Genomic DNA, 56,243 nt, shown 5'->3' on the forward strand with positions numbered 1-56,243 from the left:
AAGCTGGTGCGGGCGGCGCCCGCCGAGCTCGCTGAGCTGGACAAGATCGAGCACCCGCGCGACCTCTGTGCGAATGGTTTCGCGCGTTTCGCCGCGCACCGACAAGCCGAAGCCGACATTGTCGGCGACGCTCATATTGGGAAAGAGCGCGTAGCTTTGGAACACCATGCCGATCCGGCGCTTTTCGACGGGCACACGTTCCACGCTTTCGCCGCCGATGAGGATACGCCCCTGATCGGGAAAGTCGAAGCCGGCGATCTGGCGCAGAAGCGTCGTCTTGCCGCTGCCCGAGGGGCCGAGCAGGGCATAGAAGCCGCCATCGGAAAAGGCAATTGAGACGTCGTCAAGCGCCTTATGGGCTCCAAAGCTGCGGGAGATCGATTCGACGCGGACTTCCGCCATTATTTCTCTCCTGCGAAACTGAAGAAGCGTGCTGCAAAGAGCATCAGACTCATCGACACGGTAATGATGATCGTCGACACGGCGTTGATTTCGGGTGTGAAGCCCTTGCGGATCGCAGCGTAGATCTCGACGGGAAGCGTCGCCTCGCCCGGCGTCGACAGGAAATAGGATACGACGAACTGATCGAACGAAACGGCGAAAGCGAAAAGCGCGCCGGCGATTACGCCCGGCATGATCCAGGGTAGTGTCACACGATACGTCACCTGCCACTGGCTGGCACCAAGCGAGCGGGCGGCTTCCTCGAGTTCGGGGGCGAAGGTTTTCAGCCGCGCTGAAACGACAATGATGACATAGGGCAGGGCGAGCGCGACATGGCCGAGCAGGATAGCGTGCAGGCCACGGCCGATACCGACACCAAAGAAGAAGATCAGCATCGCCGTGCCGGTTATCAGCCAGGGAATTGCAATCGGCGGAAAGAGCAGTGCCTCGAAGATCTTCTTGCCCTTGAAATCGTAGCGAAAGAGCGCAATCGACGCGGCCGTGCCAATCGTGGTGGCAATCACGGTTGTGGTCAGCGCGATCTGAACGCTGTTCCAAGTCGCCTGGATAAGCTGTGCGTTGGCGGCGAGATCTGCGTACCATTTCGTCGTCCACTCGAATGGAAGCTGGTAGAACGGCGAGGCATTGAAGGACATCGCTGCCATTATAAGAATCGGCACGTAGAGGAAAGCGAGCAGTAGGCCGACATAGCTCCGCCCGAGTGTTTCGAGAAAGCGCGTCGTTTTCATCATGCGGCCCTCCTTGAGATCGGCGCCGACACGGCGAGTATGGCGAGCACCACTGCCAGAAGGATGAAGGAAAGAGCAGCGCCAAGCGGCCAGTTGAAGACGGCGACGAACTGATCTTCGATGACGGTGCCGTAGAAGGTGCCGGTGCGCCCACCCAGGATGCGCGGCTCCATGAAGGCACCCACAACGGGTACGAAAATGAGCACGGCGCCGGCGGTCAGGCCCGGGAGTGCCAGCGGCAGAACAAGCCGGCGCAGCACCTGCATGCGCGAAGCGCCGAGCGAGCGCGCTGCCTCCAGCAGCGAATCGTCGATCGCCTGCAAGGTCAGATAGCAGGTCAGAACCATATAGGGCACGTAGGAGTGGACAAGGCCGATAACGACAGCGGGATAGGAGAACATCAGATCGAACTCGACCGGAAACGGCGCCACCGCCTGGACGGCGCGGTCGACGAAACCGCCGGACCTCAGCACCATCGCCCATGAGAAGATGCGCACAAGCCCGTTTGACCAGAAGGGCAATATGACGAGGAGGAAGATAGCCTCGCGGGCGCGGCCCTTCAGGACCTTGGCCAGAACATAGGCGGCGGGAAAGCCGATCACCGCGCACCAGAGCGTGACTTCGAGCCCCAACCGCAGTGAAGCCCCGAGCAAAGCAATATAGAGGTCGCGCGAAAAAAAGGCGGCGTAGTTTTCGAGCGTGAACGCCCAGTTGCGGCCTGCGAGCGGCATGTCGGTCATGAAGGAGAAGAAGGCCATGGCTGACAGCGGCAGAAAAATCGCTACCGTCAACCACAGATAGGCTGGTGCAAGCAGCGGAAGGGCTTGCACGATGCCGCTCTTTCGTCCCGGTGATGCCCGATCGGCCATGCTTCCCCTCCCTCGCAATGCGCCCGTGCCAACGTCCGCTACTGGGCGCCGACCTTGATCTCCTGCCACATTGCCAGATAAGCCTCGCGCTGCTCGTCGGTAACGGGTTCCTGGAACTGAATGCGCTCGGCGAGGGCGGGATCGCCCATTACCGCACGATTGAAGGCATCGTCGGGAAGGGCGGCAAGCGCTTTCTCATTGGCCGAGACGGGAGCGCCCACCTTCGTCACCCATTCGACATAGAACCCGGGATCAAGCATGTAGTTGATGAAGGCTTGTGCGCCCTCGACATTGTCGGATCCGGTCGGAATGGCAAAGCTGTCGAGCCAGGCGACAGCGCCCTCCTCCGGCACGACGAGCCGCACGGGGAGATCGAACTGTGTGGCAGCTCGGTCGGCCGAACCCGACCAATAAGTACCGACGTCGATCTGGTCGGCGGCGAGCATTTGGTTCCAGTCGTTCTCCGAGCTCCAGAAGGTGCGGATCTGCGGCATCAGCGAGACGAGCTTCTCACGCACGGCATCCATGTCCTGGACGTCGTTGATATCCTGACCGGTTGCGATGGCACCGAACTGAATCGCCTCGACGGCATCGTCGCGGATGACGACGCGTCCTTTATATGCTTCCTCCCACATCACCTCGATAGAGGTGGGCGGTGTTTCGAAGGAATTGGTGTTGATGGCGAGCGCCGTCAGGCCCCAGACCCATGGCACACCATAGACATCGCCGCCCCGGTTGAGCATCGGTGAATTCGCCATATCCTCGCCGATATCAGCCGCATTGGGAATATTACCAACGTCGATTGACTGGACGAGCTCCTCGTCGAGCGCCTGTTCCATGAATGCCGCGTTAATCATGACGACGTCGTAAAGTCCGGGATTGGTGCGCAGCTTCGTCAGCATCTCCTGCTCGGAGTTGAAGAAGTCGTTCACGACGGTGTGTCCGGTCGCCTCCTCGAAGGCTGCGACAGCCCAAGGCTCGTCTGCGCCGTAGCCCTTCCAGTTCAGTACGTGAAGCTCGGCGGCCGAAACCGTCGAAGTCAGTGCGACCAGCACGCTGGTCGTGAAAACGGGTGCGATGTATCTCTTCATGGTCGTTCCTCTCTGTCGTTAAAGTCGGGCCGTTTTCCTCCCACCCGTCTGGTCGGCTTTGGCCTCCTCTTGTCGCGTTTCAAGGAAGGCGCGGATCTCCTGATCGCTCGGACCGCCCGCGCCGCCCGCCCGGGTTACCGAAAGGGCTGCGGCCGCGTTTGCGTAGCGCGCGGCGTCCATCGGCTTTTCGCCGCGGGCCAGCGCCGCAACGAAGGCACCGATATGTGTATCCCCGGCACCGTTGGTATCGACGGCGGTCACGTTGAAGCCGGGCACCGGGATGTTCTCGCCGCTTTTAAGACAAAGCCACGCGCCGGTCGGTCCGGAGCGCAAGACGAGACCTGCTGCCTGAGGGCAGAGCGCGAGGACAGGTCGGGCGAGCGTTTCGCCGGGAGTGTTGATGCCGGCGATGACCGCTGCCTCGGCTAGATTGCAGCTCAGCCATGTGGTGCGCGCCAGGACGCGTTCAAGCAGCGTGCGTGGGATCGTCTCCACTGCGGGCGTTGGATCGAAGACGAGGGGCACTGCGGCTGGAAGCGCCTCGATCCAGCGCGCCAGGGCGTCGCGGCTGTTGCTGTAGCTCAGAGTGTAGCCCGAAACGAAAACCCAGTCGTCGGCTTCAAGCGTTATGGATGCGAGCTCGTCATCCGTGTGCCCACTCTCGGCACCGGGTGAGGACACGAAGGTGCGTTCGGCGTCGTCGGTAACGAGGACCACGCAATCGCCGGTGTCGGTTTCGGGAAATGGATCGGCGAGAATATCGATACCTTCGGAAAGAAGGGCGCTGCGGAGCATATCGCCGTTAGGGCCGGTGCCATGTCGTCCGGCGAAAGCCACCTTCATATCGGCGCGCCGAGCGGCAGCCATCATGTTGAATCCGCCGCCGACCGTACGCCAGTGACGATGTGCGATCTTCTCTGCGCCAGGCGCGGGCAGACGGTCGATCAGATAAATGTGGTCGACTACGGCACTGCCGGCATGAACGAGGCGTCCCATCAGGCAACCTCCCGTCCGTCCGCTACGACAAGGCGAGCGCGGATCAGCTCGCCGGCGAGCGCGTGGGCTTCGGCAATGTCGAAGCCATGCAAGGCCTCGAGCCTGTCTTCTGGCAGCGCGGCACTGCCAGTGCAGGCGCCGGCCATCCCGGCAGCGATCGCGCCGATTGTGTCGGTGTCGCCGCCGAGATTGGCGGCGAGCACGGCGGCCTGCCAGGGATCACCGCCCGCGACCTCGACGACGGCAAAGGCGGCCGGCACCGATTCGTTGGTCGCCACGCCGGTACCGATCTCGTTGGCGATCACATGGGCGGCTTCAGCCGTGTTCTTGCCTTTGACCAAACGCAACGCTTCGGCGATGCGCTCGCGCAATTCCGGCCCGTCGTCGGCGTGCCCGTGTGCGGCCCCGAGGGTGGCGGCGTCGAGTGCGCGTGCCCTTGCAGCGGGCCAGTCGCCGCCGGCTATGCCCTGACTGATTGCTGCGGCGACAGCCGAAGCGCCGGCAATCGCGCTGGGCGTGTTGTGCGTTGCGAGGCAGGTCTCGGCGACTTTGTCGACGAGCGCTTCGAGCGGCGTCTGCGGCATCAATATTCCCACCGGTGCAATCCGCATGGCCGCCCCGTTTGTCGTGCCGAAACGGCCGGCCTCGGCTGGTGTTGCACCGGCATTGATGACGTCGAGCGCACGTTTGGTCGAGGGGCCGAGCAGGTCGTAACTGCCGCGCGCCTTGACGTCACGCTCCCATTCGACGAGTGCTCTCACCCAGCCTGCATGGTCGAAATGTTCCGGTGAGGCGAGTAGTAAGCGCGCCAGAAGCAGCGTCTGCTCGGTGTCGTCAGTAACTGTGCCTGCGGCAAGGCCCCGTGAGACGGGATGATCCTCGTTCGGTGTGACGAAACTGTCCACGAAGCCGTAGCGTGCAGTGATTTCGGCTGGCGTAAGCAACTGCGTCGGCATGCCGAGCGCATCGCCGATTGCCCCCGCAGCGAGCGCGGTCCATGCACGGTCGAGCATCTCCTCTCGCGCGGACATTCGTCAAAACTCCAGATGCAACGCGAAATGCGCCGGGTTGAGCAGACTGGTGACGAACTCGATCGGCCGACCGTCGCTCATGCGCGTCAGCCGGCGTGTGCGCAGGAATGGCGCGCCCGCCGCGCAGCCTAGGATTGCCGCGTCTTCTGTGGAAAGCATCTCGATATCGGCCCATTCCTCCCCATGATGCGACACCAGTCCGGCCGCGCGCAGTGTGCGATGCAGGGAGCCGTGGCGCAGCCCCTTGAGCGGAACCTCCTCGAGCTCGGGCGAGAGCGGCAGCCGGCTGCGTTCGATTGAGATCGGTTGGCCGTTGTCTGCATCGCTGCGCACGCGGTCGAGTGCGATGAAGGACATTTCTTCGATGCCGAGCTGCGTGGCGAGAGCCCCGTCTTCGATCACTTCGAGGCGCAAGGTCCGCGTTTGCGCGTTGGCACCGGCATTGGCGAGCGCCTTCGACCAGCCGACCGCGTCGTCGATCGTCTTGCCGTCGAAGGTGACGAAGGAACCTATGCCGACGCGCGTTGTGATGAGCCCACGGTTGGAGAGCTCTTCCAAACCTTTGCGCACTGTATTGCGGCTGACAGAGAAGCGCTGGACGAGTTCGTTTTCGCTCTGAAGGCGCGCGCCAAAGCCGAGCGCGCCGGAGAGGATTTCGTGCTCCAGTTCACTGGCGATCTGTTCCGGCTTCGCGGTTCCGGCTGCCCGGTGTAGGCGGCGGGCCATATCCAGTCCTGTTCATTAAACTTGTTTAATCTTGTTCAATATCAGTGTGAGTGTGCATAGTCAAACGTCTTTGGCTTCTATTGTCGACCGTCAGCGCCCGTGGTACAGATTTGAGGTTGTGATTAAGGAGGATTCTGGTCTCGTCGGAGTGACGAAGGAGCGCAGATGAGACCCAGATTGTGGATTTTCAACGTATGTGGAGCGCCGATAATGCATCTGTTCTAATAGCCAAACTCCCATTGGCATGCTGAATGTGGCGCCAACGAGCTACCGGCTCGGCGCTCGATGACGGAACCGTCAGTTTCAGCACTTATCGTGGTAGCACCTCATTGCTATCGACCGTCAGCGCCCGAACTGGGATGGCGTTGGTGCTGGAACGGTTGAATAGAGCCACAACCCCCTGCAGTCAGTCCGGCACAATCTTATAACACCAGCGGTTCCAGACGATTCTCGAGCACGCGGATCAGGCTTAATGCTGTGAGTTCAGAGGATTTGGGATTGGTGGCCAAGGGCTCATTCTCTATCGACATCTCAAGTCGCCCGAAGAGTCCGGAGGCTACGATACGGTGGCCGTTGCGTGAAACGCCGGGATCGGCAATCAGTGTGACCTGCGTATGCTCCAGTCCGATACCTGCCAAGGCCGAGATGGCAGCTACATTGGCGTTCTGAGGAAATGCCCGTGCAGCCTTTTGTGCGGACCCGCTGAAGATGACGGTTGGTTTCCGCACCGCGTCAAAATCAATCACGGCTTCCGCAGGGGTGTCAAACCAGGCGGCGGGTGGCTTGATGATGACATGCTCAACACGTTCGAGCTGTAACACTGAAGCGGCAGAAAGGACATCTATGCCCCCAATCGCTCCCGGCGGCACAATCATCTGGCAACCGCGCTTCTCGGCCAGCGTTTTGAGGCGTTGTAGCAGGGCTTCATCACAGAATGCGCTGGTTGAGGAAACCACAAAGTCACAGCCGCAAGTCAATGCCGCCGTGCACCATGGCTCCACGCTGTCGCGCCCTGCTGCCTCCAGCACCAGATCACACTCGATGTTCTCCAAATCTGACGGGCTTGCAATCAGTGGAGCCCCGCTGGGCAGTCCATCTCTCGGGGCGGAGGTGTCGCGCACGGCAACTGCTACGATCGAGATATCGCGCCGGTCGCGTTGTTGCAGCAGGGTTGCCACCCGGCGCGCTATTGCGCCCCAGCCAATTAGGACAATACGCAGAGGCGATCGGGGCTTGGCATCAAATTCCGACATAAGAGTGAACCAGTTCGGCATCGCGCTCGATGTCGGCGGTGTTCCCCGACCACACGGTGCGCCCTTTCTCCAGAACGAAATGGCGATCTGCAAGTTTCTTCATAACGTGAATGTTCTTGTCGATGAGAAGCAGTGACTGGCCATCCGCTTTCAGCCGCTTGATGCATGACCAGATTTCCGCGCGGATCACCGGGGCAAGCCCTTCCGTCGCTTCATCAAGGATGAGCAGTGTTGGATTGGTCATCAGTGCCCGCCCGATCACTAGCATTTGTTGTTCACCCCCTGAAAGCGTTGCGGCGGACTGGTTCGCCCGCTCGCGCAGGCGTGGAAATATCTCGTAGATGCGCTCCAGGGTCCATGGGCGGCTGCGGCCCAATCGGTTGGCGGCTGTCGCCACAAGGTTTTCGCGCACGGACAGTGTGGGAAACACCTGTCTTCCTTCGGGCACCAGGCCAACGCCCATACGCGCCACCATCTCTGGTGTCGCATGGGTGATTGGCCGCTCATTCATGCGAATCTCGCCGCCCAGCGTCGGTAGCAATCCCATGATCGTGCGGATTGTCGTCGTCTTGCCCATGCCGTTGCGCCCGAGAAGCGTTATGGCTTCACCATCCGCGATCTCGAAAGAGACATTGAACAGAACCTGGCTGGCACCGTAGGCAGCCTGGAGGGAATGAACGCTCAGCATGGTTCATCTCCATCTCCAAGATAGGCCTTGCGGACGTCCGCATTCTCACGGATTTCATCAACCGTTCCTGAGGCGATGATCCGGCCATAAACCAGCACGGAGATGCGGTCGGCCAGTTGGAAAACAGCATCCATGTCGTGCTCCACAAGCAGCATGGGCACACGCTCCTTCAAGTTACGGAGAGTCTCGATCATCTGCTGGCTCTCGGCATGACCAAGCCCTGCCATCGGCTCATCGAGGAGCAGCAGGCGCGGTTGAGTGGCCAGAGCCATGACGAGTTCCAGTTGCTTGCGTTCTCCATGGGAGAGGTTGCTGACGATTTCATCGGAGCGTTCGGCCAGGCCAGCTTCAGCAAGCCGCGTGTCGGCCTCATCCCGAAGCCGCTGGTCTGTACGCACATCGCCGAGAAAACGGAAACTGTGGCCCTGTCGAACCTGTATGGCCAACGCCACATTTGCCCGAACCGAGTATTCCGGAAGAAGGCAGGTGATCTGGAATGTGCGTGCCAATCCCCGCGCAGAACGTGCAGAAGCGGGCAGCGCATCGATGGTATGACCGCAAAGCTGAATGGTTCCCTGGTCGGGGCGCAACTCACCGGCCAGTTGGGATATCAATGTGGTCTTTCCGGCCCCGTTGGGGCCGATAAGCGCGTGAATCTGGCCCGGCATCACATCGAGATTCACCGCGTCTGTGGCAAGTAGCCCGCCAAACCGTTTGACCAGTCCACGCACCGTAAGGATTGGAGCGGTCATTTTTGCTCCCCCGTAAGCCGCTGAAACAGAGCCTGTATTCCGCCCTGGGTATACAGAACGACGACCAGCAGAACGATACCGACGCCGAGCTGCCAGTACTCGGTCCAGGACGCCAGAAATGACTCAAGCATGATGAACACCGCCGCGCCGGCCAGGGGTCCGAACAGGGTTCCCACACCCCCGAGTATGACCATCACCATCAGCTCGCCGGACTTGGTCCAGTGCAGCATGTCAGGGCTGGCAAAGCGCAGGAAGTTGGCCATCAGCGCGCCCGCGAGCCCTGCTCCCATGCCCGAGATCACAAAGGCCGCGAGCTTGTAGCGATAAGCCGACAGTCCGATGGACGCCATGCGTTTCTCGCTTTGACGCAATCCTTGCAGAACATTGGCGAAACGTGAATTCACGAAGCGCCAGAGCAGAAAGAAGAATACGAGAGCGGCGGTGAGGCAGACGTAATAGACTGTGTGTTTATCCCGCATATTGAGACCGGGAACCTCATTGGTGCGGCGGATGATCAACCCATCGTCGCCACCATAGGATTTCAGCGAGACGAAGAGGAAAAAGATCATTTGTGCGAAGGCAAGCGTGATCATGATGAATTGCACACCGCTGGTTCGCAGCGACAGGCTGCCTACAACAAATGCGACGAGACCGCCTACCAGGATTGCGACAGGCAGGGTTATCAGAAGCTGGTTCGTGCCCGGTATGATGCCGAAAAGCGGATCACCCGATGCATAGTGGGCGTACAGAATACCCACCACATAGCCGCCGATACCGAAAAAGGCAGCGTGTCCGAACGATACCATGCCGCCGTAGCCAAGCACGATGTTCAGGCTCGCCGCAGCGATACCGTATATGAGGATTCGGGTAGCCATGGATGTCAGCGCGGGTTGCCCGACCGCATCCGCGACCGAAGGCAGAGTCAGGAGAACGGCCATCACAATGATTGCAGCAAATGGCCTGCCGGGGTTCAGTTTGAACATGGGTGCCTCAGCTATTGGCAAGAAAGAGGCCTTTCGGCCTCACGAGAAGTACGAGCGCCATGAGCAGATAGATTCCCATTGAAGAGATGCCGGCTCCCAGTGCATCGGCCTCGGATCCGACCATAAATTGCCGAAGAAAACCGGGGAGATAGGCGCGCAAAAGCGTATCCACCACGCCGATGATGAGGCTTGCGTAGAAAGCTCCCTTGATGGAGCCGACCCCACCGATGACCACGACGACGAACGTTGTGATGAGAATCTGCTCGCCCATGCCCACCTGAACCGCAAGAATGGGCCCGGCCATCAAGCCCGCCAGCCCCGCGAGGAGAGCTCCCAGACCGAAGACCACCGTGTAGAGCAACCTGATGTCCACCCCGAGTGCCCGCACCATGTCGCGATTGGTGGAACCGGCACGAACAAGCATGCCAATTCGAGTGCGGTTGATGAGGACATAAAGGCCACCTGCCACGGCAAGTCCGACAAGAATGATGGCCAGCCGATAGATCGGATAGGAAAGTCCGGGCAGAAGTTCCACCGACCCCATCAGAAAACCGGGCATAGGCGCAAAAAGCGGCTGACGCCCAAACAGGATGGTGATCACCTGATTCAGGATCAGGATTACTGCGAACGTCGCCAACACCTGATCGAGATGGTCGCGTCGGTATAGCCGGCGGATCACCGCGAGTTCCATGGCGATGCCGACGAGTGCAGCGATGGTCAGCGCTGCCGGTATTCCCAGCAAGAACGAGCCAGTCGCGTTGATGATCAGCGTTCCGGCATAGGCGCCGACCATATAGATTGAGCCGTGGGCCAGATTGATGATGCCCATAATGCCGAAGATCAGCGTAAGTCCGGCAGCCATGAGAAACAGCATGACGCCGAACTGAAGCCCGTTGAGCGTCTGTTCCAGAAACAAGGTCATTGTGTCGATCGTGACGTTGGTAAGAAGAATGTAGACCCCGCACGCCGATCCGGTCGCGCGGGGATGTGGTGCGTCACAACGAGCATTCCGACGCATAGGCGTCGGCGTGGTCATCGAGAATCTTGTTTGCGGTTTTCAGAACGGGCTTTCCGTCCTCGTCCGCAACGACCTTGAGTGCAAACCAATCCTGAACCGGGTGCTGGTTGGGACCGAATGAGAATTCACCGCGGACCGACTGGAAATCGGCCGCGCGCAACGCTTCCCGAAAAGCGGCCAGATCGCCCAGATTTCCCCCAGTCGTTCTCAGAGCCGACGCGATAGCCAAAGCCGTATCGTAGCCTTGGCTTGCATAATAGGTGATCGGGCGGTCGTAGGCAGCAGTCCAGGCCTCGACAAACGTCCTGTTGGCCTCGTTGTCGAAGTCTGTATTCCAGTGGCTGGAAACATTGATCCCTACGGCGGCATCACCAACAGCGTTGAGAATGACACCGTCCATAGAAGGCTCGGCGACCACCATGGGAACGGTTTCGAGAAGCCCTGCCTGCTGGTACTGGCGCAGGAAGGTTATACCGAGACCGCCGGGGTGGAACTGGAACACCACATCCGGGTCAGCATCACGGATCTGGGCCATTTCTGCCGCAAAGTCCGTCTGATCGAGGCGGGTGTAAACCTCGCCCACAATCTCGCCCCGGAAGAAGCGTTTAAAGCCTGAGATCGCATCTTTGCCGGCCTGATAGTTCGGCGCGAGCACGAAAGCGTTCTTGTAACCGAGATCGGTGGCGTTTTGACCGGCGCTTTCATGCAGGCTGTCATTTTGCCACGAGATCACGAAGTAGTTTTCGTGACATTCCTTGCCCGCGAAATTGGAAGGAGCTGCGTTCGGACTGATATAGATCGCATCGTTGTCGACGATATCGGGAACCGTCGCACCGGCAACGTTGGAAAAGACAATTCCGGTGAAAAGCTTGACGCCTTCATTGTTGAGAAACCGGTCTGCAATCTGGCGACCATTGCCGGGCTTGAGCGCGTCATCCTCCACCATGACCGTGACCGGTACGCCGCCAAGCTTTCCGCCCTCAGCATCTATCGCGAGCTGGAAGCCGTCCCGAATATCCTGGCCGAGATAACCCGCCGGGCCCGAGAGCGTGGTTATCATGCCGATCTTGACTGCGTTTTCTGCCCAGGCCGCTCCACCGCAGGCGAGTGCTATCGCCGATGCGGCTGCCAATTTCGTGAAGTTCATTGAATTCTCCCCTGGTTGAGGTCCCCGCCGGCCAGAAGGTTGTTCTTCTCTGCGCACCTCTCTCACGGCGTACCTGTCAGGCTTGGGCCAAACAGTGCGCGCGTAAAGGGAAAACTCCTCATCCAGATATGAGTGCAATGAATAACAGAGCGCCCCGCGTTTCCTCTCACTCAGTCGAAGGTCGCCTGACTGAGAGTAAGTTCGCCAGCGACTTCCCGCAGCATTTCGATCAAGCCCTTTGCCGCAGGGGTCAGCCGCGCATTGGCCCGCGTCGTGATCCCAAGCGAGCGCTGGGTGGCGCCGAGCGAGACCGGCAATATGGTCAGAACGCCGGAGGCCGCTTCTCGTCTGGCCGCCTGGACAGGCAAGACACCAAGATAGTCCGCCCCCACAAGAAGGCCCCTGTTCGTGAGCAGCGAGACAGACTCCACAGCGTGCATCGGCGGCTCCAGCCCCCGCTGGCGAAATGCCATATCGACTTGCCGGCGAAGGCTGGTTTCCTGCGGCGGAAGAATCCAGTCCCATCCGACAAGATCGGGCAATGTGAGCGCTTTTCTTCGAGCCAAGGGGTGCCCACTTCTGACGACGATGCAGGCGAGATCGTCCATCAGCGTTTCTTGCTCAACGTCCTGCCGTTCGCGGTGCTCTGAAAGCCGCCCGACGACAAGATCAATCTCTCCACTGCGGAGTGCGGGGATCAGGACGTCATTGGTTCCCTCGACGATACGCACCACAATACGCGGACGCTGACGGCGGAGCCGCGCAATGGCACCGGGAAGCAGTTCCGCCGAGGCCGACAGAAGCGTGCCAATCGCAATCCGTCCCCCCGTGCCATCGCGGAGATCGGCCAGATGCTCCTCCGCGTGATCGAGCTGCGTGACGATAAATCGTGCATGCTCCGCCAGGGTCTCACCGAATATGGTCGGCGCGACTCCCCGGTTGGTTCGGTCGAAAAGCACTGCCTGGGTAAGAGCCTCGACCTCCTGCAAGGCCTTGGTTACTGCGGATTGTGTCATATTGAGGCGGCGCGCTGCGCGAACCAGATTGCCCTCCTCCAAAATGGCAATGACCATGCGCAGATGGCGTATCGTCAATCGGCTGGCAAGGAGCTTCATTGCGTGCAGCGTCCTGAAAGTGAATTGCTTTGCTATTCGCATAACTCATATCAAGTTCGCAACTATTCATTTGTCAGAATAGCACAGCCACGGGATTCTCGATCCGGGATTTTACACGTCCCACCGCGTTTCGCGGTGCGGACACGAGAACCGGAGCAACCATTGGCACAACTGAACTCAGGTACCGGGCTCCGCCGAGCCGAGATCGCGGGCGCGGGAATTGGCGGACTGACCGCAGCGGCGGCACTTGCACAGCGGGGCTGGCAGGTGACCGTCCATGAACGGGCGCCCGATCTGCGAACCTTTGGTGCGGGGATCTATATCTGGAGCAATGGGCTTCGGGTTCTCAAGGCCATCGGTGCGTATGATGAGGCAACGGCAGGAGCCCATATCGGCCCGCTGTTCGAAACGCGCGATCATGAAAATCGCGTGATGGAAGAGATTCCGATCAATCGCCCAGGTTCGGCGCGCCTTATTACGATCCTGCGTGAGACACTGACGCGCTCCCTCATCAACGTCTGTCGGGAACACGGGGTTGAAATCCGCACCTCGTCGGAGGTGGTGGGCGCGACACCTGAAGGTGAATTGCTGTTGGCCGGCGGCGAGCGCCGCGCGGCCGACTTGGTCGTGGGGGCCGACGGTATCAATTCTGCCGTCCGAGATTCGCTGGGGCTTCTGCTCTACCGCAAGGACCTTGGCTACGGTGCCGTGCGACTACTGGTCGACAGGTCGGATACCGATCTACCCGCAGAGGATAAAGACAAATACATCGAGCATTTTTCCGGCAGCCGACGCATTCTCTATACGCCGGCAAGCGAACGCGACCTTTACATCGCGCTTTGCTGCGCGGCAGACGACGAGGCTGCGCTCCGGGTACCGGCTGATCGAAAACTCTGGCGTACTTCGTTTCCTCACCTCGCTCGTCTCACAGAGCGGTTCGGCGATGCCGGTCGGTGGGATGCGTTCGAAGTGGTGAAACTCAAGAGCTGGAGCAGCGGATCAGCAGCGGTACTGGGAGATGGGGCTCACGCCATGCCACCATATCTCGGTCAGGGCGGCGGTTGTGCGCTGATGAACGCCCTTGGCCTTGCCGTCGCCGTCTCAGAGATCGACGATATTCCGTCCGCCCTTCGGGCGTGGGAAGCGCGCGAACGCCCTCTCACCGAGCACACGCAGGAGCAGTCGGAACGCCAAGGCGACATGAATCTGTGGCCGGATTCGCTGCGTTCCGAGGTGCTGACCATAACGGGTCAATCCCATGAACTGGCAATGCTTCGCCTCCGTACCGCGATGCATGTGCCAACGGGCGCCGCTGAAGCGATCTGACGGCAACCGGCTTCAGTTCTGGCTCAAGAAAACTCTGGAGGAATCCTTTGAAATCAATACGCATCGGCGCCAATCCCCTCACATATGATGACTCCGGTTCAGGGGACGCAATCCTGCTTCTTTCAGGGTGGTGTCAAGATCACAGGCTGTTCAAGCATCTGGCACCTGATCTGGCGCGGACGCACAGGGTTATCCGTCTGGATTGGCGCGGACATGGCGAGGAGAGAAGCCATGACGGCGACTTCACGACCGACGATCTTGCGTCCGATGTCGCCGCATTTGTCGATGAACTCGGTCTGGAGACAGTGGTGCCGGTTTCCACCTCTCATGGAGGGTGGGCCAATATTGAATTGACAGATCGGCTTGGCGCAAAGCGGATTCCGTGTTCCGTCGTGATCGACTGGATCATGGTGACACCGGGCGAGGCCTTCCACACCAGCATTGCAGAAATTCAGGACCCGGAGAAATGGGAAGGCGGGTGCCGGGATCTGTTCAACTACTGGATAGGAGAAACAGACAACCGCGATATTGTCGACCACGTTAATCTGGAGATGGGCGGCTTCGGCTACGATATGTGGGCACGATCCGGGCGCGAAATCGAACGGGCCTACAAGAAGTGGGGCAATCCCATGTGCCGCATGAAGGCGATGGCTGAAACCCGCCCCATCACCCATATTTTCTCCCAACCCTTCGAGCAGGAGTATCTCGCCGCCCAGCAGGAATTCTCAAAGTCCAATCCTTGGTTCCAGCCTGCAAAGTTGCAGGGAAGAACCCATTTTCCGACACTCGAGCAGCCGCGTGCTGTGGCAGATACAATTCGCACGTTCCTGCAATGAGTGTGCTGTCTCAGATTCCTCCGGATGTGCTCAGCGAGCTTCGCGCCGAAGGTGCGCTGCCGCGTGCGACGCTCAATCGTGACTACAATGCGCGGGCATCGGTGACACCCGAGCGCTTCGAAGCTGAAATGTCCCGTTACAGGGCGCTCTCAGAGCCCGCCCGGACGAGACCGGCTGCGGCATTGGATATCGTATATGACGAGACAAGCGGTCAGACGCTGGATGTCTTCGGCGCCGCGGCTCCGGGTGAGCGGCTTAGGCCGGTCTTCGTCTTCATTCATGGTGGTTACTGGCGTGCATTGTCGAAGCTGGATTCGGCCTTCATGGCCAATCCTCTCGCCGACAAGGGCCTGGCAACCGCGACGATCGATTATCGCCTGGCACCCGAGGCCTCGCTTGATGAGATCGTGCGAGAGGTTCGTCAGGCCGTAGCGTTTCTGTGGCGGCGCGGTGCGAATTACGGCATCGACCCGCAGCGTATCTTCATTGGGGGAAGTTCAGCAGGCGGACACTTGACGGGAGCCGTGCTGGCGGGCGGCTGGCACGCAGATGCCAATATTCCCGAGAACGTCATCAAGGGCGCCCTTGCAATCAGCGGCTTGTTTCATCTGGCGCCCATAGCCGCGTCATTCGTGCAGGACTGGATGAGACTCACCGCGCGGCAGGTGAGCGATCTAAGCCCGGCAGAGCATTTGCCCCGCATCGGCTGCCCGCTCATTGTCGCCTATGCGGCAGGAGAGCCCGCGGGCTTTGCCAGACAATCCCGTGTCTATCACGCCCTTTGGGGCGCCGCAGGTCATCCTGGCCGACTGATCGAGGTTCCGCAACGCAATCATTTCGACGTCGTTCTCGACCTGGCAGACCCCGACACGGTTCTTTCGCGGACCCTGATCGAGCTCATGAGGGGCTGAAGACGATGCCGAGCCGAGCCGGACTTTCGCAAGACACCCCTCTTTCCGACCACCTTATGTGCCGTTTCACGGCCTTCCCATTGATTTGAACCGGACCAAAGTTGCCGAGGAAAAAATGTCAAACTATCCCGACCTGCAGCTCTATATCGGTGGCGCCTGGCGCAGGACTTCCGACACTCTTCCCGTGGTGAACCCGGTAGACGAGAGCGTGATCGGCGCCACCCCCGTCGCAACGGAACGGGATCTCGATGATGCGCTGACTGCGGCCGCCGATGGTCTGAAAGTGTGGAGTCGCACCGCGCCTTCGCAACGCGCGCGCATCATTCGCAAAGCCGCCGCACTTATGCGCGAGCGGATAGACGAGATTGCATTCGACATCACCCGGGAGCATGGCAAACCGCTGGCACAGGCCCACCTCGAAGTGATCCGCGGCTGCGAGTTCTTTGAGTGGGACGCGGGAGAAGCTCAGCGCACTTACGGTCGTGTCATCCCAAGTGAACCAGGTACCCGCTATGTGGTGCATCACCAGCCCATCGGCACGGTCGCGGCCTTCTCACCGTGGAATTTTCCCATGAGCCAACCGGCTCGCAAGGTGGCGGGCGCGTTGGCTGCCGGATGTTCCATCATCCTGAAAGCTGCTGAAGAAACGCCGGCGGGTGCGCTTCACATCGCACGCGCATTCCACGATGCGGGCTTGCCCGCAGGTGTGCTCAATCTGGTATTCGGCGTCCCCGCCCGCATCTCTGAGTACCTCATTTCGCGGGATCAGGTAAGGTTGATCGCATTCACGGGATCCACCGCGGTGGGCAAGCACCTTGCCGGACTTGCGGCTCAACACATCAAGCCGGTTCTGATGGAGCTTGGCGGTCATGCTCCGGTGATCGTATGCGATGATACCGACCCGGCTCGTGCAGGTGAGATTTCCGCGATACGCAAGGCCAGGAATGCAGGGCAGGTCTGCACCTCTCCCACGCGTTTCTTCGTGGACGAGAAATCGTTCGACGCATTCTCCGCATCCTTTGTGGAGCGCGCAAAAGCGGTCACGATCGGAAACGGACTCGATGCAAGCACTGAGATGGGCCCCCTTGCCAATCATCGCCGCATCGAAGCGATGGAAGTGCTGGTTGCCGATGCCGTCGCTTCCGGCGCGCGACTGGTTGCGGGCGGAGAGCGCATCGGCAACCGCGGCTACTTCTTTCCCGTGACGGTTTTGACCAATGTCCCGGACAGTGCCCGCATCATGCAGGAAGAGCCATTCGGCCCGCTGGCCGTGATCAACCCTGTGGCGTCCCTCGATGAAGCTATCGAGAAGGCAAACTCGGTTCCCTTTGGCCTGGCTGCATACGCTTTCACCGACTCCGCTGCCAATGTTGACCGCCTCACCGAGGAAATCGAAGCAGGCAACCTGTCCGTCAATACGCTTGAGGCCTCCGTTCCGGAGACGCCCTTCGGGGGCATCAAGGAGAGCGGTTACGGAAGAGAAGGCGGCACTGAGGGGCTTACCCACTACACGGTGGTGAAGAACCTTTCGCATCGCATGAGTGTCTGAAAGGGAAACGGATTTTGCAGGGGGCTGCGTTGCAAACGCATTTCCCGAGAAACAAAAGAGCAGTTCAAAAGGAATGCACTATTGCCATGTCCGTGGCGGCAGTGTTCCCAGAAAAATCTTCAAGGGTTTCTGACCGATGAAATACGACCGAGAATCCGCAAAGCAACATGCCCGCGAAACGATGAAGGGCATCTGGGCGGCGGCGCTGATGCCTTTCACCCCCTCACTGGGCCTCGATGAGAATGGTTTTCAGCGCAACATCGATCACTGGATCGATGATCTCGGCATTGACGGCTTTTTCATTGCGGGGAAGCAGGGCGAGTCCTTCTCCATGTCGGTAGAGGAGCGCAAACGCTGTTTCGATCTGGCGGTCGAGGCCTGCGCCGGGCGTGCCCAGACCATTATGTCATGCTCCGATCAAAACATGGATGTGGTTATCGACCTTGCACGGCATGCCCAGCAATGCGGGGCCGACTATATCGTCGTACATGCCCCCGTGCTCAGCTTTTTCCAGGCCCAGGACGAGACCCTTCTCAACTACTATCGGACGATTGCAGAGAAGGTCGATATCGGCGTTGCCCTTTGGAGCCATCCGGACAGCGGCTATCTGATGAGCCCGGAACTGTGCAACCGGCTCGCCGACATCGAAACCGTTGTTGCGATCAAATACTCCGTGCCGCGCGACATGTACCGGAAGCTGACGCAACTCGCCGGCGATCGGATCATCGTGTCGACCGCATCGGAAGAGGAATGGCTGGACAACATCCTGGAACTCGGTTGGCAGCTCTATCTTTGCTCATCGCCACCCTTTCTGCTCCAGACCAAGAACGACCGGCGGATGCGGGAATATACGGATCTCGCCTTTGCCGGACGCGGCGAGGAAGCCCGCGCGATTCGCGATAGCCTCGACCCAGTGCGGAAGGCTCTGCGAGATACACGCCCCGCCGAAAAGCCGCACGCCCATCAGAAATACTGGCAGGAACTTCTCGGGCAGGCCGGAGGCGCAGTCAGGGCACCCCTTCTCCCATTAACCGATGCGGAGAAATCCCGAACGCGGGCAGCATTTGAAGCAAGCGGACTAAAACCGTGACGCAATGGTACGAAGCAACGGGAGGACGATATGACAGAGAGACAGCTATCGGCATTCAGCTTTTCCAAATGGATCGACGAGCACAAGCACCTGCTTAAGCCACCGGTTGGAAACCAGCAGATCTGGGAAGACGCCGACATGATGGTGACAGTGGTCGGTGGGCCCAACAAACGGACCGATTACCACGACGATCCGGTGGAGGAATTTTTCTACCAGCTCAAGGGCGACATGGTTCTAAAGGTTGTCGACAATGGCGCCTTTTATGACGTTCCCATTCGCGAGGGTGAGATTTTTCTCCTGCCTCCGCATATACGCCATTCCCCGCAACGCCCCCAGGAAGGATCGATCGGTCTGGTGATCGAACCGAAGCGCCAACCCGACCAGGTGGATGCGTTCGAATGGTACTGCTTCGAGTGCAATGAACTCGTGAAACGCGTCGAAGTTTCACTCAAAAGCATCGTTCGCGATCTGCCGCCGATCTATCAAGCCTTCTACGCGGATGAGAAGGCACGCACCTGCCCGAACTGCAATGCCGTGCACCCCGGGAAAGTGCCGCCTGAGGGATGGGTGAAACTGTAGAAAAGCGCTGCGGCAGAAACGTCGGAAACATGAATCAGAAACCCGCCTCGTGAGTGGGTAGTTGAGGGAACGTCATGACAAAAACGAGAAAACTTCTTCTGGCCGCGGCATGGTCATCGGCGATGGTCGCGTTTGGCCACGCGCAGGAGCCGGTGAAGATCGGCATGATCACCACGCTCTCCGGACCGGCCGGATATCTTGGCCAGGATATTCGGGACGGCTTCGCGCTCGCCATCGAGGAGAATGGCGGCACACTCGGAGGCGTGCCGGTAGAACTGCACGTCGAGGACGATGGACTGAAGCCGGGTAATGCAAGACAGATTGCAGAGAAAATGCTGGCCGACGATGTGAAGCTCTTTACCGGGATCGTATTCGCCAATGTGGCATTCGCAACGGTTCCCGAAATTCTCGACAACGATGCGCTTTACGTGGCCGCGAACACAGCCTCTTCCTCATTTGCCGGCGAGGAATGCCACGCGAACTATTTCGTCAGTTCGTGGCAGGACGACAGCCAAGGGGAGAGCGCCGGCGCCCTTGCCCAGTCGCTGGGGTACAAGACAGCTTTTCTTGTCGCCCCCAACTATCAGGCCGGCAAGGAAACCATGGTCGCGTTCAAACGCTTTTTCGAAGGCGAGGTCGTGGGAGAAATCTACACCGGTCTCGACCAGACGGACTTTGCCGCCGAAATGGCGCAGATCCGCGCTGCGGCACCCGACATGGTCTACGAATTCCAGCCCGGCGGACTGGGTATCGCATTTATCCGGCAGTACCAGCAAGCAGGCCTTTCGGAACAGATTCCGCTCGTCGTTCACCCGGCCTCCATGGACCATGTCATCCTTGGTGCGGTCGGTGAGGCCGCCGACGGCTTGCAGGTGACGAGCCACTGGAACGACGACTTTGACAATCCGACGAACGCGTCCTTCATAGAGGCATGGCGCGCCAAGTATGACGACCGCCCTGTCACCTACTATGCGGCACAAGGCTACGATGCCGCATTGATGATTGCCGCAGGCCTGGCTGGTAGCGAAGGTTCCGTCGAAGATATTAAGGCGTTCCGCGAAGCGCTTTTGAGCCAGAAGATCGAGTCGGTCCGCGGGGTTTTCTCGCTTGGCCCCAATCAACACCCGGTTCAAGACTGGTATGCCTTGAAAGCGGTCAAAAACGACACTGGCCAGATGGTCTTGAAGACCGAAGCCAAAGTGCTCAGTGTACATCAGGACGGCTATGCGCAGGATTGCACGTTACAGTCGGCCGACTGATCAACTGTGCCGGGGATCGAGCCAAACGCACGATCCTCATGATCATCGCGGCGTGCATCGCTGGCTTTCGGTGATGCACGCTACCTTCATTCCCTCTCGCTGCAATCGGGCAGGCATATCCTGGCTGATTGTCCGGACGCTTTCGTATCGCTTGCACGAGCGGGATGACAACAACCACCAGGTTCAGGGAGATCAGCGCGGCAGGGCGCTCGGTTGTCTCGCCTCAGAGCATGATGGAAGCGCGCTGAGCGACGTTTGCTGGGCTTCCCAAAGCGGATGGCTCCTTGCAAACGCGCTTTGGCACATTGCTATGCCGCGAGCAAAGCCCGTTCACTATGTCGGATCAGTCCGCGCCGGTCGCCGGCTCTCCGGTCTTTGAACCGATATGCGAAATGATGTTCAAGGCGGTTTTCGCCACGTGCTTCTTCATTGCTTCGCTGGCGCCGTCACCGTCATTGTTCAGGATGCACTCCACGATCTCGCGATGCTCATCCTGCGACTGTACAACACGTTCCTCCGAGAACAAGAACTGGGCGTGGAACATGGAGAGGCGATTGCGGACGTCGAGGGCAATATCCCGCAATGCGTCGTTGTGGCATGCGTCGTAGATCGCCTGATGCAAAGCACGATTGGCCTCTGCATATGCGGTCATGTCATGCTGCTTTATCGCATCCTGCCCACGCGTGTGGATCAATCGGATGTGTTCGCGCTGAACCGTGTCCGCACGCAGCGCGCAGTATCTAGCGCACAAGCCCTCCAGTTCGCTAAGAGCCTCGTAGAGATTGCGCAGTGTTGTGGTTTCTATCTGGGCAACAGCAAAGCCTCGTCTAGGCCGTTGCTCGATCAGTCGCGTCAAAGCCAGTTCGCGCAATGCATCGCGTATGGGGCTGCGCGATACCTGAAACCGGTCTGCCAATGATTGCTCGTCTAGCCGGTCTCCCGGTTTGAGATCCCCCTTGAGAATCTCCTCGGAGAGGGTGTTGGCAATTCGCTGGCTCAGCGTGGTGTTCGTCATCGATTGTAGATCCTTGCCGCGTTCCGAGGCGAGCTTCTTTCCTGATTTGAATCATTTGGCAAACAATAACATTAGGCAATTTGCATTTCTATCTTTTTTGTCGACATTATATCGAAGTTGCACTCTGAAATGGGAGGTATGTGTTGCTCACTCTGTATCATGCATGGGATTCGCTGCAATCGTTCAAGGTCCGCGTTTGCCTGGCGGAACTTGATGTCCCCTGGGAGGATCGTTCGATCTGTCTGACGGAGTTCGAGCACCTTCAGCCGGAGTATCTGCAGTTGAATGCGGACGGTCTGGTGCCCACGCTGATTTGCCAAGGGCAGCCGCTGGGGGAATCTTCGGTTATCAATGCCTTTCTTGATGAGACGTACGGTCGGGGTCGTCTGCATCCGCAGGATGCCATGGCGCGCGCCCGGATGCGCTGGTGGTGTCACTGCGAAGACAGTGTGGTTCATCCGGCGATCCGATCTCCTACGTTCAATCTCTACATCAAACCTCTTCTGTCGAGTCTTTCGGCGGAGGAACTGGAGCGAAAAATCGCGGCACATCCGTTGCCGGAGCGTGCCGGCGCGTTTCGTTCGGCGGTGACGGCCCCATTCGATCGAGCCGCCGTCGTCGCGGCCATTCGGACGCTTCATCGCACGATCGGGCGTATGAATGAAGTTCTGCTGGAGGCGGAATGGCTGGCCGGCGACAGATTCAGTCTCGCCGATGTTGCGATGAGTGCGCTGGTAGATCGGTTGAAGGTGCTGGGGCTTTCGACGCTTTGGCGTGCTCACCCGGCGGCACGCAGATGGGCTGATCAGATGGCGGCCCGGCCTTCCTTTGCCGTCGCGGGTGGAGAGCAGGAGCACAAGGTGACTGCGCTTGTTGAACAGGAATTATGCGCTTCCTTGATCAAAGATGCGTTGCCGCCAGATATGTATGCAAAGATTTATAATTGACGACAAAATCTAAATTATGTACACATACGGAAAATTGAATTGAGGAGGAAGTTCATGCCTACAGTCGCCTTCGGTCGTTATGTAGACAGTGGTCCCGAAAAATCTGCAGTTATTTGCGGAGGGGCGCTTTACGATGCGGCGGAACTGCGAGCCGCCGGCGTGAGTTTGCCGGAAGGCGACTGGTCGAATGGAGAGGTTACAAGTTTTCTGGCTGGGCTGTGTTCCGATGCGCACGACTGGAGTGGGCTTGCGGGTTCCATCCGCGATGCAGCAAGGCGGGCGGATTTGTCCGATCTCAAGGGTAGGGTGAAGCTGTGCGCGCCGTTTCGCCCGCACCGTATTTTCTGCGCCGCTTCAAACTTCGTCGACCATGCGGATGAGATGGGGACTGTTCTCGCCGCCAAGGCGGAGAGCAAGCCCTACATGTTCCTGAAACTGGAGAATTGCGTGATCGGTCCGGGCGAGCCTGTCACGATGCCCGATGGGACCGAACAGCTCGATTGGGAGGTCGAGTTGGCGGCGGTGATCGGCAGGATCGCACGTCACATCTCTGCTGAGGACGCACTAAAGCATGTGGCCGCTTATAGCGTCGTCAACGATGTTACGGCGCGCGACATGAACGTGCGTAGTGATTATCCCTTCAAGTTCGACTGGTTTCAGGGCAAGTGTCACGATGGTTTCGCTCCGTTCGGACCGTGGCTCGTCCCGGCTGCTCAGATCCCCGATCCTCAGAAGGTTCGCCTCCGCCTGTCCGTCAATGGAGAGGTGATGCAGGATGGCACGGCAGAGGAGATGATCTGGAAGGTCAACGAGCAGATTGCCTATCTGTCGACGATCGTTTCACTCCAACCTGGGGATGTTATCGCGACCGGCACCCCTACAGGTGTGGGCATGGGGCGTGGCGTTTTTCTGAAGCGTGGAGATGTCATGACGGCTGCGGTGGCTGAGATCGGGGAGATTAGCAACCCGGTGCAATAAGGGCCCGCAGGTCGGGCAAACTCAGGGAGGAGAAGCGATAATGAGTAAAAAAAGAAACCGGCGCGGTTTGGTTGCACACACCGCCGCAGCAATGTTGCTTGCCGCCACGGTTCACGCGTCGGCCGACGAGCAGATCAGCTTCAATATGGCGTGGTTGCCGCAGGGCAGTGTGGTTGGGCCAATCGTTGCCAAGGAAAAAGGCTGGTTTAACGACGCTGGACTCGATGTCGAACTGTCTCGTGGCTATGGCGGTTCTCGGACTGCGAACGAAGTCGATCAAGGCATGTTCACAATCGGATATGTCGATCCCATCAACGTGGCGCTCAATCGGCAGAACGGCGGTACACTGAGAATGGTCGGCGCGATTAATGGAATCTGGCCGGCTGGCGTCTGCTACGTGAAGCAGGGGCTGGATGATCAGCGCGGGATCGATGATATCATTGGTCTGAAAATGGGCGGCGGTGCAGCCTCTCCGGTGCACAAGATCATGCCGGCCTGGCTGGAGATGAACGGACGCGCGCCGGATGCGATTTCACTGCTTCGGTTGGAGCCCGCCGTGGTTGATGCCTCTTTGCTTGAAGGTCGCATCGATCTGGCGGAATGCTGGCGTGCTTCCAACCGTGCGGTGCTGCAGAAACTCGCCGAAAAGGCAGGCAAGCAAATTGGTTGGATCGAATATTCCGACCATGGTTTGAATGCCTATGGAAGCGGCTTTGCCACAACGGAAGCAGCCATTGCGGAAAAGCCCGGGGCACTGCGCGCATTCTTGGACGCGTCCTACCGCGGATATGAATTTGCCATCGAGAATCCCGAAGACGCCGCGGAGATCATACTCGCAGCCTATCCAAGCCTTGATCCTGAAATAACGCTTCAGCAGGTCCGCGAGGTGGTCTCGTTGCTCGCCCCAAGGGGGAAGCTCGAGCCGGCGTTTGAGGCGGAAAGGATTGGTGGCACCTATGAGTTGATCACCAGTGCTTTCGGCCTGTCGCATGAAGCGGTGACGGCGGATGACCTCTTCACCAACGAATTGGTGGAGTGAACGGTGGTCCGTCCGCTCTGGAGCGCGAACGGACATCTTATTACGCCAGGGAGGTTGATATGGTGAAGCCGAAACCCCGTAAGATGGGGCATCTGGTCCTGCATGTCCGGGACATACGAAAATCCTTTGAGTTCTACACCGAGGTTGTAGGTCTAACGCTTTCCGACTGGATCGAAGACAAGCTTGTTTTCCTACGCTGCGGTTCCGATCATCATGATCTCGCCTTGGTGCAGATCCCACCGGATGCTGGCAATCGCGAAGATATCTACAGCGTCAATCGTCCTGGCCTTGAGCATTTCGCATATGAGCTTGGTTCCCTGGACGAGATCGAGGAAGCCGCGCGTCACATTCAATCGAAAGGCGTTAAGATCGAACGGGGCATAGGTAAGCACGGGCCGGGCGAAAACCTGTTCCTCGTCTTCAAGGATCCCGACAACAACAATGTCGAATTCTATGCCGACATGGTTCAGGTCACGGACGATTCCCCCTACGACCCAAGTGTCTGGAAGGATGACGTTACGGCGTTCGATCAGTGGAAGTTCGAGAAGTTTCTAGTCGATCCCCCCAAGGGCTGGGGTGAAAACTGATGACGGCATGGCTGGAGTTCCCGGGATGAAGCAGTTGCTCTCAAATGCACGTCTTCCAGAGTTGATCTTCTTCGGTCTCATTGCTCTGCTCTGGGAGATGGCGGCGGAATGGTTCGGCATACGGCAATACCTCCTGCCTTCGTTGTCGGCTGTTCTCTTTTCACTGTGGGACAATGCGGGCGAACTCTACCGGCACACCTTGATCACGTTGAACGAAGTGGTGGTCGGCTACCTTTGGGCGGTCGTTGGCGGTCTCGCTTTGGGGTTGGTGATCCATGCCATGCCTCTGGCGCGCCGGACGGTGTATCCGTTGATCGTGCTCTTTCAGGGGCTTCCCAAAGTGGCGTTGGCACCGTTGATGGTGATCTGGTTCGGCTATGGCCTTACCTCGAAGGTCCTCATGGCTTTTCTTTTCGCATTCTTTCCAATCGTGATTGGCATGCTGGGCGGGCTTGAGAGTGTTCCCTCGCATTTGCGCGAGCATTTCGATGCGATTGGCGCTTCCCGATGGATACGCTTCTGGCGCCTCCAGATGCCGGCCGCAATGCCATCCATCGTGGATGCCTGCAAGACGGCCATGCCGCTTGCCGTCATCGGTGCGATCATCGGTGAGTTTGTCGGTGCGGAAGGCGGTTTGGGTTACGTGATCCTGTCGGCAAATGCGTCGGCCCGATCCGATCTTCTGTTCGCCGCGCTCGTGGTGATCTCGATCCTGTCAACGCTTCTCTACCTTGTGGTGGAGTTGTTGGGGCGCAGGGTCTGGTGGCGCGGCATCTAGGCCGCGCTGCCAGTCACATTCCAAGTAAATGAAAAGCCAAAGGAGAACTCAATGGCAAAGCTACGTCACGTCGCCATCCAGGTGAAGGATCATGCGGAAGCAGCTCAGTTTTATGTAGATGCACTTGGCATGGAGATTGTCGGTCAGACCGACTCGCCCCTCGCGTCTGGAACGTATGTCTCCGACGGAACGGTTACCCTCGCGCTGCTTGAATACAAGGCAGACGAGTGGGCTGGCGGCGACAAGGATGCCGTTGCAATCAACCACATCGGCTTTTGGGTAGACGATATCGACGAGCAGAGTGAGATCATCAAGAAGAACGGCGGAACCTTTTTCAAGGAACTGCCACTGGACAAGGATTCACTCTACTACGAGATGAAGTTCCGCGATCCCAATGGAATTATCTTCGATGTGTCCCACAACGGTTGGGTCGGAGCGTCCAAGTGAACGCACAGCCAAACCCGGCGGATGTACAAGCATCCGCTGGGGCCATCAGCATCCGCGATTTATCAAAGACTTTCGGAGCGCTGAAGGTTCTAGACAACGTCAATTGCAGCATCGGCGAAGCGGAGTTCGTATCCATTCTCGGGCCAAGCGGCTGTGGTAAAAGTACGATCCTGCGCATCATAGCGGGCCTCGTGGAACCCGATGAAGGGGCGCAGCTGAACCTTTGGGGAGAGCCGTCCAGTAGGCACAACAAGCAGGTGGGCGTGGTGTTCCAGACCCACAACATGCTGCCCTGGCTGACGGTTGAAAAGAACATCCGCCTGAACTGCGAGGTTCGCGGTGTTCCAGGTGAGGAGATAACACGCCGGGTCGACGAGATACTGCCGGTTCTAAAGCTGGACGGTTTCCGAGACAAATTTCCGCACCAGATCTCCGGGGGCATGAAACAGCGCGCCGCGCTTGGTCAAACCCTGATCTCGCAGCCGAAACTCCTATTGCTTGATGAGCCGTTCGGTGCGCTCGATGCGCTGACGAGAGATCAACTGAACGTTGAACTGCTGCGCCTGTGGCAGAAGATCCGGAAAACTGTCGTCTTGATCACGCACAGCATTTCCGAAGCGATCTTCCTTTCAGATCGTGTTCTCGTCATGTCAGACCGGCCGTCCAAAGTCATCAGCGATGTTCGCATTGATCTTCCACGTCCACGCGACCCGAAAACCACACGTGAGGATCCGAGGTTCGGTCAGTACGTGACACAGCTCAGCACACTCATGGGTGTGAATTAATGACAAACTTGGAGACGGGAAGAATGGATTTCCGACGTTTTCACGGTATGTCGCCAGCTCTGGCGACACCCTTCAATGCGAACCAGGAGCTCGACCTCGACCGTCTGGAAGCGCTGATCGACGAATATCTTTCCTGTGGCGTACATGGAATCTCTGTTGCCGGCAGCCAGGGCGAGTTCTTCTCGCTGGACGAATTGGAGCATATCGCGCTGCTCGAGCGATGCGTTAAAGCCGTCAATGGCAGGGTTCCGGTCGTCGCTGGTTGTGCGCGGAGCAATCTGCGGGAAACACGCCGCACTTTATCGGCGGCAAAGTCGATCGGCGTTGACATGGCGATGCTGATTACACCGTATTTCGCGCAGCCGAACCAAGCGGAACTTGTCAATCATTTCACGGCGTTGGCCGGGGAAACCGAGCTACCCGTACTTCTGTACAACAACCCGCCGCGTACCAGCGTCAATATCACGCCGCAGACCCTTGCCGCCGTCATGGATGGAGCCGCCAATGTCGTTGGCATCAAAGATTCGGCCGGTGACATGACCCAGGCAATCGAATTTCTGGTGGCCTCGGGGAGGCGTGGCATTCTCTTCTCCGGTCGCGATACGCTGACGCTATCCATGCTCGTTAACGGCGGTCATGGTGCCGTGTCGCCCGCCTGCAACGTCTTTCCCCGCTTGCTGGTCCATCTTTACGACACGGCCGTTTCCGGCAACCTTACCGAGGCGCGCCGTATCTCGGACCTCCTGGCGCCGTTACGCGCTGCGTGGGTCCTCGGGTCGTTCCCTGTTGTCATTAAGGAGGCGATGATGATGGTCGGGCGGAGTGCTGGACCGGCACGCGATCCCATCAAGCCGTTGGATCCGCCGGCGCGCGCGAAGCTTCAGTCCGTGATTGACGCGATCATGCCCGAAGAAGAGGCGTTGGCGCCATGAGTTGCGCTGTCGGTCTCTTCGGAGCGTCGAGCCCTTGTGCGAACAATCTGCTGACGCGCATCTTTGTTGATGCGCGGAGTCAGAACGGCTGGTTGGAAACGCCGGTTCTCGATGCTGAATTGCGCCGGATATGGGACCTGACGCGGTGGGCGCCCACATCCGCAAACTGTTGCCCGATGCGGATCAGGTTCGTGAGACCGGGGGCGGCGCAGGAGCGGCTTCTGCAATTCGTTGATGAGGGGAACCTCGCCAAAGTGCGCGCAGCTCCGGTTACAGCCATTCTCGGATACGATCTGGCGTTTCATGAGCATTTCAGCCGTCTGTTTCCCCACCGCCCGACTGTTCGAGAGCGTTTTGTTGGCGAGGAGAATGCTGAGCGCACTCGCATGACCGCGATACGGAATGGCACATTGCAAGCGGGCTTTTTTATGCTGGCGGCACGCGCGATCGGCCTGGATTGTGGTCCTCTTTCAGGGTTCGATCACGAAGGTGTCGACAGGGCGTTCTGGCAGGGAACCCATGTGAGAACGAATTTTCTTTGCAGCCTTGGGCACGGTGATCCATCTTGCCTGTTTCCCCGTCACCCGCGCTTCGATTTCGACGATGTCTGTGAAATCCTCTGATTCCGGTCAGCTCGGCGTCGCGGAGGACGGCGCCCTTTGTCTGTCGCTGGGGCGCATCGGCCTCCAATCGGGCCCGGAACTGGAAGATGTCGTTCTTGTCGTGAAAACATTCGGGCGGCTGAATGCCAGTGGCGACAACGTGGTGCTCATTCCCACGTCATTTGGGGCAACTCATCGCGATTTCGAGTGGATGGTCGGGGCGGAATCCATCTTCGATCCGGCTAGATATTTTATCGTCATCGCCAATCTCTTCGGGAATGGGCTATCGAGCTCGCCAAGCAATTGTGTGGCTTTCGCTGAGGGAAAAAAATTTCCGCTTATCACGGCCTACGATAACGCACTTGCCCAAAAATATGTGCTCGAGCGGGTCTTTCGTGTACGGCGCATCGCCGTGGCGATGGGGTGGTCGATGGGAGGTCAGGTTGCATGGCATCTGGCCGCGCTCTTTCCCGAAGACATTGCCCACCTCATACCTGTCTGCGCTACAGCGCGTACCTCGGCGCACAATCGTGTCTTCCTTGAGGGGGCGAAAGCTCTACTGCAGACAGACTGCGCTTACGATCCCGAAGCTGGCCGGTTCGTACGCCTGCCGGACCGCGTATTGCCTGCGCTTGGGCGGTTTTATGCCGGCTGGGCGCTTTCGCAGGCATTTTATCGTGACGAATGCTGGCGCTCCCTGGGCTATGAGGCACTTGAAGACTTTCTAAGCGGCTACTGGGACAGAGCGTTTGTGGGCAAGGATCCCGACAATCTGCTGGCACATATATCCACATGGGAGGCGGCCGATATTGCTGCAAACGAACGGTATTACGGCAACCTTGACAAGGCAATCGAAGCTGTTCGCGCGCGCGTCTTGTTGATGCCTGCGCGTGCCGATCTCTATTTCCAGGAAGTCGATGTAAAGGCTGAAGGAGCCCTCTTGCGCGATGTGCGCATCGCAATGCTGGAGTCACCTTGGGGGCATAGGGCAGGCAATCCTGTGATGAGCCCTTCTGACCAGGACTTTATTATGCGCCAGGTGCGCGATTTCATCTCATGATGCTCGCCACGACGTATTCTATAGCAGATTGGTGGCTTCTTGGGATAGCAGCTTTCGCTGCCGGCGGTCTCAACGCCGTGGCCGGGGGCGGAAGTTTTCTCACATTTCCAGCTCTGGTCTATGTCGGGGTTCCTCCCATTATTGCGAATGCTACCAGTGCCTTCGCCGTTACGCCGGGATACGTCGGTGGTGCCGTCGGGTTTCAGAAAGAGTTGAAAACACTCGATGCTGGAGCGCTTCTTCGCATGTGTCTAGCCGGCATTGCGGGTGGGATCGTCGGTGGTTTTCTTCTCACCATAACCACGGCTGCCACATTCAATGCGATCGTCCCTGCTTTGCTGTTCCTGGCAACTGCGGTCTTCGCGTTTAGCGAACGTATCGTCGCACTGGTGGAGATAAGTGCTATCCCACCCGCACCGGGAGTTTTCATCGTTTCCGTATACGGCGGGTATTTCAATGGCGGACTGGGAATTGTGCTTCTTGCGCTCTTTGCCCTTTTGGGCATGACCAGTCTGCCGTTGATGAACGGATTGAAGAATCTTCTCTCCCTTATTTTGTCGGCGGCATCGCTTGCGGTTTTTGCCCTTGGAGGTCTCATCGACTGGTCACTTGGAACTTTGATGGCCGTGTTCGCTGCTCTGGGAGGATATGCAGGTGCTCAAGTATCCAGAAGGGTGTCGAAGCTGCTGTTAAGAATGATCGTGGTGGTGACCGGCTTGGCGATGAGTGTCATATTCCTGCTCGCGTGAACACGGGTTTTCGATGTGCCAGGGAACGCGTGCTATGGCGATGTGTTGACCGTCAGCGCCCGTGGCACAGATTTGAGGTTGTGATTTAAGGAGGATTTGGGTCTCGTCGGAGTGACGAAGGAACGCAGATGAGACCCAAATCCTCAAAATCGAAATCACCATCCAAAGTCCCCGTCGAACAGGTGGTGAAAGATATCCGCCGCAAGACGCGCCGCCACTTCTCCGCGAAGGACAAGATCCGGATCGTGCTGGAAGGCCTGCGCCGTGAAGCCCGCGATCTGAAGGAATGTGTCGCCGATCTGACCTTGGAGAACCGGCTGCTTAAAAATGCATGATCGCGAATGGGGACGATGAGGAATGAGGTATCCCGCATCCGAGAAGCTCGAGATCATCCGGATCGCCGAGCAATCCCATCTGCCGGTAAAGCGCACGCTGGAGCTGGCCCTGGAAGTCTCGGGTTGCGACAGCGCGGCAGTGCTACATAAGCCAAAGTTGCTCAGCGACAACGGTCCCAGCTATATCGCGGGCGAACTGGCGGAGTTCATCGAGACGCAGGGCATGAGCCATGTGCGTGGCGCGCCACTACATTACCAAACCCAAGGCAAGATCGAACGGTGGCACCAGACCCTCAAAAACCGCATCCTGTTGGCAAACTACTTCCTGCCGGGCGATCTCGAAGCCTGGATTGAGGCCTTCATACAAGGATGGGGTCTACGACGCGAACGGGTTTAAGATGGTCTGGTTCAAGGACCCTGACGGCAACATCCTCCATCTGAACAGCGCCTGAGCGTTTCAGCCACGTTTGTCAATGGCGGGACAAGACCTGCCACGGGCTGGCGCAAAAGTAAGCCAGCTAGCGCCGCAAGCGTGGAACGTGAGGAGGGCGTAGCCCGACCAGAGTCTCGCGCTCGCGGCGTCGGCGATTTTCGCGAGGGTATCAACCGGCTCTTCGCACGCGGTTTTGGGCGAGACGATAGCTCTCGGGTTCAATTCGAGAATGTTGATGTGGTGGGTGACGCGATCGAGCAGCGCACCGGTCAGACGCTGGGACCCGAACGTGTCCGTCCATTCGTCGAACGGCAGCTTTGCTACTGCTCGCGTATCGAGGCAACGTCCTCGACCGTGACCGCCTTTGCCCGCCCTCCCCAGCGCGCCCGCATCCATGTCGCCAGTTCGGCCGCCGCCCGATCGTCCAGTCTATCGGCAAAGCTCGGCATCGGCTCCATCCGCTCGAGCCCGGGGAAGTCTTGCGCGGGTATTCCATGAAGGACGGCGTGAAGGAAATTGCGCGGGCTCGCCAGCCGTAGCGATATGTTGGTCGCAAGCGGGACGACGACATGCGGAATGCCCTGGCCCTCGACGCCATGGCATCCCGAGCACAGGTTGAGAAAGGTATCGCGGCCCGAAGTTGCCGTCTGCGCGGGAACTTCTACCGGCGCCGGCGCTGGCGTTTCGTCCTCCGAGGTCTCGTCGGTATCGAAGAGATAAGCGACCATTGCGGCCAGATCGTCGTCGCGCATGTACTGGGTGGAGTAGTGCACCACCTCGAACATCTGCCCGGTCATCGCCCCTTGCGCGGACAGACCTGTCTTCATGAAACGGGCAAGAGACGGCGCGTCGAAACCCATCGTTTCAAGCCCGGCCCTGGTGATATCCGGCGCTTCCACACCTTCGAGCACCGCACCCTCGAGATAGGCGCTGCGTTCCATGCCCTGGAGAAGATTGCGCGGCGTGTGGCATTCGCCGCAATGGGCGAGCGCATCGACGATATAATGACCGCGATTCCACTGGTCGGATTTTTCCTCCACTGTCTGAAACGTCTCGTCCGGGTGGTTGAGGAGGTTCCAAAACGTTAGCAACCGGCGGATATTGAAGGGGAAAGCGAGCGCGTTGTCCTTGTTGGCCACCGGCATAGGAGCGCGGGTCATCAGATAGGCATAGACCGCGTCGACGTCCTCCGGTTTCATCTTGCGATAGGAGACGTAAGGCATGGCTGGGTAGAGATGCATGCCGCCCTCACCTACGCCATCGCGGACGGCGCGGTGGAACTCGGCGCGCGTCCAGTCGCCGATGCCATGTTCCTTGTCTGGTGAAATATTGGTTGCATGGATGGTGCCGAAGGGCGTTTCGAACGCCAGGCCGCCGGCCCAGGGCGCGCCGCCTGGCGCGGTGTGGCAGGCGTAGCAATCGGCGGCTTTGGCGACATAGGCGCCGCGTTCGGCGAGCGAGGCCATCTCGCTGTCGGAAAGGGGTTCGTCCACATCGCGCGCAACGACGCTGGTCTGAAACGCGCCGAAGAATATGGCGGACGCGGCCACCGCGCACAAAAAGGCCAGGCCGGCCACACCCAGGAAGACGGAGCGCCAGGTCATGTCCGATCCTCCATCAGCCGATAACCAGACCCGGCGTTCTTAGAACGACATCGCGCACAGCCTCGAAATAGCGAACATAGCCCGTGCAACGGCAGATGTGCCTGTCGAGCGCTTCGGTGATGACATCCTCAAGTTGCTCGCGTGCCACCGGCTCGCGCCGCAGCCGGTCGATCAGCACTGTAGCGCCAATAACGAAGCCGGGGGTGCAATAACCGCATTGAAACGAGAAGTGCTCGATGAATGCCTTCTGTACCGGGGAAAGCATGGCGATGGCTCCTTTTTCGTCGCGCTCGGCGATGCCTTCGACAGTGCGCACATGGCGGCCATCGAACCAGTGTGCGCCGGTGATGCAGGTGCGCCTTTCGTCCAACGTTCCATCCTCATGTTCCACGGCAATGGTGCAGGCATGGCAGATGCCCTGGCCGCAGCCCAGCCGGGCGCCGGTCAGATTCAAATATTCATGCAAGAAGTCCTGCATCATCATGCCCTCGGGCACATCGATCGGCCCAACCGTCTTGCCATTGACGGTGAGCGACAGCGGCTTCGTCGAAAGGCTCATGATAGGGCCTCCAATATCTTCTCCGGCGTTATCGGCAGTTCGTAGAAACGTTTTCCGGTCGCGTGGGCAATGGCGTTGGCGAGCGCCGGCACGACGGCGATCATGACGACCTCGGCGATGCCCTTGGGCGCATCGGTCTCCGACAAAGGTTCGAGAATCTCGGATGTCTGGGTCCACACGGCCACATCCTTCGAGCGCGGAAGCTGGTAGCGGTTCCAGTTCCAGGTTCCGTTGCCCGGCCCGTCCTCGTAGAGTGGGAGGTATTCCTTAAGCGCATGCCCGATGCCCATGGCCAGGCCGCCCTGGAGTTGGCCGGAGACGAGCGGCGGAACGACCTGGCGACCGCATTCCATAATCGAATGATGGGTGAGCAGTTCCACCTTGCCACTCGCCATGTCGACAGCGACCTCGGCCAGCGTGGCCACCGGAGCGTAGTAGGTAACGCCAGCATTGTTGCGCTGGGTCGGTGGGTAGTAGACGGTGGCGCGCTCGACGAAGTGCCAACCGGCGTTGGACATCAGCGCCTTCTGTGCCTCAGGTGCGTTGCGTCCGTACTTGACCGCCAGTGCATCGACGGTGCGGCGTACATGGCCGTAACCGGGGATGTCGAATTCCGCTTCCGTCCACTGCCACCGATTGAAAGTGTGCACCGTGACACCCGTGATGAGCCCCATGTCATGGGCCTCTGCGGCAACTTGTTCAAACGTCAGCGGTGGCATGCCACCTGCGTTGACCATGCCGTCGGCAAGGCGCAGGTCCTCGCGCCGCACATCGTAGGGCGCGAGCGCGCCGCCGCCCGCGCCGCGCGACCAGAGCGCGCGCGCCGCCGGCCAGATGGCGAAGTCGAGCAAGGCGCGAGCCGCCTCCCGGGTGGCATGACCGAGATAATAGACGCTGTTGGTCGCGCTCATGGGGGAAGTGAAGCGCGGTGTCCAGCGCGGATTCTGCTTGCGCCGGTCTTCTTCCTCCTGGCTCAGCGTATAAGGTTCGTCCGTTGTCTCCAGCGGCATCTGTGGCCATCTTGTGACACCGAATTCGGTCTCGTCGGGAACGCGGCCGAGAATATCGCCGACCATGATCGCCTGGGATGTGGTCACGCCCGGTCCCATCTCATGCGCGACGTGACGCAGCGCGATCCGCCCTCGCGGGTCGAACTCCAGTGAGACCACGGCGGCCTCGGCGCCGGTGCCGTAGTCTTTCTGCACATGGCCGTAGCCGACGCCATATTTGCGGCCGGGATTCTGGGCCTCGTAGGCCTTCTTCCTCTCGTGTCGTTCGGCCCAGAGCGGATGCGCCTTCGCCTTGAGCAGGATTTCCTCATTGCGCATCGCGCCGCCGGGCACCGCACCTTGCGTATTCTTCATGCCCGATTTGAAGACATTGGCGAGCCTGAGGTCGATAGCGTCCATGCCGAGAAGCTCGGCCGCCTCATCCACCATCATTTCGGTGGCCGACATGGTCTGCAGGGTGCCATAGCCGCGCGTCGACCCCGCTTCCACAGCGCGCGAGGAAAAGGCCACGGCGGAAAAGTCGCTGCTTGGCAGATAGTAGATCGACTGCGCCGCCGTCGCTCCGACAAAGGCGACCGAGGAAGAAAAGTTGGCGCGCCCGCCGCCATCGCATCGCGAATGCCCGGTCATCGCCTGAAAGGCGCCCGTCTCGCGGTCAATCAGCAGCGTGTTGTCCATCCAGAACGCGTGGCGCTTCAAGCCCATCTGGAATTGTTCGTAGCGGTTGTTGGCTAGTCGCACCGGCCGACCGTCGCCATAAAGGGCGGCCACGACGGCGAAGAAGGGAAAGATCGCGTGATCCTTGGTGCCGTAGCCGACCGTGTAGCCGATCTTGAGGTCGATCGCGTTCAGCGGAAACTTCGACTTCGAGACCAGTTCTGCCGAGACCTCGGCCACTTCGTAGGGTGATTGCGTGGCTACCATCAGATGCAGGGCGCCGCTTTCCCGGTCGTACCAGACGTTGCCATTGTCCGCCTCCATGGCGGACGCATCGATAGACTGAGAAAAGTAGCTGCGCTTCAGGACGAGCGCGTCCTCGCCCGCGTCCTCGATCTGCCGTTCGATCCCAGCCGCCGCAGCCATGCCGCGCGCGCTGGCATCCTTGTCGCCGACGGCAGGCCATTTCACGGTCTCGCCGGAAAAACTGCCGTAGATCACCGCATCCTTCAGCGGCGCATATCGGTCTTCGGCCATCGGCGTGTCGCCGCCGACGCGCACATAGCGCGCGGCCCCGTAGGGAGCGGGCGAATTGTATGGTGTCTGATCGCCATAAAGCACAACACTATCGTTGAAGCGGACGGTCCGCTTAGCGGCGTCAAAACGGGCAAAATCATGGTAAATTAGGATCGCAACGGGCTGACCGAGCAAACGCGGCGTCTGGCCCTTTGGAACCAAGAAGACGTCGCCGAAAAAATCGGGGCTGGGCACAGCAATACCATCGTCCACGAGATCCTCGTGCAGCACCAGGTGATCGGGCTGCAGGTCGTTGCCGAGTACGGCAAGATCGATTCCCTCAAAGCGGCGATCCGCCTTGGTGGCATGGATCATGAAGGCGTGCGACTGCTCCCGTGGCCAGCCCTCCAGATTCTGCGCACGATAGTCGCGGGAGAAGGTCTTTTCGCCGGTTACCTTGGCAATGGCGTCCAGCCGGTATCGCGGTTGGCCGGTCGTATCCAGCCAGTCCGGCCCCGGCCGGAGCGCTGTTTCGACGAGACGGGCCTGCGCCGGTCGGGAAAGAAATGAAACATTGATCGCAATGCCTGCGGCCACGCCTGATCGAAGGAAGTTTCTCCGGTTCATGCGCTGAGCCATAGCCTCCCCCGTAGATCTATAAATAAACACTACGAAAGACAAAGTATCTGAAACCCCATATTATACAACCCGAGAATGGATATGGTGGCACAATGTGGAGGCTGTTCTGTTTGCAGAGCCTAACTCTGGTTAATGTTTCATTCCGATCTCTTGCAGCTGTCTCAAAAGAACTTCTACCAACCGCACTTGAGGTAATTTCGATGGCGTAGGAAAACGGATTACGAGTTGACCTGCCACCACCGACCTTTCGCCGGTTAGACTCAGCCCATACACTTCGAAATCTGATGGTGTTGCCTTCGCCCTTGGGGGGCAGGAGAACCGATCACGATACGCGGGCCTTTAACCCTGCTCGGAGTGTATTCGATGCTTCGGTAGAAATCAGACCGCATTGTCGGAGTAGGCTACCCCTGAATATGCAATGACAAGCTCATTGAACCCGCCGAATTGTGAATACCGGTGAACTTCAGAGCCGATGCCACTCACGGATACCCGTGCGGGAACACCGCTCTCCTGCTAACTTGAACGATCGTCGATCAGTTTGTTTGGCTTGGCGAGAGCTGTTAGGCCGTCCAGATCGGAAAGCTCTATGCGCGTGCCATCGACCTGCACGCCATAGGGCTTCAACGAATTAAAGGCACGAGACAGGTTTTCCGGCGTCATTCCCAGAAGCGAGGCAAGGGTGCGTTTGTCATAGGGTAGCTCAAGTGTCCCGTTTGCGCCCTGGTCCTGGTGATATCGCAGGAGGCGATTGGCCAGCCGCTCTATCGCGCTGCGCAGTTTCAGGTCCTTGTGTTCCTTGACGACGGAGCGGTAGCAATTGGCCAGTTCCACAACAATGGCACGGGCGAAGGCCTCATCCGCCTCGAACGCTGCACGAACATTTTCGGCCGGGATCATCAGCACCTTTGATTTCTGACAGGTCCGCGCCGACATCAGATAGGCTGCATCCTTCAAAACCGCAGCCAGTATGAAAGTGCCGATTGGGTTGACCATTCCCATCGTTGCTTCGCGTCCATTGGACCGGGCGAAGAGTTCGACCCCTCCCTCCGTAACAACATAGAGAAAATCAGCAGGATCGCCTTCGCGGATCAGTTCCAGTTGTGCGGGGAAGGTCTGATGATAGGCAGCCTGCATCAGCGCTTCGAACGCCGTGTCCGACATGCTCCTGAAAAGGCCTAGTGCCCTGATCTCTGGAATGTCCGACGGCCGCATCGAGCCTCCTTGATAATTATCAATCAGCGAATTGATAAATTCCAATTTCGCATTTACAGCGCGCAGGCGTCAAACTTGATGAACGCACGTCAGTTGCCGAAAGATTTCCGGCAGCGACTTATTTCTCATCCTGAGCCCCGGCAGTTTGATCTGCATCAAACTGCCTGAAGGGAATGCCCTCAAACTCGCCCCGTTACAGCCATCAGAGCGGCCCGTCCGCCTGTGAGGAAAGGGCGAACATATGAGTTCCCTCAGAGCGGTCACCTCCCGACAGCAAAACACAATTCTTGGCATGAGCACACTGGCTTTCACGGTGTGCTTTGCCGTGTGGACCATCTTCTCAATTATTGGCGTGCAGATCAAAGCGGACCTTGGCCTGACCGACACGCAGTTCGGTCTGCTTGCCGGCACGCCGATCCTGACCGGCTCCCTGTCCCGTATCTTCCTGGGAATCTGGACGGATCAGTATGGCGGACGCATCGTCTATGTCCTGACGATGCTGGCGGCCGCCGCCGCCACGTTCGCGCTCTCCTACGCCACGACTTACGAGACAATGCTGCTGGCGGCATTGGGCGTCGGTCTTGCGGGCGGCTCGTTTGCCGTTGGCGTGGCCTATGTGTCGAAATGGTATCCGAAGGAAAAGCAGGGCACGGCGCTCGGCATTTTCGGCGCCGGCAATGTGGGTGCGGCGGTCACCAAATTCGTCGCACCCTTCGTCATGGTGGCCTTTGGCTGGACCATGGTTGCCCAGGTCTGGGCCGCCGCTCTGGTCGCCATGGCCATCGTGTTCTGGCTGACCACCGAGGATGACCCGGATCTGAAGGCCAGGCGTGCCGCCGGCGCAAAGGCGCGCGGCACCTTCATGCAGCTTGAACCGCTCAAGAACCTGCAGGTCTGGCGCTTCTCGATCTACTATTTCTTCGTGTTCGGCGGCTTCGTCGCGCTCGCGCTGTGGCTGCCGCGCTATCTGGTCGGCGTCTATGAACTCGACATCAAGACGGCCGGCATGATCGCCGCCTTCTACTCGATCCCGGCCTCCATCTTCCGTGCCTATGGCGGACATCTCTCCGACCGGTATGGCGCGCGCCGCATCATGTACTGGACCTTCGGCGTGGCGCTGGTGACGACCTTCATGCTGTCCTATCCGGACACGGATTACACCATCCACGGCATTCGCGGGCCGATCACCTTCTCGACCAGCCTGAGCCTGGTGCCCTTCATCCTGCTGATCTTCGTGCTGGGCTTCTTCATGTCGCTCGGCAAGGCGGCGGTCTACAAGCACATTCCCGTCTACTATCCGGGTCATGTGGGGTCTGTCGGCGGTCTCGTCGGCATGATCGGCGGCCTTGGCGGTTTCGTCCTGCCGATCACCTTCGGCGTTCTGCTCGACATGACGGGCGTCTGGACAACCTGCTTCATGCTCCTTTTCGGCATCGTCGCGGTGTCGCTCGTCTGGATGCATTTCTCGATCCGTCAGATGGAGAAGACGGCGCTGTCGCGTGAACTCGGCGCGCTGCCCGAACTGCCGGAAATGCAGCCGATCCATGAGAAAGACAAGCATGCCGGCTTGGCCGGCGTGATCGAAGACTGGCGTCCCGACGACGAAACCTTCTGGAACGAGAAGGGCAGGGCCATCGCACGGCGCAATCTCTGGATCTCCATTCCCGCGCTGCTTCTGGCCTTCTCGGTCTGGATGGTCTGGTCGGTGGTGGTGGCCAAGCTGCCTAGCATCGGCTTCGACTACACGACCGATCAGCTGTTCTGGCTGGCGGCTCTGCCGGGGCTTTCGGGCGCAACGCTGCGCATCTTCTACTCCTTCATGGTGCCGATCTTCGGCGGGCGCTTATGGACGACTTTGTCGACCGCCTCGCTCCTGATCCCGGCCTTCGGCATCGGCTATGCGGTGCAGAACCCCGAAACGCCTTACCTCATCTTCCTAGTCCTGGCGCTCCTGTGCGGTCTCGGCGGCGGCAACTTCGCCTCCTCGATGGCCAACATCTCCTACTTCTTCCCGAAGTCGGAGAAGGGCAATGCGCTTGCGCTCAATGCAGGGCTTGGAAATCTCGGCGTCAGCGTCATGCAGTTCCTGGTGCCGGTGGTGATCTCGACAGGCGCATTCGCCTTCGCGGTCGGTGACGGCCAGATGGCCAGCGATGGCTCCATGCTGTGGCTCCAGAATGCGGGCTTCATCTGGGTTCCGTTCCTGATCGTCTCGACCATCGCCGCCTGGCTCGGCATGAACGACATCGCCTCCGCGCGCGCTTCGTTCGCCGAACAGTCGATCATCTTCTCGCGCTTCCACAACTGGGTGATGTGCATTCTCTACACGGGCACGTTTGGCTCCTTCATCGGATATTCAGCCGGTTTCCCGCTCTTGATGAAAACGCAGTTCCCCGAGGTGAACGCACTTTCCTACGCCTTCCTCGGCCCATTGGTCGGCGCGCTCTCGCGGGCAGGCACCGGCTGGGTTTCCGACCGGTATGGCGGCGGACGCGTCACGCTGTGGACCTTTGCGGGCATGATCGTGGCGGTCTGGGGTGTGTTGCAGTTCCTGCCTCTGAACGGCACGGGCGGCAATTTCTGGGGCTTCTTCGCCTGCTTCATGGCCCTGTTCTTCCTGACGGGCGTGGGCAATGCGTCGACCTTCCAGATGATCCCCTCGATCATGCGGCTCGAGATCCCGCGGCTGATGCCTGAGCTCGACAAGGATGCTTCGGTCAGACAGGCCGAGCGCGAGTCGGCGGCCATCATCGCCTTCACCTCGGCCATCGCAGCCTATGGCGCCTTCTTCATCCCGAAGGCCTACGGCTCCTCGATCGCCATGTCCGGCGGGCCCGAAATGGCCCTGTGGGGTTTCCTGATCTTCTACGTGGTCTGCATGGGGCTCACCTACCTCTTCTACACGCGAAAAGGCGGGCTCCTGCATGCCGTTGAGCGGACCGGCAGCGCCCGGCCAGCCAGCACCGTGCCAGCAAGCTGAAAAGGACCAAGCGATGTCACATCTGTTAAACCGTCTCAACTTCCTGGCGCGGAAGAACACGGGAACCTTCTCCGACGGTCACGGCGTCACAACCAATGAAAGCCGTGACTGGGAGGACGCCTACCGCAAGCGCTGGCAGCACGACAAGATCGTGCGCTCCACCCATGGCGTGAACTGCACCGGCTCCTGCTCGTGGAAGATCTACGTGAAGGGCGGGATCGTCACCTGGGAAACGCAGCAGACCGACTATCCCCGCACGCGGCCCGATCTGCCCAACCATGAGCCGCGCGGCTGTTCGCGCGGCGCCAGCTACTCCTGGTACATGTACTCGGCCAACCGGGTGAAATATCCGCTGGTGCGCTCGCGGCTTCTGAAGCTGTGGCGGCGCGAACGCGCCGTGAAAACGCCCGTCGGCGCATGGGCGGCAATCCAGCAGGATCCGGCCAAGCGCGCCGAATACACGAAGGTGCGCGGCCTCGGCGGCTTCGTGCGGGCAGGCTGGGACGAGGTCAACGAGATCATCGCCGCAGCCAATGCCTATACGGCGCGCACCCATGGTCCCGACCGGGTGATCGGCTTCTCGCCGATCCCGGCCATGTCGATGGTCTCCTATGCGGCGGGTTCGCGCTATCTGTCGCTTCTGGGCGGCACCTGCATGTCGTTCTACGACTGGTATTGCGACCTGCCGCCGGCATCTCCCATGACATGGGGCGAGCAGACGGACGTGCCGGAATCGGCCGACTGGTACAATTCCAGCTTCCTCATCCTATGGGGTTCCAACGTGCCCCAGACCCGCACGCCGGACGCACATTTCTACACGGAAGTGCGCTACCGGGGCGCAAAGTCGGTGGTCGTGTCGCCGGATTATTCGGAAGCGGCCAAGTTCTCCGATATCTGGCTGCATCCCAAGCAAGGCACCGACGCGGCGCTCGCCATGGCCATGGGGCACGTCATCCTGCGCGAGTTCCACCTCGACCGGCAGGCGGAGTATTTTGAGGATTACTGCCGCCGCTACACCGACATGCCCATGCTGGTGCGGCTCGTCGAAAAGGACGGGCGTTATGTGCCCGACCGGCTGCTTCGCGCCTCCGATTTCCGGGGCAAGCTCGGCGAGAAGAACAATCCCGAATGGAAGACCGTCGCGATTGACCGCAAGTCGGGCAAGATCGTCGCGCCGGCAGGCTCCGTCGGCTTCCGCTGGGGCGAGAAGGGCAAGTGGAACCTGGAGAGCAAGGACGGCAGGGGCGAGGATGTCGAGCTCGAAATGAGCCTGATCCTCGACGCCGACCGCGATACGGTCGCCAATGTGGCGTTCCCCTATTTCGGCAATCGCGAGCACGATCATTTCGCCGGCACGGATCATGACAGCGTTCTGGAACGCGCCGTGCCCGCCAAGAAGGTCAAGCTCGCTTCCGGCGAGGCGCTGGTTGCAACCGTGTTCGACCTGTTCGTCGCCAATTACGGGCTCGACCGGGGGCTCGGCGACAATAGCTGCGCGAAATCCTATGACGATGACGCGCCCTATACGCCGGCCTGGGCCGAGAAGATAACCGGCGTGCCGCGTGATCACATCGTCACGGTCGCCCGTGAGTTCGCGCTCAATGCCGAAAAGACCAATGGCCGCTCCATGGTCATTCTCGGCGCGGGCCTGAACCACTGGTACCACATGGACATGAACTACCGGGGGATCATCAATCTCCTGGTCATGTGCGGCTGCGTCGGTCAGTCCGGCGGCGGCTGGAGCCATTATGTGGGACAGGAGAAACTGCGCCCGCAGACTGGCTGGCTGCCGCTCGCCTTCGGGCTCGACTGGGGCCGTCCACCCCGGCAGATGAACTCGACCTCCTTCTTCTACGCGCATACGGACCAGTGGCGCTATGAAACGCTCAAGGTGGACGAGATCCTGTCGCCGACCGCGCCGGAAGGCCCGTGGGACGGGACGCTGATCGACTACAACATCCGCGCCGAGCGCATGGGCTGGCTGCCATCGGCCCCGCAGCTGAAGACCAATCCGCTGGACGTTGCCAAGGCAGCGAGCGAGGCTGGTCAGGAGGCGAAGGATTACGTCGCGGCGCAGCTCAAGTCCGGCGATCTGCAGATGTCCTGCGAAGACCCCGACGATCCGGCCAACTGGCCGCGCAACCTCTTCGTCTGGCGCTCAAACCTGCTCGGCTCCTCGGGCAAGGGGCATGAGTATTTTCTGAAACATCTGCTTGGGACGGCGAATGGCGTCATGGGCAAGGATCTGGGCGAAGAAGGGCGGCAGAGGGCGCGCGAGGCCGTCTGGCACGAGACCGCGCCTGAAGGAAAGCTCGACCTCCTGGTCACGCTCGACTTCCGCATGTCGACCACCTGCGTCTATTCCGACATCGTTCTGCCGACGGCCACCTGGTACGAGAAGAACGATCTCAACACGTCCGACATGCATCCCTTCATCCACCCGCTTTCAAGTGCGGCGGACCCGGCCTGGGAGGCGCGCAGCGACTGGGACATCTTCAAGGGCATTGCCAGGAAATTCTCCGAAGTCGCGCCCGAGGTGCTGGGCGTGGAGAAGGACGTGGTTCTGGTCCCCATTCTTCACGACACGCCGGGCGAACTTGCCCAGCCCTTCGAGGTGGAGGACTGGAAGACCGGTAAGGTGGAGCCTGTTCCGGGAAAGACCATGCCGGCAGTCGCCGTGGTCGAGCGCGATTACCCGAACCTCTACAAGCGTTTCACCGCGCTCGGGCCGCTCATGGACAAGCTCGGCAATGGCGGCAAGGGCATTTCGTGGAACACCGAGCACGAAGTGGAGGCCCTTGGCCGTCTCAACGGCGTCGTGACGGAGGAGGGCGCAACGAAGGGGCGTCCGCGCATCGAGAGCGACATCGATGCGACCGAGGTGATCCTCATGCTTGCGCCGGAAACCAATGGCGAGGTGGCCGTGAAGGCCTGGGATGCGCTGTCCCAGAACACGGGCCGCGACCACAGGCATCTGGCACAGCCCAAGGAAGACGAAAAAATCCGCTTCCGCGATGTGGTGGCGCAACCGCGCAAGATTATCTCCTCGCCGACCTGGTCGGGGCTTGAATCGGAGAAGGTCTGCTACAATGCCGGCTACACCAATGTGCATGAGCTGATCCCCTGGCGCACCATCACCGGCCGTCAGCAGCTCTATCAGGACCATTTGTGGATGCGCGCCTTTGGCGAGGCGTTCTGCGTCTACCGGCCGCCCATCGACACCAAGTCGATCAATCCGATGATCGCGGAGAAGTCTAAGGGCAAACCTTCGGTGGTCTTGAACTTCATCACGCCGCACCAGAAATGGGGCATCCACTCCACCTATTCCGACAATCTCCTGATGCTGACGCTCAATCGTGGCGGTCCGGTCGTGTGGATTTCGGAGGAAGACGCGAAGACGGCAGGTCTGGTCGACAATGACTGGGTGGAGGTCTTCAACGTCAACGGCGCGATCGTGGCGCGTGTCGTGGTCTCCCAGCGCATGAAGCAGGGAACGGTCTACATGTATCACGCGCAGGAAAAGATCGTGAACACGCCGGGATCGCAGATCACCGGCCAGCGCGGTGGCATCCACAATTCGGTGACCCGCGCCATCACCAAGCCGACGCACATGATCGGCGGCTACGCGCACCAGGCCTACGGCTTCAACTATTACGGCACCGTCGGCTCCAACCGCGACGAGTTCGTCGTGGTGCACAAGATGGAGGACGTGGACTGGATGGAAGGGCCTTACCGCGAAACCGGTGAAAAGAAGGAGGCGGCAGAATGAAAGTCCGCGCGCAAATCGGCATGGTGCTGAACCTCGACAAGTGCATCGGGTGCCACACCTGCTCCGTCACCTGCAAGAATGTCTGGACGAACCGCGAGGGCGTTGAATACGCCTGGTTCAACAACGTCGAGACCAAGCCCGGCATCGGCTATCCGAAGGACTGGGAAAACCAGAAGCGCTGGAATGGCGGCTGGGTGCGCAGGGCCAATGGCCGCATCGAGCCCAAACAAGGCGCGAAATGGCGCATCCTGGCAAAGCTCTTCGCCAATCCGGACCTGCCGGAGATCGACGACTATTACGAGCCGTTCGACTTCGACTACAGCCACCTTCAGACGGCGAAGGAAAGCCAGACCTCGCCCACTGCCCGCCCGCGTTCACAGATCTCGGGCGAGCGGATGGAAAAGATCGAATGGGGGCCGAACTGGGAGGAAATCCTGGGCGGCGAGTTCGCCAAGCGGTCGAAGGACTACAATTTCGAAGGCGTCGAGAAAGAGATCTACGGCGAGTTCGAAAACACCTTCATGATGTATCTGCCGCGCCTGTGCGAACACTGTCTGAACCCGACCTGCGTGGCCTCGTGCCCGTCGGGCGCCATCTACAAGCGCGAGGATGACGGCATCGTCCTGATCGATCAGGACAAATGCCGTGGCTGGCGCATGTGCGTCTCGGGCTGCCCGTACAAGAAGATCTATTACAACTGGTCTTCGGGCAAATCCGAGAAATGCGTGTTCTGCTATCCGCGCATCGAGGCTGGCCAGCCCACGGTCTGCTCGGAAACCTGCGTCGGGCGCATCCGCTATCTGGGCGTGGTGCTCTACGATGCCGACCGCATCGCCGAGGCCGCATCCGCTCCCAACGAGCAGGACCTCTACGAAGAGCAGCTCAAAGTGTTCCTCGACCCCAATGATCCGGAGGTCATCGCCCGGGCGAAGAAGGACGGCGTTCCGGATGCCTGGCTTGAGGCCGCACGCAAATCGCCGGTCTGGAAAATGGCGATGGAATGGAAGGTGGCGTTCCCGCTTCACCCGGAATATCGCACGCTTCCAATGGTCTGGTATGTGCCGCCGCTCTCGCCACTCCAGTCTGCGGCCGAAGCCGGCAAGATCGGCCTCGACGGCGACATGCCGGACGTGCGCTCGCTGCGCATTCCCGTCCGCTATCTCGCCAATCTTCTGACGGGCGGCAAGGAAGCGCCGGTCGTCTCCGCGCTCGAACGCATGCTCGCCATGCGGACATATATGCGCGCCAGGACGGTCGATGGCGTCATCGACGAGGCCGTTGCCGGCAAGGTCGGCATGAGCAACGAGATGATCGAGGAAATGTACCACGTTATGGCCATTGCCAATTACGAGGACCGCTTCGTCATTCCCACCAGCCATCGTGAAATCTCGGAAGACGCATATGACGTGCGCGGCTCCTGCGGTTTCACCTTCGGCAATGGCTGCTCGGGAGAAGACACGGGCACGGATCTGTTCGGCGGCAAGCGCACCCGCACGGTGCAGACGCCGGTTGGTAAACTTTCGGAGGGCGTGTGATGCAAACCGCACTGAAAATCATTTCCCTGCTTCTGTCCTATCCGAGCGCGGACCTGCAGGCGGCCACGCAGGACGTGAAAGCCTCCATCGCCGGCGCAGACGGGATCACCGGGACCCAGAAGCGCCTGCTGGAGCGGCTGGCCGACGATATCGGCGGGCTCGACCTCTACGACGCACAGGAGCGCTATGTGTTCCTGTTCGACCGCACGCGTTCGCTGTCGCTTCATCTGTTCGAGCATGTCCATGGCGAGAGCCGGGATCGCGGTCAGGCCATGGTCGACCTGCTCGCCATGTATGAGGCGGACGGCCTGTCGATCGACGCCAAGGAGATGCCGGACTATCTGCCGCTCTTCCTCGAATATCTGTCGATCAAGCCGGACGCGGAAGCAGCCGAACTCCTCGGCCAGACGGGCCATATCCTGAAAGTCCTGCGCGAGCGACTGAAGAAGCGCCAGTCGGTCTATGCCAATGCATTCGCGGTTCTTGAGGCGCTCGCCTCGGGGGAAGCGGACCCGAAACTGGTGCGTGAGCTCCTGGAGACGCCCGAAGACGATCCGGCCGATCTCGAAGCGCTCGACCGTATCTGGGAGGAGGAGGCCGTAACGTTTGCCGGCAATGCCGGTGAGAAAGCCTGCGGTCCCGACCGTCTGCAACGCCAGATGCGCGCCCATCAACGCCGGCCGGACGCTCCTGCGCCGGCATCCAATCTCTGAGTGGAGGCCGTCATGTCAGGCTATATCAACACACTCCTGTTCGGGATCTATCCCTATATCGCGCTGGTCGTGCTCATTCTGGGCACCGCCATTCGCTACGACCGCGAGCAGTATGGCTGGCGTTCGGGCTCGTCTCAGCTCCTCAGGCGGCGGCAGCTCATCTGGGGATCGGTGTTTTTCCATGTGGGCGTTCTGGTGATCTTTTTCGGCCATCTGGTCGGTCTGCTCACCCCCATCGCCATATTCGATGCACTCGGCATCAGCCATGGGGCAAAGCAGCTTCTGGCCATCGTCGCCGGTGGCGTGGCGGGCGTGATGGCGATCATCGGCGCAAGCCTGCTCGTCCATCGCCGTCTGTTCGATGCGCGGGTGCGGGCGAACTCCAGCACCACCGACACGCTGATCATCATCCTGTTGTGGATCCAGCTGGCGCTGGGCCTCATGACCATCCCGGTGTCGATGCAGCATCTCGACGGCGAGGAGATGGTGAAGTTCATGTCCTGGGCGCAGGGCATCTTCACCTTCAACTTTGAGGCTTCCAGCCACATTCTGGAAGTATCGTTCATTTTCAAGGCGCACCTCTTCCTTGGCCTGACGATCCTCCTCCTGTTCCCGTTCACCCGCCTCGTGCACATGCTGAGCGTGCCGCTCGGCTTCTTCTGGCGGCCCGGCTACCAGGTCGTGCGCGAACGCAATCACCGGGCGCAGCCAACGCGCCTTCCGGCAGCGGAGTAGAACCATGGCGACGATCTACAAGAACCCCAAACTCGATCATCCGGCGGCGGCTCCGTCGCCGGACGGGCAGGGCTACACCACCTATCAGGAGCCCGACACGCGGGTTCCGCCCAAGCCCCTGCCGCTCTTCCGCGCCATCACGGTCGATGGCGTGCCGGTGCCCGAAGACGAGATACTGCGGGAGGCGCAGAACCATCCGGCAGACAATCCCGGAAAGGCGCTGCGCGCCGCTGCCGAAGCGCTGGTGATCCGTCAGCTCCTTCTGGGCGAAGCGACAAGGCGCGGGCTTGCGGGCGAGGGCGAACGCGACGAGAAGGGCCGGACCACCTCGGCCGACGATGCGGCCATCCATGCGCTGCTGGAGGCTGAACTCGACGTGCCCCGCGCCGGCGCGGAGGAGTGCCGGCGCTACTATGAGAACAACCGGCAGCGCTTCATGAGCGAGCCGCTGTTTGAAGCCCGCCACATCCTGATCGCCGCGCCTGAAAGCGACGATGAAAAACGCATCGCGGCGCATCGCCTCGCGCAGGAACTGTGCAATGCGCTGGCCTCCGATCCGTCGGCCTTTGCCGCGCTCGCCGCGATGCACTCGGCCTGCCCATCGGGCAGTCAGGGCGGCAATCTCGGGCAGCTTTCGCCCGGCAGCACCGTGCCCGAATTCGAGAAGGCGCTGGAGGGCATGACGGCAGGCGAGATCGCGCCGGGGCCGGTCGCCTCGCGCTTTGGCTATCACGTCATCGCGCTCGACCGTGTGGTTCCGGCGCGTGAACTTCCATTCGAACTCGTCGAGGACAGAATCGCCGCCTGGCTGGAAGCCCAGTCATGGTCGCGTGCTTCCGCGCAATACATCGCGATCCTCGCCGGAAAGGCGGATATTTCCGGCATTGAGATCGGCGCGGCGGACAGTCCTCTCATGCAGTAGCGGGGATGTCATGGAACATTTGGAGGAGAAACGCAGGCTGATGGTGGAGGCGCTGGAGGAGCGCCCGCCGGAGGCGCTGCTCAGCGAGCCGCTCGATTACATCTTTGCCGATCATTTTCGGCAGCGAATGCTCTGCAACCTGCTCGACGCGATGGTCTTGGATGGAGCGCGTGATGCGGTGCTTTCCGGGCAAATTCTGATGTTCATGCGCCTCGACTTCGGCCTTCATGTTCTGGACGAGGAGGAGGACCTCTTTCCGCTGCTTCTGAAACGGGCCTTGCCTGAAGATCGTATGGAAGACGTGATCCACGAGCTATGTGCCGAACATTCGTCTGACCGGCTTGATGCGGACGAGCTGTGTCGTGTGCTTGAAGTCCCCGAAAGCCGCGGGGGGCGATGGAAGAGGCTGTTCACACGCTTCGCCGCAAATGAGCGGCGTCATCTGATCGTTGAAAACGCCATCGTCATGCCGATGGCGCGGATTCGACTGCAACCCGGCGATCTGACGTTGATCGGTCAGCGCATGGCCGAGCGGCGTGGGATTGTTCATGCGCGTGACCCGCAATGATCATGCAACAAAAAACTGTTGGTAAAGCACATGGCTGAGGCAGCACTGTTCCTTTCCTGTCCCTGCGAAAACCCTGACGGCGGGATGCTGGGTGTCGAGGACGCTCTGGTGCGTCTATGCAACCTCGTCTCACCTCTCCATGGAACCGAGACAGTGAAGCTGTCACGGGGTGCAGGGCGCGTCGTCGCCAACGCGCTCCGTGCCAGGCCGATGGCGTGGCCGTGATTAAAGCGACGGTCGTAGATGTGGAAGCGGGAGAAGAACTCGACTTCCTTCCATTCATGCAAGGAGTTCTGGAATGACAAACACAATGCCTCCCATCGCGGCAATCCGCTTTGGCGGTGGAGTTGCCGTTGATGCCCTCCTCGCCGAGGCGGCCTTTCGGTTGCAGGCCAACGGGATCGTGGTCGAAGGGTTCGTCCAGCTTGAACGCGATCTTTCTGAAAACTGCTGCGCAGCGATGCATCTGGAGGGGATTCGGGATGGTTCCGTGTGGCTCATCTCGCAGGATCTCGGGAAAGGGTCTTCCGGGTGCAGGCTCGATCCACAGGCTTTGGCTGAACTGTGTGGACCGCTGTTGCGACGTGTGCGGGAGAAGCCGGATCTTCTGATCCTCAACCGTTTTGGCAAAGGGGAAATGCTCGGAGGCGGTTTTCGTGCAGCCATCGAAGCGGCGTTCATACTGGGCATTCCCGTGCTGGTCGCCGTTCGGGACGAGTATGCGGAAGCATGGCAGGCGTTCACCGATGGCTGCCACGTTGAACTGGAGCCCAGATCAGCGGCCATTGATGCCTGGCTTTGCGAGCATGTTCATCGCAGGGAGGCGCGCGATGCGGCCTGACGCTAATCCGCGCCCAACGGAGGGTACCAGAATCGTTGCGCTGGTGATTTCGGATCGCGCGAGCCGCGGCGAATACGCCGATCTGGGCGGGCCGGCCATTTCCGCGTGGTTGTCGCAGACCGTTACCACAGCGTTTGATCTGGAGGTCCGGGTCGTTGCCGACGGGCGGAACCTTGTCGCCGCAGAATTGAAGAGACTGTGCGATGAGGAGAATGTCGCGCTCGTTCTGACGACCGGTGGAACCGGTCCTGCGCCGCGCGACGAAACACCCGAAGCTATGGAAGATATCCTCGAAAAGGAGTTGCCGGGTTTCGGCGAACTCATGCGCCGGCGCAGTCTGGAGGAGGTTCCCACGGCTATCCTCTCGCGCCAGACTGCGGGAATCCGCGGACGAACGCTCATCGTCAACCTTCCGGGAAATCCTGCCGCGATCAGAACCTGCCTAGACGCTGTCTTTCCCGCGATTCCCTATTGCCTGGACCTGATAGGCGCATCGGCGCTCCCCACCAACGTGGATGGTGTCCATTTGCCAGCTTGTCTACGAGGACGACCCGGATTGCATGTCGCTTCTGACCGCCGATGAGAGCTTCTTCCTGCGGGTTACCGGTACTCAGACCCAGTCGGAAAGCTACCTCACCCGTGCGGCATTGTCTCACGCATGGATTTTCGCTCCGAGAAGGAGCCGAACCAGTTGGCGAGTGCCCCCCGCCCGCGGCGCCAGTCCTTGTCAGGGAAACGAAAATCGAGATAGCCGAGCGCGCACGCCGCGGCGATCGACCCGGTGTTGACCGGACCGGACAGTAGCGGCATCCACTGTTCGCAAAGCGCATCAAGGCCGCTGTCGACTTTCTCTATCTGGCCCTCATACCAGGCGGTCCATAGCAGTTCTTTCGGCCGCATCACGGTTTCGTAACGCGCCAGAAGTGCTGCATCGAGGATTGAATCCGCGAGTGCCTCGACGGTCAGCACTGCAAAACGCTCGCCGCCGCTTGCCGGTAACAGCCGGGGCTCCTCGGTTTGGGCATCGATATAGGCGCATATTACACGGCTGTCGTATAGCGCGCGCCCGTCTTCCAGAAGGAGAGTAGGGACCTTGCCGGAAGGGTTGCGCGCGACAATAGTCTTGTCGCGTTTGACGGGACTGGCTGCGGACGGGAGGAGTTCGATCCGGTCAGCCAGGCCTTTCTCATGGGCCGTGACCATGACTTTGCGCACATAGGGTGAAGCTGCGGAGAAAAACAATTGCATGACAGACTCCTGTCGGGCTGACGGAAGGAAATTCAGCGTTCCGCCTTCCTGTCCTGAAAGGCATGGCGAAGCGCGGCGGTAGGATCGGCCTCAAGCCGGTCTGCGAGAAGCTGGCCGGCGTAGATGACGTGTTCACTCATGAGATTTTGTGCGCGCACGCCATCTCCGTCGGCAAGCGCCTTCGCTATACGATGGTGATCGTCGTGAGAGCGGTGAATGACGCCGAAATCGTCCCACAGAATAACGCGATCCGAGACCAGCGGTACGTTGTGAGACTGATGTACGAAGCGGCCAATCCAGCGGTTGCCGGCAGCATTGATGATCGTTTCGTGGAACTCGACGTTCATCCGGCGATACGCTGGAAGCTGACTTATATCGAGAACGCGATTGGATAAAATCCGATCACCCTCTTCCACCAGTGCCATCAGGCGATCACGGTCCGAGCGGCTCATCCCGGATTCGGCAGCGAGCCGGCAGGCCAGACCCTCCAGATTGGCCCGTACGGTGAAAGCCTCGCGGATGTCAGTCACAAGAAAGCGGCGGATGCGGTACCCGCGGTTGGGTTCGTAGTCGATAAGTCCGTCCTGCGCCAGGCGAGCGAGGGCGGTGCGCAGGGGCGTCCGCGAGACGCCCAGGGTTTCGGCCAGCTGATCCTGGTGCAGGCGATCTCCAGGCATGAAATGCCCTTCAAGAATCATCTCGCGGATGGATGTGGCGGCAAGATCGGCGCTCGTTACATCGGGGGTGCTGTTGGGGAGCGAGTTGTGATCGGTCATGGCTGCAAGATGGCTGACTTCCTCAGCAGAGGCAAGCGCAAAACCAAAAGAATGTATCCAAAAATGCGATAATACTGCGTATATGGCTTGACTGTCCGATAAAATGTATCCATTCATGCTGATGAGAGGACAAGGGAGGAGTTTGATGGCGCTTTTGGCGTTCGTCACTGGCGCGGCCGGCGGGATCGGTAACGCTGTCGCAACAAGACTGGCGAAGGACGGCTTTCATGTGGCTGCCTCGGATCTTGACGCGGAGCGCGCTGAACAGCTTGCTGCCACGCTGCCCGGCGCGGGGCATGTGGGCCTTGCGCTTGATGTCAGCGACGAAAATGCCGTCGTCGACTGCCTTGCCCGGGTCGAGCGGGAGATAGCGCCGGTCAACGTGATGGTGGCGGCGGCCGGCCTGCTGATCCTCGATGAAAACGGCCAGCGCCGACCAATCATTGAAACCGCAGTCGACGAATGGGAGCGTACTCAGCGCGTTAACAGCACAGGCACGTTCCTGCTGATCCGGGAGTATCTGCGCCATCGGGCAAGCGCACCACTCCCCCACGCCCGTTTCATAGCTTTCTCCTCTGTGGCTGCGCAGCTCGGTGGCTACCGCTCGAGTTCCGCATATATTGCCAGCAAGAGCGCAGTGCTCGGTCTCGTCAAGGCGGCCGCGCGTGAGGCTGCGCCGATCGGCGTGACAGTCAACGCCGTGGCACCGGGTCTGATCGACGCGCCGATGCTGCGTCTGTCGCTCGATCCCTCCGATGACGGCGAGATCGCCCGCTCGATCCCACTGAACCGGATCGGCACACCTGACGATGTCGCCGGCGCAGTGGCCTTTCTGGCAGGCCCCGACAGTGCGTATCTCACCGGCGCAACCATCGACATCAACGGCGGCTATCGGATGCAATGATGCTGGAAACGCTCATCAACAGGCTGAGCGCGCTGCTGGCGGCGCTGGCCTCGCTAGCCCTGGCCCTGATGATGTTGCATGTCACCGCCGACGTGATCGGCAAGTATGTCTTCAACGCGCCCATCCCCGGTACCGCCGAGGTGGTTGCAAGCTACTATATGATTTCCGTTGTCTTCCTGCCTCTCGCCTGGCTCGAGGTGAAGAACGGTCCCATCGTTGTGGAGCTTTTTTACGAGATGGGCTCGCCGCGAACCAAAAGGGGGATGGTGATGCTGGGAACCATCCTGTCGCTGGTCTTCTACGGAGCGATTGCCTGGCTTTCCTGGGGACCTGCAGTGCATGCCTGGCGGATCGGCGAAATTGTCGAAGGCGCCTGGAAGGTCACTATCTGGCCGACGAAGTTCTTCTTGCCGCTGGGGCTCGGCCTTGCGTGCCTGGCGCTGATCGTGCGTCTCGGCCAGATCGTCACCGGGCGCTGTACGGTAAAGGACGACACTCATCCCCAGCACGCAGATCCCGTTTGAGGCCACGTCATGGATCGTCTCGATATCGGTTTTATCGGCATCGTTCTCACCCTGATCCTGATCGGCGTTCGCGTTCCTATCGGCGTTGCGATGGGTGGGGTGGCGATTGCCGGCATCTACGTCATGCTCGGCATCATGCCAGCCATCGGCATCGCCAAGGCGGTTCCTTATGAGCTGGTCGGCGACTGGAATCTCTCGGCGGTGCCCATGTTTCTGCTGATGGGGTATGTGGCCTCGGGAGCCGGCCTCACAACGGGCCTTTATGCTGCGGCGCGTGTATTTCTGAACCGCGTTCCCGGAGGTCTAGCCTCGGCGACAGTCGCTTCCAGCGCACTGTTCGCTTCGGCCAGTGGATCGAGTGTGGCGACCGCTGCAGCCTTCTCGCGCATCGCTATTCCGGAAATGCTGAAAGCCGGTTACGCCCCATCCCTGGCAGCTGGTTCTGTCGCCGCAGCCGGTACACTGGGTTCCCTCATTCCGCCGAGCGTCCTGCTGATCGTTTTCGGGCTCATGATGGATGTTTCGATCAGCGCCCTTTTCATCGCCGGCCTGATCCCCGGGCTGTTGTCGGGCGGCATGTTCATCGCCATGATCACGGTTCGCACCCTGTTCAATCCGAAGCTCGCGCCGCGTCTCAGCGAGACGTATTCGCAGCGCGAGAAGTTAGCGCTCCTCAGAGAGGTCTGGCCGCTCCCGGTGTTGATAGCCGGCGTTCTGGGCGGCATTTTCTCAGGTATCTTCACGGCGACCGAGGCCGGCGCGATCGGTGCTTTCCTTGCCTGTCTCATCGCCGCTGCCCGCCGCAAGCTGACACCCCGGGTCATGCGCCGCGCTCTGATAGACACTGCACTCGGCACGGCGGCGATCTTCATTATCGTTGTCGGAGCTGCGCTGTTTGCCCGCTTTATTGCCCTGTCAACCGTACCGGTGTGGGTAACCGGCCAACTCGAAGGCTATAGCACCATCTGGGTCATTCTGCTGATTGGTGCGCTTTACCTGGTACTCGGCTGTTTCCTTGAGAGCATCTCGATCATGCTGCTGACACTGCCGGTGCTGGCGCCGCTGCTCGGTGTGCTCGGCATAGACCTGATCTGGTTCGGTATTCTCACGGTCAAACTCCTGGAGATCGGCCTGGTAACCCCGCCCGTCGGCATGAATGTTTATGTGATCCGCTCAAGCCTTGGCAGCACCATATCGCTCGGCACGATCTTTGCCGGCGTCTCATGGTTCATCCTGGCCGACCTGATCACCCTTGCCCTGCTGATCGCCTTCCCGGCCATCAGCCTGTGGCTGCCCGCTTTGATGGCGAACTGAGCCCACTGGCCAATCGCCAAACGCAAAGGCGCTCGTGAACAGGCGCCTGAAACTGGGAGAGAGAGAATGAAGAAACTGCTTGTTCTGACGGCCCTTTCGGGTGGCCTCCTGATCTCCACTGCCGTCGCCGATACTTATCAGGCGACCAATTGGATGACGCCGGTCCACATCCTCAACGAGGAAACCTATCAGAAGTTTTCAACCGAGGTGAAGGACGCCACGGGTGGCGACATCTCCTTCGAAGTTTACTCGGGCGGGTCGCTGGTGCCTGCCAAAGCCACTATGCAGGCAGTGCGCGACGGGGTGGCGTCGCTCGGTATTGTCTATCCCGGCTATACACCATCGGAACTGCCGCTCAACAATGTGCTCAACGATCTGGTGTTTGTCTCCGACGACGACATAGCCTCGGCCTTTGCCTACACCGAAATGGGCATGACCAATGACCGCATCATCGACGAATGGAAAAAGAACGGGGGCATTTTCGCCGGCGGTTATTCGACACCGGTCTACAATTTCGTCTGTGTCAAGCCGATCCGTGTGCTTGACGACGCCAAGGGCCTCAAAATCCGCACCGCCGGCGGCGCGCAGACCGCCTGGGTGGAGGCGATCGGCGGAGTGCCGGTCTCAGTGCCTATCGGCGATGTCTATTCCGGCCTGAGCCGCGGCTCGATCGACTGCACCATGTCCGACCCGACCAATCTCGACAAAGGCAACAAGTTCTGGGAGGTGGCGAAGTCTGTTACCCGCTTGCCCATGGGGGTCGTTATGGGTGCCAACTACGTGCTCAACCCGTCCTTCTGGCAAGGGCTGTCGCCTGAGCAGCGTCGCGTCCTGCTCGACAATATGGCCATGGGCAACGCCCGCGCCCAGGTCGCCTATCACGTCGGTGTCAACGCTGCGCTTGAAGGATCCCGAGAACGCGGTCTGGAAATCATCGAGCCTGGAGAAGACCTGACGGCCAAGCTGGTTGGCTTCCAGAACGGCTTCGTGGAGGGGCTGGCGCAGAAATCTGTAACCGACCGGGGCGTTGAGGACCCGAGCGATCTCATCGCCGAGTTCCAGATGCTGCAGGAGAAATGGAAGGGCCTGCTGGAAGGCGTTGACCGGACGGATTCCGAGGCGATTGCCAAGGTGCTGCAGGACAATCTCTATGCGAAAATCGACGAGAACACCTTCGGCATGAACTGAACGAGACCGGGCGGGTGGACCAGCCTTCGCCCGCCGTCCTTCTCCCCCGCATCGCACAACGGACCCATTCCATGTCTGACGATCCCATTGCCATTGTGACCGGTGGCGGCGCCGGTATCGGCGCAGCCATATGCTCGGTGCTTGCCAAAGAGGGCTACAGCGTGGCTGTCGCGGACCTGAACGGCGGCAAAGCTGAAGAGACGGCCCGCGGCATTGTAGAGGCTGGCGGCAAGGCGCACGCCGTGGCGCTCGACATCACCGACTCACGGGCGGTTGACCGGCTGGTTGTGGAGGTGGGTGCTGCGCGCCTGCTGGTCAACAATGCCGGCCTCTTCGAGGTGAAACCTTTCTTCGACCTCGAGCCCGGTGATTTCCGGCGCATATACGATGTCAATCTGGTGGCTCTGTTCGACCTGTCGAGAAAGGCCGCGCAGCACATGCAGCCGGGCAGCGCCATCGTCAACATCGCCTCGCGCGCTATGCTCGGCGCACGCCACTACGCCCACTACGTGGCTTCCAAGGCGGCGGTTGCCGGACTCACCCGCGCCATGGCGCTGGAGCTCGCCGAGCGGCAGATCCGCGTCAACGCGGTCGCGCCGGGCGTCATTGAGACGACCATGCTGAAGGCGCGCTCGGACACGGATCTGGACAGCTTGCGCGCACTCCAGCCCATGGGGCGGCTCGGTGCTCCGCAAGATATCGCACACGCGGTGGCTTTTCTTGGCTCACTCAAGGCGGAATTCATCACCGGGCAAGTGCTGCTCGTCGACGGCGGACGCTCGCTGGGCGGCGCGACCGGACTTTGAGGAGATCAATCATGAACACCAGCCGCTTTGCCGGCAAAACCGCCATCGTTACCGGTGCCGGCTCGGGTATCGGCTTCGCCATCGCAGAGCTCATGAGTAGTCAGGGCGCCCAGGTGCTGGCCGTCGA

At 60.0% G+C, this 56,243-nt stretch carries 56 protein-coding genes and 2 pseudogenes (2 of these 58 only partly in view); 36 read left to right on the forward strand and 22 right to left on the reverse strand.

Features of this window, described 5'->3' with window-relative positions:
- From AC07E3_RS07870 to AC07E3_RS07935, 14 genes are all read right to left on the reverse strand, one after another.
- Window positions 1-402 carry the 5' portion of an ABC transporter ATP-binding protein gene (locus tag AC07E3_RS07870; protein ID WP_478361044.1) on the reverse strand. 660 nt of this gene lie to the left of the window's left edge, so the window shows 402 of its 1,062 coding nt (coding positions 1-402); the start codon lies at window positions 400-402; its stop codon lies beyond the left edge, outside the window.
- Window positions 402-1,190 carry an ABC transporter permease gene (locus AC07E3_RS07875; RefSeq protein ID WP_336071157.1) on the reverse strand — a complete coding sequence of 263 codons (789 nt, stop codon included), beginning with the start codon at window positions 1,188-1,190 and terminating at the stop codon, window positions 402-404. The genes AC07E3_RS07870 and AC07E3_RS07875 overlap by 1 nt, the downstream gene beginning before the upstream one ends.
- The gene (locus AC07E3_RS07880; RefSeq protein WP_336071085.1) at window positions 1,190-2,059 is read right to left on the reverse strand and encodes an ABC transporter permease; all 870 of its coding nucleotides are present in this window, start codon (window positions 2,057-2,059) and stop codon (window positions 1,190-1,192) included. The genes AC07E3_RS07875 and AC07E3_RS07880 overlap by 1 nt, the downstream gene beginning before the upstream one ends.
- Window positions 2,060-2,097: 38 nt before the next feature.
- A complete protein-coding gene (locus AC07E3_RS07885; RefSeq protein ID WP_478361046.1) occupies window positions 2,098-3,150 on the reverse strand; it encodes an ABC transporter substrate-binding protein in 1,053 nt (350 codons plus the stop codon).
- 18 nt (window positions 3,151-3,168) lie between these two features.
- Window positions 3,169-4,146, reverse strand: a complete 978-nt coding sequence (locus tag AC07E3_RS07890; protein ID WP_478361048.1) for a PfkB family carbohydrate kinase — start codon at window positions 4,144-4,146, stop codon at window positions 3,169-3,171.
- Entirely contained in the window at window positions 4,146-5,177 is a 1,032-nt protein-coding gene (locus AC07E3_RS07895; protein ID WP_336071088.1) for an ADP-ribosylglycohydrolase family protein, read from the reverse strand. The genes AC07E3_RS07890 and AC07E3_RS07895 overlap by 1 nt, the downstream gene beginning before the upstream one ends.
- A 3-nt stretch (window positions 5,178-5,180) precedes the next feature.
- Window positions 5,181-5,903 carry a GntR family transcriptional regulator gene (locus AC07E3_RS07900; protein ID WP_478361050.1) on the reverse strand — a complete coding sequence of 241 codons (723 nt, stop codon included), beginning with the start codon at window positions 5,901-5,903 and terminating at the stop codon, window positions 5,181-5,183.
- Between the two features lie 422 nt (window positions 5,904-6,325).
- Window positions 6,326-7,156 (reverse strand): aspartate dehydrogenase, encoded by an 831-nt coding sequence (locus AC07E3_RS07905; RefSeq protein ID WP_336071090.1) that lies wholly within the window; start codon window positions 7,154-7,156, stop codon window positions 6,326-6,328.
- The gene (locus tag AC07E3_RS07910; RefSeq protein ID WP_336071091.1) at window positions 7,143-7,844 is read right to left on the reverse strand and encodes an ABC transporter ATP-binding protein; all 702 of its coding nucleotides are present in this window, start codon (window positions 7,842-7,844) and stop codon (window positions 7,143-7,145) included. Before AC07E3_RS07910 ends, AC07E3_RS07905 begins: the two co-directional genes overlap by 14 nt.
- A complete protein-coding gene (locus AC07E3_RS07915) occupies window positions 7,838-8,596 on the reverse strand; it encodes an ABC transporter ATP-binding protein (RefSeq protein WP_336071092.1) in 759 nt (252 codons plus the stop codon). Before AC07E3_RS07915 ends, AC07E3_RS07910 begins: the two co-directional genes overlap by 7 nt.
- Window positions 8,593-9,579, reverse strand: a complete 987-nt coding sequence (locus AC07E3_RS07920; RefSeq protein ID WP_336071093.1) for a branched-chain amino acid ABC transporter permease — start codon at window positions 9,577-9,579, stop codon at window positions 8,593-8,595. The genes AC07E3_RS07915 and AC07E3_RS07920 overlap by 4 nt, the downstream gene beginning before the upstream one ends.
- A gap of 7 nt (window positions 9,580-9,586) precedes the next feature.
- Window positions 9,587-10,501, reverse strand: a complete 915-nt coding sequence (locus tag AC07E3_RS07925) for a branched-chain amino acid ABC transporter permease (protein WP_336071094.1) — start codon at window positions 10,499-10,501, stop codon at window positions 9,587-9,589.
- A 73-nt stretch (window positions 10,502-10,574) separates the two neighbouring features.
- Entirely contained in the window at window positions 10,575-11,744 is a 1,170-nt protein-coding gene (locus tag AC07E3_RS07930) for an ABC transporter substrate-binding protein (RefSeq protein ID WP_336071158.1), read from the reverse strand.
- Between the two features lie 170 nt (window positions 11,745-11,914).
- Window positions 11,915-12,859: a LysR family transcriptional regulator gene (locus tag AC07E3_RS07935; protein WP_336071095.1), complete on the reverse strand. Its 945-nt coding sequence runs from the start codon at window positions 12,857-12,859 to the stop codon at window positions 11,915-11,917.
- 3 nt (window positions 12,860-12,862) lie between these two features.
- Here AC07E3_RS07935 and AC07E3_RS07940 point away from each other — a divergent pair, with 3 nt between their 5' ends.
- From AC07E3_RS07940 to AC07E3_RS07970, 7 genes are all read left to right on the forward strand, one after another.
- Entirely contained in the window at window positions 12,863-14,185 is a 1,323-nt protein-coding gene (locus tag AC07E3_RS07940; RefSeq protein WP_478361053.1) for an FAD-dependent oxidoreductase, read from the forward strand.
- Between the two features lie 47 nt (window positions 14,186-14,232).
- The gene (locus AC07E3_RS07945) at window positions 14,233-15,021 is read left to right on the forward strand and encodes an alpha/beta fold hydrolase (RefSeq protein WP_336071097.1); all 789 of its coding nucleotides are present in this window, start codon (window positions 14,233-14,235) and stop codon (window positions 15,019-15,021) included.
- Window positions 15,018-15,932 carry an alpha/beta hydrolase gene (locus tag AC07E3_RS07950; RefSeq protein WP_336071098.1) on the forward strand — a complete coding sequence of 305 codons (915 nt, stop codon included), beginning with the start codon at window positions 15,018-15,020 and terminating at the stop codon, window positions 15,930-15,932. Before AC07E3_RS07945 ends, AC07E3_RS07950 begins: the two co-directional genes overlap by 4 nt.
- 115 nt (window positions 15,933-16,047) lie before the next feature.
- Window positions 16,048-17,481, forward strand: a complete 1,434-nt coding sequence (locus AC07E3_RS07955; RefSeq protein ID WP_336071159.1) for an NAD-dependent succinate-semialdehyde dehydrogenase — start codon at window positions 16,048-16,050, stop codon at window positions 17,479-17,481.
- A gap of 136 nt (window positions 17,482-17,617) precedes the next feature.
- Window positions 17,618-18,571, forward strand: coding sequence for a dihydrodipicolinate synthase family protein (locus AC07E3_RS07960; RefSeq protein ID WP_336071099.1), 954 nt, complete (start codon window positions 17,618-17,620; stop codon window positions 18,569-18,571).
- A gap of 30 nt (window positions 18,572-18,601) precedes the next feature.
- On the forward strand, window positions 18,602-19,150 hold the full coding sequence (locus tag AC07E3_RS07965; RefSeq protein WP_336071100.1) for a 3-hydroxyanthranilate 3,4-dioxygenase: 549 nt from the start codon (window positions 18,602-18,604) through the stop codon (window positions 19,148-19,150).
- A gap of 74 nt (window positions 19,151-19,224) precedes the next feature.
- Entirely contained in the window at window positions 19,225-20,409 is a 1,185-nt protein-coding gene (locus AC07E3_RS07970) for an ABC transporter substrate-binding protein (RefSeq protein WP_478361055.1), read from the forward strand.
- Between the two features lie 343 nt (window positions 20,410-20,752).
- Here AC07E3_RS07970 and AC07E3_RS07975 read toward each other — a convergent pair whose 3' ends face one another.
- A complete protein-coding gene (locus AC07E3_RS07975) occupies window positions 20,753-21,424 on the reverse strand; it encodes a GntR family transcriptional regulator (protein ID WP_336071102.1) in 672 nt (223 codons plus the stop codon).
- 143 nt (window positions 21,425-21,567) lie between these two features.
- Between AC07E3_RS07975 and AC07E3_RS07980 the strand changes: the two genes are divergently transcribed.
- The 13 genes and pseudogenes from AC07E3_RS07980 to AC07E3_RS08040 all read left to right on the forward strand — a co-directional run.
- Window positions 21,568-22,371 carry a glutathione S-transferase family protein gene (locus tag AC07E3_RS07980; protein ID WP_478361057.1) on the forward strand — a complete coding sequence of 268 codons (804 nt, stop codon included), beginning with the start codon at window positions 21,568-21,570 and terminating at the stop codon, window positions 22,369-22,371.
- A gap of 54 nt (window positions 22,372-22,425) precedes the next feature.
- Window positions 22,426-23,349 (forward strand): fumarylacetoacetate hydrolase family protein, encoded by a 924-nt coding sequence (locus AC07E3_RS07985; protein ID WP_336071104.1) that lies wholly within the window; start codon window positions 22,426-22,428, stop codon window positions 23,347-23,349.
- 40 nt (window positions 23,350-23,389) lie between these two features.
- Window positions 23,390-24,388: an ABC transporter substrate-binding protein gene (locus AC07E3_RS07990; RefSeq protein ID WP_336071105.1), complete on the forward strand. Its 999-nt coding sequence runs from the start codon at window positions 23,390-23,392 to the stop codon at window positions 24,386-24,388.
- 59 nt (window positions 24,389-24,447) lie between these two features.
- Window positions 24,448-24,975, forward strand: coding sequence for a VOC family protein (locus AC07E3_RS07995; RefSeq protein WP_336071106.1), 528 nt, complete (start codon window positions 24,448-24,450; stop codon window positions 24,973-24,975).
- A gap of 25 nt (window positions 24,976-25,000) precedes the next feature.
- Window positions 25,001-25,753 carry an ABC transporter permease gene (locus tag AC07E3_RS08000; protein ID WP_336071107.1) on the forward strand — a complete coding sequence of 251 codons (753 nt, stop codon included), beginning with the start codon at window positions 25,001-25,003 and terminating at the stop codon, window positions 25,751-25,753.
- Window positions 25,754-25,804: 51 nt separating this feature from the next.
- Window positions 25,805-26,200, forward strand: a complete 396-nt coding sequence (locus tag AC07E3_RS08005; protein WP_336071108.1) for a VOC family protein — start codon at window positions 25,805-25,807, stop codon at window positions 26,198-26,200.
- Complete coding sequence (locus AC07E3_RS08010; protein WP_336071109.1) at window positions 26,197-26,985, forward strand: ABC transporter ATP-binding protein; 789 nt, start codon at window positions 26,197-26,199, stop codon at window positions 26,983-26,985. Before AC07E3_RS08005 ends, AC07E3_RS08010 begins: the two co-directional genes overlap by 4 nt.
- 23 nt (window positions 26,986-27,008) lie before the next feature.
- On the forward strand, window positions 27,009-27,917 hold the full coding sequence (gene dapA, locus AC07E3_RS08015; protein ID WP_336071110.1) for a 4-hydroxy-tetrahydrodipicolinate synthase: 909 nt from the start codon (window positions 27,009-27,011) through the stop codon (window positions 27,915-27,917).
- The gene (locus AC07E3_RS08020) at window positions 27,914-28,540 is read left to right on the forward strand and encodes a malonic semialdehyde reductase (protein ID WP_336071111.1); all 627 of its coding nucleotides are present in this window, start codon (window positions 27,914-27,916) and stop codon (window positions 28,538-28,540) included. Before dapA ends, AC07E3_RS08020 begins: the two co-directional genes overlap by 4 nt.
- Window positions 28,521-29,579 (forward strand): alpha/beta fold hydrolase, encoded by a 1,059-nt coding sequence (locus AC07E3_RS08025; RefSeq protein WP_336071112.1) that lies wholly within the window; start codon window positions 28,521-28,523, stop codon window positions 29,577-29,579. The genes AC07E3_RS08020 and AC07E3_RS08025 overlap by 20 nt, the downstream gene beginning before the upstream one ends.
- The gene (locus AC07E3_RS08030) at window positions 29,576-30,328 is read left to right on the forward strand and encodes a sulfite exporter TauE/SafE family protein (protein WP_336071113.1); all 753 of its coding nucleotides are present in this window, start codon (window positions 29,576-29,578) and stop codon (window positions 30,326-30,328) included. Before AC07E3_RS08025 ends, AC07E3_RS08030 begins: the two co-directional genes overlap by 4 nt.
- 185 nt (window positions 30,329-30,513) lie before the next feature.
- On the forward strand, window positions 30,514-30,663 hold the full coding sequence (locus tag AC07E3_RS08035) for a hypothetical protein (protein ID WP_478361060.1): 150 nt from the start codon (window positions 30,514-30,516) through the stop codon (window positions 30,661-30,663).
- An 85-nt stretch (window positions 30,664-30,748) separates the two neighbouring features.
- Window positions 30,749-31,048, forward strand: a pseudogene (locus AC07E3_RS08040) (IS3 family transposase); the annotation flags it as partial.
- Window positions 31,049-31,265: 217 nt separating this feature from the next.
- Here AC07E3_RS08040 and AC07E3_RS08045 read toward each other — a convergent pair.
- From AC07E3_RS08045 to AC07E3_RS08065, 5 genes and pseudogenes are all read right to left on the reverse strand, one after another.
- Window positions 31,266-31,414: pseudogene (locus tag AC07E3_RS08045) on the reverse strand (ATP-binding protein); the annotation flags it as partial.
- 2 nt (window positions 31,415-31,416) lie between these two features.
- Window positions 31,417-32,700: a cytochrome c gene (locus tag AC07E3_RS08050; RefSeq protein ID WP_478361062.1), complete on the reverse strand. Its 1,284-nt coding sequence runs from the start codon at window positions 32,698-32,700 to the stop codon at window positions 31,417-31,419.
- Between the two features lie 13 nt (window positions 32,701-32,713).
- Entirely contained in the window at window positions 32,714-33,259 is a 546-nt protein-coding gene (locus AC07E3_RS08055; protein WP_478361064.1) for a (2Fe-2S)-binding protein, read from the reverse strand.
- Window positions 33,256-36,069 carry a xanthine dehydrogenase family protein molybdopterin-binding subunit gene (locus AC07E3_RS08060; protein ID WP_478361066.1) on the reverse strand — a complete coding sequence of 938 codons (2,814 nt, stop codon included), beginning with the start codon at window positions 36,067-36,069 and terminating at the stop codon, window positions 33,256-33,258. Before AC07E3_RS08060 ends, AC07E3_RS08055 begins: the two co-directional genes overlap by 4 nt.
- A 525-nt stretch (window positions 36,070-36,594) precedes the next feature.
- On the reverse strand, window positions 36,595-37,293 hold the full coding sequence (locus AC07E3_RS08065) for a cyclic nucleotide-binding domain-containing protein (protein WP_336071117.1): 699 nt from the start codon (window positions 37,291-37,293) through the stop codon (window positions 36,595-36,597).
- Between the two features lie 241 nt (window positions 37,294-37,534).
- Here AC07E3_RS08065 and AC07E3_RS08070 point away from each other — a divergent pair, with 241 nt between their 5' ends.
- The 10 genes from AC07E3_RS08070 to mog all read left to right on the forward strand — a co-directional run bounded on the left by AC07E3_RS08070 (window position 37,535) and on the right by mog (window position 49,939).
- On the forward strand, window positions 37,535-40,273 hold the full coding sequence (locus AC07E3_RS08070) for a nitrate/nitrite transporter (RefSeq protein ID WP_478361068.1): 2,739 nt from the start codon (window positions 37,535-37,537) through the stop codon (window positions 40,271-40,273).
- A 13-nt stretch (window positions 40,274-40,286) separates the two neighbouring features.
- On the forward strand, window positions 40,287-44,042 hold the full coding sequence (locus tag AC07E3_RS08075; RefSeq protein ID WP_478361070.1) for a nitrate reductase subunit alpha: 3,756 nt from the start codon (window positions 40,287-40,289) through the stop codon (window positions 44,040-44,042).
- Entirely contained in the window at window positions 44,039-45,577 is a 1,539-nt protein-coding gene (gene narH / locus AC07E3_RS08080) for a nitrate reductase subunit beta (protein WP_478361072.1), read from the forward strand. The genes AC07E3_RS08075 and narH overlap by 4 nt, the downstream gene beginning before the upstream one ends.
- Window positions 45,577-46,290, forward strand: a complete 714-nt coding sequence (gene narJ, locus AC07E3_RS08085) for a nitrate reductase molybdenum cofactor assembly chaperone (protein ID WP_478361074.1) — start codon at window positions 45,577-45,579, stop codon at window positions 46,288-46,290. The genes narH and narJ overlap by 1 nt, the downstream gene beginning before the upstream one ends.
- 12 nt (window positions 46,291-46,302) lie before the next feature.
- Window positions 46,303-47,025, forward strand: coding sequence for a respiratory nitrate reductase subunit gamma (gene narI / locus AC07E3_RS08090; RefSeq protein ID WP_322340241.1), 723 nt, complete (start codon window positions 46,303-46,305; stop codon window positions 47,023-47,025).
- Window positions 47,026-47,029: 4 nt separating this feature from the next.
- Entirely contained in the window at window positions 47,030-47,947 is a 918-nt protein-coding gene (locus tag AC07E3_RS08095; protein WP_478361076.1) for a peptidylprolyl isomerase, read from the forward strand.
- Between the two features lie 10 nt (window positions 47,948-47,957).
- On the forward strand, window positions 47,958-48,515 hold the full coding sequence (locus AC07E3_RS08100; protein ID WP_336071123.1) for a hemerythrin domain-containing protein: 558 nt from the start codon (window positions 47,958-47,960) through the stop codon (window positions 48,513-48,515).
- Window positions 48,516-48,545: 30 nt separating this feature from the next.
- Window positions 48,546-48,740 carry a hypothetical protein gene (locus AC07E3_RS08105; protein WP_478361078.1) on the forward strand — a complete coding sequence of 65 codons (195 nt, stop codon included), beginning with the start codon at window positions 48,546-48,548 and terminating at the stop codon, window positions 48,738-48,740.
- A 73-nt stretch (window positions 48,741-48,813) separates the two neighbouring features.
- Window positions 48,814-49,356 carry a DUF2478 domain-containing protein gene (locus AC07E3_RS08110; RefSeq protein WP_478361080.1) on the forward strand — a complete coding sequence of 181 codons (543 nt, stop codon included), beginning with the start codon at window positions 48,814-48,816 and terminating at the stop codon, window positions 49,354-49,356.
- Entirely contained in the window at window positions 49,346-49,939 is a 594-nt protein-coding gene (gene mog, locus AC07E3_RS08115; RefSeq protein WP_478361119.1) for a molybdopterin adenylyltransferase, read from the forward strand. The genes AC07E3_RS08110 and mog overlap by 11 nt, the downstream gene beginning before the upstream one ends.
- A gap of 50 nt (window positions 49,940-49,989) precedes the next feature.
- On the opposite strand, the gene AC07E3_RS08120 is transcribed toward mog, so the two are convergent.
- The gene (locus AC07E3_RS08120; RefSeq protein WP_065816871.1) at window positions 49,990-50,604 is read right to left on the reverse strand and encodes a glutathione S-transferase N-terminal domain-containing protein; all 615 of its coding nucleotides are present in this window, start codon (window positions 50,602-50,604) and stop codon (window positions 49,990-49,992) included.
- A gap of 32 nt (window positions 50,605-50,636) precedes the next feature.
- Window positions 50,637-51,548, reverse strand: a complete 912-nt coding sequence (locus AC07E3_RS08125) for a GntR family transcriptional regulator (RefSeq protein ID WP_478361082.1) — start codon at window positions 51,546-51,548, stop codon at window positions 50,637-50,639.
- On the opposite strand from AC07E3_RS08125, the gene AC07E3_RS08130 reads away from it, so the two are divergent.
- From AC07E3_RS08130 to AC07E3_RS08155, 6 genes are all read left to right on the forward strand, one after another.
- Window positions 51,526-52,284, forward strand: a complete 759-nt coding sequence (locus AC07E3_RS08130; RefSeq protein WP_478361084.1) for an SDR family NAD(P)-dependent oxidoreductase — start codon at window positions 51,526-51,528, stop codon at window positions 52,282-52,284. The two genes, AC07E3_RS08125 and AC07E3_RS08130, sit on opposite strands and share 23 nt — an antisense overlap.
- The gene (locus AC07E3_RS08135; protein WP_478361086.1) at window positions 52,284-52,808 is read left to right on the forward strand and encodes a TRAP transporter small permease subunit; all 525 of its coding nucleotides are present in this window, start codon (window positions 52,284-52,286) and stop codon (window positions 52,806-52,808) included. The genes AC07E3_RS08130 and AC07E3_RS08135 overlap by 1 nt, the downstream gene beginning before the upstream one ends.
- 9 nt (window positions 52,809-52,817) lie before the next feature.
- Window positions 52,818-54,122 (forward strand): TRAP transporter large permease, encoded by a 1,305-nt coding sequence (locus AC07E3_RS08140; RefSeq protein WP_336071127.1) that lies wholly within the window; start codon window positions 52,818-52,820, stop codon window positions 54,120-54,122.
- Between the two features lie 66 nt (window positions 54,123-54,188).
- Window positions 54,189-55,310 (forward strand): C4-dicarboxylate TRAP transporter substrate-binding protein, encoded by a 1,122-nt coding sequence (locus tag AC07E3_RS08145; protein ID WP_478361088.1) that lies wholly within the window; start codon window positions 54,189-54,191, stop codon window positions 55,308-55,310.
- Between the two features lie 71 nt (window positions 55,311-55,381).
- A complete protein-coding gene (locus AC07E3_RS08150) occupies window positions 55,382-56,116 on the forward strand; it encodes an SDR family NAD(P)-dependent oxidoreductase (protein WP_336071129.1) in 735 nt (244 codons plus the stop codon).
- An 11-nt stretch (window positions 56,117-56,127) separates the two neighbouring features.
- On the forward strand, window positions 56,128-56,243 hold the 5' portion of the coding sequence (locus tag AC07E3_RS08155; RefSeq protein ID WP_336071130.1) for an SDR family NAD(P)-dependent oxidoreductase. The gene runs 646 nt beyond the window's last position; only the first 116 of its 762 coding nucleotides appear in the window; its start codon is at window positions 56,128-56,130; its stop codon lies beyond the right edge, outside the window.

This window comes from Nitratireductor lacus (assembly GCF_056431025.1).

Bases quoted from the DNA above. Each gene is read 5' to 3' on its own strand.
- AC07E3_RS07875 (WP_336071157.1), bottom strand. From the start codon at position 1,190: ATGAAAACGACGCGCTTTCTCGAAACACTCGGGCGGAGCTATGTCGGC.
- AC07E3_RS07880 (WP_336071085.1), bottom strand. From the start codon at position 2,059: ATGGCCGATCGGGCATCACCGGGACGAAAGAGCGGCATCGTGCAAGCC.
- AC07E3_RS07885 (WP_478361046.1), bottom strand. From the start codon at position 3,150: ATGAAGAGATACATCGCACCCGTTTTCACGACCAGCGTGCTGGTCGCA.
- AC07E3_RS07890 (WP_478361048.1), bottom strand. From the start codon at position 4,146: ATGGGACGCCTCGTTCATGCCGGCAGTGCCGTAGTCGACCACATTTAT.
- AC07E3_RS07895 (WP_336071088.1), bottom strand. From the start codon at position 5,177: ATGTCCGCGCGAGAGGAGATGCTCGACCGTGCATGGACCGCGCTCGCT.
- AC07E3_RS07900 (WP_478361050.1), bottom strand. From the start codon at position 5,903: ATGGCCCGCCGCCTACACCGGGCAGCCGGAACCGCGAAGCCGGAACAG.
- AC07E3_RS07905 (WP_336071090.1), bottom strand. From the start codon at position 7,156: ATGTCGGAATTTGATGCCAAGCCCCGATCGCCTCTGCGTATTGTCCTA.
- AC07E3_RS07910 (WP_336071091.1), bottom strand. From the start codon at position 7,844: ATGCTGAGCGTTCATTCCCTCCAGGCTGCCTACGGTGCCAGCCAGGTT.
- AC07E3_RS07915 (WP_336071092.1), bottom strand. From the start codon at position 8,596: ATGACCGCTCCAATCCTTACGGTGCGTGGACTGGTCAAACGGTTTGGC.
- AC07E3_RS07920 (WP_336071093.1), bottom strand. From the start codon at position 9,579: ATGTTCAAACTGAACCCCGGCAGGCCATTTGCTGCAATCATTGTGATG.
- AC07E3_RS07925 (WP_336071094.1), bottom strand. From the start codon at position 10,501: ATGACCTTGTTTCTGGAACAGACGCTCAACGGGCTTCAGTTCGGCGTC.
- AC07E3_RS07930 (WP_336071158.1), bottom strand. From the start codon at position 11,744: ATGAACTTCACGAAATTGGCAGCCGCATCGGCGATAGCACTCGCCTGC.
- AC07E3_RS07935 (WP_336071095.1), bottom strand. From the start codon at position 12,859: ATGAAGCTCCTTGCCAGCCGATTGACGATACGCCATCTGCGCATGGTC.
- AC07E3_RS07950 (WP_336071098.1), top strand. From the start codon at position 15,018: ATGAGTGTGCTGTCTCAGATTCCTCCGGATGTGCTCAGCGAGCTTCGC.
- AC07E3_RS07955 (WP_336071159.1), top strand. From the start codon at position 16,048: ATGTCAAACTATCCCGACCTGCAGCTCTATATCGGTGGCGCCTGGCGC.
- AC07E3_RS07960 (WP_336071099.1), top strand. From the start codon at position 17,618: ATGAAATACGACCGAGAATCCGCAAAGCAACATGCCCGCGAAACGATG.
- AC07E3_RS07965 (WP_336071100.1), top strand. From the start codon at position 18,602: ATGACAGAGAGACAGCTATCGGCATTCAGCTTTTCCAAATGGATCGAC.
- AC07E3_RS07970 (WP_478361055.1), top strand. From the start codon at position 19,225: ATGACAAAAACGAGAAAACTTCTTCTGGCCGCGGCATGGTCATCGGCG.
- AC07E3_RS07975 (WP_336071102.1), bottom strand. From the start codon at position 21,424: ATGACGAACACCACGCTGAGCCAGCGAATTGCCAACACCCTCTCCGAG.
- AC07E3_RS07985 (WP_336071104.1), top strand. From the start codon at position 22,426: ATGCCTACAGTCGCCTTCGGTCGTTATGTAGACAGTGGTCCCGAAAAA.
- AC07E3_RS07990 (WP_336071105.1), top strand. From the start codon at position 23,390: ATGAGTAAAAAAAGAAACCGGCGCGGTTTGGTTGCACACACCGCCGCA.
- AC07E3_RS07995 (WP_336071106.1), top strand. From the start codon at position 24,448: ATGGTGAAGCCGAAACCCCGTAAGATGGGGCATCTGGTCCTGCATGTC.
- AC07E3_RS08000 (WP_336071107.1), top strand. From the start codon at position 25,001: ATGAAGCAGTTGCTCTCAAATGCACGTCTTCCAGAGTTGATCTTCTTC.
- AC07E3_RS08005 (WP_336071108.1), top strand. From the start codon at position 25,805: ATGGCAAAGCTACGTCACGTCGCCATCCAGGTGAAGGATCATGCGGAA.
- dapA (WP_336071110.1), top strand. From the start codon at position 27,009: ATGGATTTCCGACGTTTTCACGGTATGTCGCCAGCTCTGGCGACACCC.
- AC07E3_RS08020 (WP_336071111.1), top strand. From the start codon at position 27,914: ATGAGTTGCGCTGTCGGTCTCTTCGGAGCGTCGAGCCCTTGTGCGAAC.
- AC07E3_RS08025 (WP_336071112.1), top strand. From the start codon at position 28,521: ATGTCTGTGAAATCCTCTGATTCCGGTCAGCTCGGCGTCGCGGAGGAC.
- AC07E3_RS08030 (WP_336071113.1), top strand. From the start codon at position 29,576: ATGATGCTCGCCACGACGTATTCTATAGCAGATTGGTGGCTTCTTGGG.
- AC07E3_RS08050 (WP_478361062.1), bottom strand. From the start codon at position 32,700: ATGACCTGGCGCTCCGTCTTCCTGGGTGTGGCCGGCCTGGCCTTTTTG.
- AC07E3_RS08055 (WP_478361064.1), bottom strand. From the start codon at position 33,259: ATGAGCCTTTCGACGAAGCCGCTGTCGCTCACCGTCAATGGCAAGACG.
- AC07E3_RS08060 (WP_478361066.1), bottom strand. From the start codon at position 36,069: ATGAACCGGAGAAACTTCCTTCGATCAGGCGTGGCCGCAGGCATTGCG.
- AC07E3_RS08065 (WP_336071117.1), bottom strand. From the start codon at position 37,293: ATGCGGCCGTCGGACATTCCAGAGATCAGGGCACTAGGCCTTTTCAGG.
- AC07E3_RS08070 (WP_478361068.1), top strand. From the start codon at position 37,535: ATGAGTTCCCTCAGAGCGGTCACCTCCCGACAGCAAAACACAATTCTT.
- AC07E3_RS08075 (WP_478361070.1), top strand. From the start codon at position 40,287: ATGTCACATCTGTTAAACCGTCTCAACTTCCTGGCGCGGAAGAACACG.
- narH (WP_478361072.1), top strand. From the start codon at position 44,039: ATGAAAGTCCGCGCGCAAATCGGCATGGTGCTGAACCTCGACAAGTGC.
- narJ (WP_478361074.1), top strand. From the start codon at position 45,577: ATGCAAACCGCACTGAAAATCATTTCCCTGCTTCTGTCCTATCCGAGC.
- narI (WP_322340241.1), top strand. From the start codon at position 46,303: ATGTCAGGCTATATCAACACACTCCTGTTCGGGATCTATCCCTATATC.
- AC07E3_RS08095 (WP_478361076.1), top strand. From the start codon at position 47,030: ATGGCGACGATCTACAAGAACCCCAAACTCGATCATCCGGCGGCGGCT.
- AC07E3_RS08100 (WP_336071123.1), top strand. From the start codon at position 47,958: ATGGAACATTTGGAGGAGAAACGCAGGCTGATGGTGGAGGCGCTGGAG.
- AC07E3_RS08105 (WP_478361078.1), top strand. From the start codon at position 48,546: ATGGCTGAGGCAGCACTGTTCCTTTCCTGTCCCTGCGAAAACCCTGAC.
- AC07E3_RS08110 (WP_478361080.1), top strand. From the start codon at position 48,814: ATGACAAACACAATGCCTCCCATCGCGGCAATCCGCTTTGGCGGTGGA.
- mog (WP_478361119.1), top strand. From the start codon at position 49,346: ATGCGGCCTGACGCTAATCCGCGCCCAACGGAGGGTACCAGAATCGTT.
- AC07E3_RS08120 (WP_065816871.1), bottom strand. From the start codon at position 50,604: ATGCAATTGTTTTTCTCCGCAGCTTCACCCTATGTGCGCAAAGTCATG.
- AC07E3_RS08130 (WP_478361084.1), top strand. From the start codon at position 51,526: ATGGCGCTTTTGGCGTTCGTCACTGGCGCGGCCGGCGGGATCGGTAAC.
- AC07E3_RS08135 (WP_478361086.1), top strand. From the start codon at position 52,284: ATGCTGGAAACGCTCATCAACAGGCTGAGCGCGCTGCTGGCGGCGCTG.
- AC07E3_RS08140 (WP_336071127.1), top strand. From the start codon at position 52,818: ATGGATCGTCTCGATATCGGTTTTATCGGCATCGTTCTCACCCTGATC.
- AC07E3_RS08145 (WP_478361088.1), top strand. From the start codon at position 54,189: ATGAAGAAACTGCTTGTTCTGACGGCCCTTTCGGGTGGCCTCCTGATC.
- AC07E3_RS08150 (WP_336071129.1), top strand. From the start codon at position 55,382: ATGTCTGACGATCCCATTGCCATTGTGACCGGTGGCGGCGCCGGTATC.